General features: G+C 59.7%; 49 protein-coding genes, 2 pseudogenes and 1 riboswitch (2 of these 52 running past the window's edge). Of the genes and pseudogenes, 44 read left to right on the top strand and 7 right to left on the bottom strand.

Annotation, left to right across the window (positions count from 1 at the left end):
* The 13 genes and pseudogenes from FHT86_RS20850 to FHT86_RS20790 all read left to right on the top strand — a co-directional run.
* A protein-coding gene (locus tag FHT86_RS20850; RefSeq protein ID WP_133709391.1) for a TRAP transporter large permease subunit crosses the window boundary here: on the top strand, positions 1-569 show its end. The gene continues 1,315 nt to the left of window position 1, outside the view; the window shows 569 of its 1,884 coding nt (coding positions 1,316-1,884); its start codon lies beyond the left edge, outside the window; its stop codon occupies positions 567-569.
* 16 nt (positions 570-585) lie between these two features.
* Positions 586-1,605 (top strand): D-2-hydroxyacid dehydrogenase family protein, encoded by a 1,020-nt coding sequence (locus FHT86_RS20845; RefSeq protein ID WP_133709390.1) that lies wholly within the window; start codon positions 586-588, stop codon positions 1,603-1,605.
* Positions 1,606-1,659: 54 nt separating this feature from the next.
* The gene (locus FHT86_RS20840; RefSeq protein ID WP_133709389.1) at positions 1,660-2,658 is read left to right on the top strand and encodes a dihydroxyacetone kinase subunit DhaK; all 999 of its coding nucleotides are present in this window, start codon (positions 1,660-1,662) and stop codon (positions 2,656-2,658) included.
* Positions 2,658-3,290, top strand: a complete 633-nt coding sequence (locus tag FHT86_RS20835; protein ID WP_133709388.1) for a DAK2 domain-containing protein — start codon at positions 2,658-2,660, stop codon at positions 3,288-3,290. The genes FHT86_RS20840 and FHT86_RS20835 overlap by 1 nt, the downstream gene beginning before the upstream one ends.
* A 15-nt stretch (positions 3,291-3,305) precedes the next feature.
* Positions 3,306-4,022 (top strand): HpcH/HpaI aldolase/citrate lyase family protein, encoded by a 717-nt coding sequence (locus tag FHT86_RS20830; protein ID WP_166656888.1) that lies wholly within the window; start codon positions 3,306-3,308, stop codon positions 4,020-4,022.
* A 5-nt stretch (positions 4,023-4,027) separates the two neighbouring features.
* On the top strand, positions 4,028-4,801 hold the full coding sequence (locus FHT86_RS20825) for a 2-keto-4-pentenoate hydratase (RefSeq protein WP_133709386.1): 774 nt from the start codon (positions 4,028-4,030) through the stop codon (positions 4,799-4,801).
* An 18-nt stretch (positions 4,802-4,819) separates the two neighbouring features.
* On the top strand, positions 4,820-5,977 hold the full coding sequence (locus tag FHT86_RS20820) for an iron-containing alcohol dehydrogenase (RefSeq protein WP_133709385.1): 1,158 nt from the start codon (positions 4,820-4,822) through the stop codon (positions 5,975-5,977).
* Between the two features lie 186 nt (positions 5,978-6,163).
* Positions 6,164-6,260: riboswitch (TPP riboswitch) on the top strand.
* 50 nt (positions 6,261-6,310) lie between these two features.
* Positions 6,311-7,114 (top strand): hydroxyethylthiazole kinase, encoded by an 804-nt coding sequence (gene thiM, locus FHT86_RS20815; RefSeq protein WP_133709384.1) that lies wholly within the window; start codon positions 6,311-6,313, stop codon positions 7,112-7,114.
* Positions 7,111-7,746: a thiamine phosphate synthase gene (thiE, locus tag FHT86_RS20810; protein WP_133709383.1), complete on the top strand. Its 636-nt coding sequence runs from the start codon at positions 7,111-7,113 to the stop codon at positions 7,744-7,746. The genes thiM and thiE overlap by 4 nt, the downstream gene beginning before the upstream one ends.
* Entirely contained in the window at positions 7,743-8,555 is an 813-nt protein-coding gene (thiD, locus tag FHT86_RS20805) for a bifunctional hydroxymethylpyrimidine kinase/phosphomethylpyrimidine kinase (protein ID WP_133709382.1), read from the top strand. Before thiE ends, thiD begins: the two co-directional genes overlap by 4 nt.
* A gap of 5 nt (positions 8,556-8,560) precedes the next feature.
* Positions 8,561-9,325: pseudogene (locus tag FHT86_RS20800) on the top strand (3-oxoacyl-ACP reductase).
* Positions 9,326-9,653: 328 nt separating this feature from the next.
* Positions 9,654-11,600 (top strand): hypothetical protein, encoded by a 1,947-nt coding sequence (locus tag FHT86_RS20795; RefSeq protein WP_133709381.1) that lies wholly within the window; start codon positions 9,654-9,656, stop codon positions 11,598-11,600.
* A 22-nt stretch (positions 11,601-11,622) separates the two neighbouring features.
* On the top strand, positions 11,623-12,750 hold the full coding sequence (locus FHT86_RS20790) for a transporter substrate-binding domain-containing protein (RefSeq protein ID WP_133709380.1): 1,128 nt from the start codon (positions 11,623-11,625) through the stop codon (positions 12,748-12,750).
* A gap of 48 nt (positions 12,751-12,798) precedes the next feature.
* Here FHT86_RS20790 and FHT86_RS20785 read toward each other — a convergent pair whose 3' ends face one another.
* Positions 12,799-13,452 carry a glutathione S-transferase gene (locus FHT86_RS20785; RefSeq protein WP_133709848.1) on the bottom strand — a complete coding sequence of 218 codons (654 nt, stop codon included), beginning with the start codon at positions 13,450-13,452 and terminating at the stop codon, positions 12,799-12,801.
* 124 nt (positions 13,453-13,576) lie between these two features.
* On the opposite strand from FHT86_RS20785, the gene FHT86_RS20780 reads away from it, so the two are divergent.
* The 11 genes and pseudogenes from FHT86_RS20780 to FHT86_RS20730 all read left to right on the top strand — a co-directional run bounded on the left by FHT86_RS20780 (position 13,577) and on the right by FHT86_RS20730 (position 24,931).
* Positions 13,577-14,791, top strand: coding sequence for a polyhydroxyalkanoate depolymerase (locus FHT86_RS20780; protein WP_133709379.1), 1,215 nt, complete (start codon positions 13,577-13,579; stop codon positions 14,789-14,791).
* Positions 14,792-14,871: 80 nt separating this feature from the next.
* Positions 14,872-15,435 (top strand): annotated as a pseudogene (locus tag FHT86_RS20775) (AzlC family ABC transporter permease); the annotation flags it as partial.
* Positions 15,432-15,731: an AzlD family protein gene (locus tag FHT86_RS20770; RefSeq protein WP_133709377.1), complete on the top strand. Its 300-nt coding sequence runs from the start codon at positions 15,432-15,434 to the stop codon at positions 15,729-15,731. The pseudogene FHT86_RS20775 and the gene FHT86_RS20770, both read left to right, overlap by 4 nt.
* A gap of 37 nt (positions 15,732-15,768) precedes the next feature.
* A complete protein-coding gene (locus tag FHT86_RS20765) occupies positions 15,769-16,545 on the top strand; it encodes an alpha/beta fold hydrolase (RefSeq protein WP_133709376.1) in 777 nt (258 codons plus the stop codon).
* A 243-nt stretch (positions 16,546-16,788) separates the two neighbouring features.
* Positions 16,789-17,805 carry a LacI family DNA-binding transcriptional regulator gene (locus FHT86_RS20760; protein WP_133709375.1) on the top strand — a complete coding sequence of 339 codons (1,017 nt, stop codon included), beginning with the start codon at positions 16,789-16,791 and terminating at the stop codon, positions 17,803-17,805.
* Positions 17,806-17,827: 22 nt separating this feature from the next.
* Positions 17,828-19,147 carry an ABC transporter substrate-binding protein gene (locus tag FHT86_RS20755; protein ID WP_133709374.1) on the top strand — a complete coding sequence of 440 codons (1,320 nt, stop codon included), beginning with the start codon at positions 17,828-17,830 and terminating at the stop codon, positions 19,145-19,147.
* 52 nt (positions 19,148-19,199) lie between these two features.
* Positions 19,200-20,045 carry a carbohydrate ABC transporter permease gene (locus FHT86_RS20750; RefSeq protein WP_133709373.1) on the top strand — a complete coding sequence of 282 codons (846 nt, stop codon included), beginning with the start codon at positions 19,200-19,202 and terminating at the stop codon, positions 20,043-20,045.
* Positions 20,042-20,875, top strand: coding sequence for a carbohydrate ABC transporter permease (locus tag FHT86_RS20745; protein ID WP_133709372.1), 834 nt, complete (start codon positions 20,042-20,044; stop codon positions 20,873-20,875). The genes FHT86_RS20750 and FHT86_RS20745 overlap by 4 nt, the downstream gene beginning before the upstream one ends.
* A gap of 32 nt (positions 20,876-20,907) precedes the next feature.
* Positions 20,908-23,019, top strand: a complete 2,112-nt coding sequence (locus FHT86_RS20740) for an ADP-ribosylglycohydrolase family protein (RefSeq protein ID WP_133709371.1) — start codon at positions 20,908-20,910, stop codon at positions 23,017-23,019.
* 28 nt (positions 23,020-23,047) lie between these two features.
* Positions 23,048-24,121, top strand: a complete 1,074-nt coding sequence (locus FHT86_RS20735; protein WP_133709370.1) for an ABC transporter ATP-binding protein — start codon at positions 23,048-23,050, stop codon at positions 24,119-24,121.
* 198 nt (positions 24,122-24,319) lie between these two features.
* Positions 24,320-24,931, top strand: a complete 612-nt coding sequence (locus FHT86_RS20730) for a TIGR00730 family Rossman fold protein (RefSeq protein WP_133709847.1) — start codon at positions 24,320-24,322, stop codon at positions 24,929-24,931.
* A gap of 109 nt (positions 24,932-25,040) precedes the next feature.
* Here the strand turns inward: FHT86_RS20730 and FHT86_RS20725 are convergent, their stop codons facing one another.
* On the bottom strand, positions 25,041-25,445 hold the full coding sequence (locus tag FHT86_RS20725) for a response regulator transcription factor (RefSeq protein WP_133709369.1): 405 nt from the start codon (positions 25,443-25,445) through the stop codon (positions 25,041-25,043).
* 451 nt (positions 25,446-25,896) lie between these two features.
* Between FHT86_RS20725 and FHT86_RS20720 the strand changes: the two genes are divergently transcribed.
* A complete protein-coding gene (locus tag FHT86_RS20720; protein WP_133709368.1) occupies positions 25,897-26,532 on the top strand; it encodes a response regulator transcription factor in 636 nt (211 codons plus the stop codon).
* A 487-nt stretch (positions 26,533-27,019) separates the two neighbouring features.
* On the opposite strand, the gene FHT86_RS20715 is transcribed toward FHT86_RS20720, so the two are convergent.
* Positions 27,020-27,334, bottom strand: coding sequence for a hypothetical protein (locus FHT86_RS20715; RefSeq protein WP_133709367.1), 315 nt, complete (start codon positions 27,332-27,334; stop codon positions 27,020-27,022).
* A gap of 809 nt (positions 27,335-28,143) precedes the next feature.
* Between FHT86_RS20715 and FHT86_RS20710 the strand changes: the two genes are divergently transcribed.
* From FHT86_RS20710 to FHT86_RS20675, 8 genes are all read left to right on the top strand, one after another.
* Positions 28,144-30,114 (top strand): ATP-binding protein, encoded by a 1,971-nt coding sequence (locus tag FHT86_RS20710; RefSeq protein WP_133709365.1) that lies wholly within the window; start codon positions 28,144-28,146, stop codon positions 30,112-30,114.
* Positions 30,115-30,486: 372 nt separating this feature from the next.
* The gene (locus tag FHT86_RS20705) at positions 30,487-32,046 is read left to right on the top strand and encodes an ABC transporter substrate-binding protein (RefSeq protein ID WP_166656887.1); all 1,560 of its coding nucleotides are present in this window, start codon (positions 30,487-30,489) and stop codon (positions 32,044-32,046) included.
* Positions 32,046-33,197: an acetylornithine deacetylase gene (argE, locus tag FHT86_RS20700; protein WP_133709363.1), complete on the top strand. Its 1,152-nt coding sequence runs from the start codon at positions 32,046-32,048 to the stop codon at positions 33,195-33,197. Before FHT86_RS20705 ends, argE begins: the two co-directional genes overlap by 1 nt.
* A gap of 10 nt (positions 33,198-33,207) precedes the next feature.
* Entirely contained in the window at positions 33,208-34,179 is a 972-nt protein-coding gene (locus FHT86_RS20695) for an ABC transporter permease (protein WP_133709362.1), read from the top strand.
* Entirely contained in the window at positions 34,176-35,108 is a 933-nt protein-coding gene (locus tag FHT86_RS20690) for an ABC transporter permease (RefSeq protein WP_133709361.1), read from the top strand. Before FHT86_RS20695 ends, FHT86_RS20690 begins: the two co-directional genes overlap by 4 nt.
* Positions 35,105-36,094 (top strand): ABC transporter ATP-binding protein, encoded by a 990-nt coding sequence (locus FHT86_RS20685; RefSeq protein WP_133709360.1) that lies wholly within the window; start codon positions 35,105-35,107, stop codon positions 36,092-36,094. The genes FHT86_RS20690 and FHT86_RS20685 overlap by 4 nt, the downstream gene beginning before the upstream one ends.
* Complete coding sequence (locus tag FHT86_RS20680; RefSeq protein ID WP_133709359.1) at positions 36,091-37,101, top strand: ABC transporter ATP-binding protein; 1,011 nt, start codon at positions 36,091-36,093, stop codon at positions 37,099-37,101. The genes FHT86_RS20685 and FHT86_RS20680 overlap by 4 nt, the downstream gene beginning before the upstream one ends.
* A 43-nt stretch (positions 37,102-37,144) precedes the next feature.
* A complete protein-coding gene (locus FHT86_RS20675; protein ID WP_133709358.1) occupies positions 37,145-38,554 on the top strand; it encodes a M20 family metallopeptidase in 1,410 nt (469 codons plus the stop codon).
* A gap of 89 nt (positions 38,555-38,643) precedes the next feature.
* Here the strand turns inward: FHT86_RS20675 and FHT86_RS20670 are convergent, their stop codons facing one another.
* The 3 genes from FHT86_RS20670 to FHT86_RS20660 form a co-directional block, all read right to left on the bottom strand.
* Positions 38,644-38,784, bottom strand: coding sequence for a hypothetical protein (locus FHT86_RS20670; protein WP_166656886.1), 141 nt, complete (start codon positions 38,782-38,784; stop codon positions 38,644-38,646).
* Between the two features lie 272 nt (positions 38,785-39,056).
* Entirely contained in the window at positions 39,057-41,099 is a 2,043-nt protein-coding gene (locus FHT86_RS20665; protein ID WP_133709357.1) for an NADH:flavin oxidoreductase, read from the bottom strand.
* Between the two features lie 67 nt (positions 41,100-41,166).
* Positions 41,167-42,084, bottom strand: a complete 918-nt coding sequence (locus FHT86_RS20660; protein WP_133709356.1) for a DMT family transporter — start codon at positions 42,082-42,084, stop codon at positions 41,167-41,169.
* A 111-nt stretch (positions 42,085-42,195) separates the two neighbouring features.
* Here FHT86_RS20660 and FHT86_RS20655 point away from each other — a divergent pair, with 111 nt between their 5' ends.
* Positions 42,196-43,071, top strand: a complete 876-nt coding sequence (locus FHT86_RS20655; protein ID WP_133709355.1) for a LysR substrate-binding domain-containing protein — start codon at positions 42,196-42,198, stop codon at positions 43,069-43,071.
* Here the strand turns inward: FHT86_RS20655 and FHT86_RS20650 are convergent.
* Positions 43,046-44,044 (bottom strand): GlxA family transcriptional regulator, encoded by a 999-nt coding sequence (locus tag FHT86_RS20650; RefSeq protein ID WP_133709354.1) that lies wholly within the window; start codon positions 44,042-44,044, stop codon positions 43,046-43,048. The genes FHT86_RS20655 and FHT86_RS20650 overlap by 26 nt on opposite strands.
* Positions 44,045-44,141: 97 nt before the next feature.
* On the opposite strand from FHT86_RS20650, the gene FHT86_RS20645 reads away from it, so the two are divergent.
* The 10 genes from FHT86_RS20645 to FHT86_RS20600 form a co-directional block, all read left to right on the top strand.
* Complete coding sequence (locus tag FHT86_RS20645) at positions 44,142-45,044, top strand: 3-keto-5-aminohexanoate cleavage protein (RefSeq protein WP_133709353.1); 903 nt, start codon at positions 44,142-44,144, stop codon at positions 45,042-45,044.
* 7 nt (positions 45,045-45,051) lie between these two features.
* Positions 45,052-46,542, top strand: a complete 1,491-nt coding sequence (locus tag FHT86_RS20640) for a carnitine 3-dehydrogenase (RefSeq protein WP_133709352.1) — start codon at positions 45,052-45,054, stop codon at positions 46,540-46,542.
* Positions 46,543-46,554: 12 nt separating this feature from the next.
* On the top strand, positions 46,555-47,715 hold the full coding sequence (locus FHT86_RS20635) for an acyl-CoA dehydrogenase family protein (RefSeq protein ID WP_133709351.1): 1,161 nt from the start codon (positions 46,555-46,557) through the stop codon (positions 47,713-47,715).
* A 4-nt stretch (positions 47,716-47,719) separates the two neighbouring features.
* Positions 47,720-49,777: an acetate--CoA ligase family protein gene (locus FHT86_RS20630; protein WP_133709350.1), complete on the top strand. Its 2,058-nt coding sequence runs from the start codon at positions 47,720-47,722 to the stop codon at positions 49,775-49,777.
* Positions 49,778-49,783: 6 nt separating this feature from the next.
* Positions 49,784-50,566 carry a carnitinyl-CoA dehydratase gene (locus FHT86_RS20625; protein ID WP_133709349.1) on the top strand — a complete coding sequence of 261 codons (783 nt, stop codon included), beginning with the start codon at positions 49,784-49,786 and terminating at the stop codon, positions 50,564-50,566.
* A gap of 127 nt (positions 50,567-50,693) precedes the next feature.
* Positions 50,694-52,283, top strand: coding sequence for an ABC transporter substrate-binding protein (locus tag FHT86_RS20620; protein ID WP_133709348.1), 1,590 nt, complete (start codon positions 50,694-50,696; stop codon positions 52,281-52,283).
* 97 nt (positions 52,284-52,380) lie between these two features.
* On the top strand, positions 52,381-53,388 hold the full coding sequence (locus FHT86_RS20615; protein WP_133709347.1) for an ABC transporter permease: 1,008 nt from the start codon (positions 52,381-52,383) through the stop codon (positions 53,386-53,388).
* Complete coding sequence (locus tag FHT86_RS20610; protein ID WP_133709346.1) at positions 53,385-54,212, top strand: ABC transporter permease; 828 nt, start codon at positions 53,385-53,387, stop codon at positions 54,210-54,212. Before FHT86_RS20615 ends, FHT86_RS20610 begins: the two co-directional genes overlap by 4 nt.
* Positions 54,205-55,836 (top strand): ABC transporter ATP-binding protein, encoded by a 1,632-nt coding sequence (locus FHT86_RS20605; protein ID WP_133709345.1) that lies wholly within the window; start codon positions 54,205-54,207, stop codon positions 55,834-55,836. Before FHT86_RS20610 ends, FHT86_RS20605 begins: the two co-directional genes overlap by 8 nt.
* A 65-nt stretch (positions 55,837-55,901) precedes the next feature.
* Positions 55,902-57,671, top strand: the 5' portion of a protein-coding gene (locus tag FHT86_RS20600; protein ID WP_133709344.1) for a CocE/NonD family hydrolase. Its footprint extends 234 nt past the window's final position; the window shows 1,770 of its 2,004 coding nt (coding positions 1-1,770); the start codon lies at positions 55,902-55,904; the stop codon falls past the right edge of the window.

Genomic DNA, 57,671 nt, shown 5'->3' with positions numbered 1-57,671 from the left:
GCGTGGCAACAGCCACCGAGGTTTCGACGGTGGGCGTCGCCTATACACTCCTCGTCGGCCTCTTCCTCTATCGGCAATTCGAATGGAAGCGCCTGTTTCCGATGTTGGCGGCAACCGCCTCGCTTTCCGGCGCAATTCTTTTCGTGACGGGCGCGGCAACGGGAATGGCTTGGGCAATCACCCAGTCCGGCTTCTCCCAGACCCTCGCCGACGCCATTGCCGCAGTTCCGGGCGGCGTACCGACCTTTATGGCACTGTCGATCCTTCTCTTCGCCATTCTCGGAAGCGTACTTGAAGGATTGCCCGCCATCGTGCTCTTCGGCCCGCTGATGTTCCCGATCGCTCAAGGTCTGGGGATCAACGATATCTACTACGCCATCGTGGCCATCCTCGCGATGAGCCTCGGCCTCTTCACCCCGCCTTTCGGCGTCGGCTTCTACATCACCTGCGCCATCGGGGGAGCAGATCCCAATCAGGCGATGCGCCATCTCTGGCCCTATCTCGCAATACTCACCGTCGGAGTGGTGATCATCGCGCTAGTGCCCTGGTTATCTATTGGCTTGATATAATAATTGAGGATAATCAATGCTTTCGCATAATGTTGATTATAGCGGAGAGCCACAGGCTCGTCCGAAGACACGCGTGGCGGTGCTGGACGACTGGCAGCGCATCGCCGAGCATAGCGCCGATTGGTCAGCGCTATCAGACCGGGCAGAGGTGGTATTCTTCCATCAGCCCCTCGGAACACCGAACGACATCGTCAAGGCACTTGCGGATTTCGACATCATCCTGGCGATGCGCGAGCGAACCACATTTTCCAATGATGTCATCGCCGGCTTGCCCCGTCTCAAATTTTTCAACATGACCGGCCGGCGGGCTCGAGGTCTGGACGAGATGCTCCGTCGTGGCATTATCGTTTCGATCACAGGCGGCGGCGAAGACGGTCAGGATACTGCCGAACACGCACTGGCGCTTATGCTTGCCGCCGTGCGCCGCATTCCGGAAGGCGATGCCTCCATCAAGGGCGGCGCATTCCTGGAAAATGTCCCGCCGGGTTTTCGCATGGCAGGAAAAACGCTCGGCATCCTCGGATTGGGTCTGATCGGCGGCCACCTTGCAAATTATTGTCGGGCGCTCGGTATGGATGTCATCGCCTGGAGCCGCAGCATGACCACCGACAAGGCCGCGGCTGCAGGCGTGGAGGCCGTTTCCATCGACGACCTCTTCGCCCGCTCCGACATCGTCTCGCTGCATCTCGTGCTTTCCCCGGAAACGGAAAAGATCGTCGGCCAGGCGCAATTGTCGCGCATGCGGGACGGCGCCATTCTGGTCAACACCTCCCGGGCACCGCTGATCGACGAGAAGCCGTTGATCGACGCTCTGCAGAACCGGCGCATTCAGGCGGCGATCGATGTGTTCAACGAAGAGCCCTTGCCGGCCGATCATCCTCTGCGCAGCGCGCCGAACGTCGTGCTGACGCCGCATGTCGGCTACGGCACACGCGAAATGTATCAAATTTTCTATCGCAACAGCATCGAGAACACTCTGGCGTTCCTCGATGGCGCACCCATTCGCCAATATTCGTTCGACAGACATCTGATGTAGTCCACGCGGCGTCTCCGCCCGGCCCGCAGATCATTGAGCATGTGAGGATTCGACTTGAGTAAACTGATGAACGACCCGCGCGACTATGTCGACGAGATGCTGGATGGACTGGTTCTGGCACATCCGTCCCTCGTCCGTCATGGGACAGGCGGACGCGTGATCCGGCGTGCCGACGGTCCAGTCACCGACAAAGTCGGAATCGTCTCCGGCGGCGGATCGGGGCATTTGCCGCTCTTCACCGGCTATGTCGGCCCGGGACTTTTGGACGCCTGCTCGGTCGGCAATGTCTTCGAGGGCCCCAACGTCGCCTCCTGCAGTGAAGCCATCGCTGCGGCCAATACCGGCAAGGGCGTTCTTTGCCTCTACGGCAACTACGGCGGAGACCGGATGAACTTCGACATGGCCTGCGAGATGGCCGAAATGGAAGGCATTGAAACCACGACCGTGCTCGGCACCGACGATATCGCCAGCGCTGAAGCCGATCAGATCGGACGGCGGCGCGGCGTTGCCGGCATCATCTATGCCTACAAGGCCGCCGGTGCCCTTGCCGAGGCCGGCGGATCGCTCGCCGATGTCACAGAAATCGCCCGCCGCACGGTGGAACGCACCCGCACCCTCGGCTTCGCCTTGGCGCCTTGCATCGTACCGGGCGCAGCCGGGCCGACCTTCGACTTGCCGGAAGGCGAGATCGAAATGGGTATGGGCATCCACGGCGAGCCCGGAATCTGGCGCGACCGCATGAAACCCGCTGACAGGATCGCGGACGAGATGGTCGAGCGGTTGCTTGCCAATGCGCCGGCAGCTGCTGGAACGCGCGTATCCCTACTGGTCAACAGTCTCGGCGCAACACCGCTGGAGGAGCTTTATATTCTCTATCGGCGCGTAGTCGCACGGCTCGACGCTGCCGGGATCGAAATCGTTTCGCCGCTGGTCGGCCGCTATACGACGTCGATGGAGATGGCCGGCGCATCGCTCAGCCTGTGCTTTGTTGACGATGAAATCGACCGCCTCGTTCAGGCGCCGGCCTCCTGTCCCTTCTGGAGGGTCGGCTGATGACGATTGCCGTTCCCGATATCCAGCACGCCGTTCAACGAGCCCAAGCCTGTTTTTCTGCGGCTGAAACTGAATTGAATGCAGCCGACGCAAAGCTTGGCGACGGCGATACCGGCGGTATGCTGAAACGGCTTGCCGATGGCGTAGCAGAAGTCGACCTAAGCGCCACTGACGATCTCGGCGCCGCCTTCATGAACCTTGCCAAGGCGGCCTCCGCTTCGACCGGCTCTAGTCTCGGCACTCTCGTCATGACGGCGCTGATGTCGCTCTCCAAAGCAACCCGCGGACAGACCACGCTTCCCGCCGAACGCATCCCGGAGCTTATCGCCGGCATCTGCGCCGCCATGCTGGCACGCGGCGGCGCGGCGATCGGCGATAAGACGGTGATCGACGGACTGCAGGCCGTTGCCGATGCACTGGGCGCCGCCGAGCCTTCAACCTACCGCGCCACTGCCGCTCGAGCGGCGCAAGAAGCACTGGAGACCTTTCGCGACCGACCCAATCGCATCGGCCGTGCCCGCCTTTACGGCGAAAAGAGCAGAGGCCTGGACGATCCGGGAATGCTCGCTCTCAGCAAATTTTGTTCGGCGCTCGCAGCCAATGAACCGGCAGAAAAGCCAGCAACTTTATAAAGAAGGACAATTGCCTTGACCACGACCAACAGCATCAAGAAGGCCATTGCGGAACAACGAAAAATCCGCGGCCTGCATCTGACCTTTCCTCATGCCGGCATCATCGAGCTTCTCGCGATCATCGGTATCGATTACGCCTATCTCGATGGCGAGCACGGCGCTTTCGACAATCGCGATCTCGAATATGCCTGTGTGACGGCCGAGCGCCACGGCATTACCGCCATCGCGCGGGTTCCCGATCCCTCCGCAGCGACGATCTGCAGATTCATGGACCGCGGCGTGAAAGGCATTGTCGTCCCTCATGTCGACTCCCCGGCGGACGCGAAGGCCGTTGTCGACGCCGCTTACTACGGTCCGATCGGCAATCGCTCCTTCGGCGGCAACCGGCCGAAATTCACGGCAGGTATTCCGGATATGCCGGCGCACATGGCCCAATCCAACGAGGACATCTGCGTTTCGATCATGATCGAGACGGTTGGCGCGCTCGAGGCGGCCGGTGATATCGCCGCCCTGCCCGGCATCGATTATCTGAGCTTCGGCATGATGGACCTGGCGCAATCGCTGGGCCATCCCGGCAATCCGAAACATCCGGACGTCGTTGCCGCCGTCGAAGACGCGTCGCGCCGCATCCGTGCCGCCGGCAAACCTGTCCGCGAGGATTTCGTCCAGGTCGGCTGGATCAATGACTTGATCGTGCGCGGCGCAAAGCAGTTTTTCGAAAAAGCGGAGTAGCACGGATGGAACAGGCTGATCTGGAGACGGCAATACGACTGCTGAGCGATGCGGCAAAAAGCGGTGAATGGCTTCGAGAATTGCCCGCTGCCAGCAAACCACCGTCCATTTCCGAGGCGCTGCAGATGCAGGAGTCACTTGTCGCACGGCTCGACGGAACTGTCAGCGGCTGGAAGGTGGCGACTGACGCCTCCTCAGGTGCGTCCATGTGGGGCGCCATCTTCGCAGCGGATTGCCTTGACTCTCCGGCAAGGATCGATGGCCGGATGTATGCGCCGCTGGGTGTCGAGGGCGAGATCGCCTTTCGTTTCGACCACGATCTGCCAAGCCGGACAGAGCCCTATTCCCGTTCCGAGATCGAAGCCGTCGTGACGGCCTTTCCGGCAATCGAAATCGTATCGAGCCGTTTTATCAGCTACCAGGACACGCCTGTCCTCGATCGGCTTGTCGACCGCATGTCGAACGGTGGCTTGGTGATCGGAACGCCCCGTCCGGACTGGCGCGATATCGATCTCTCCACTTTGCGGGTGACGCTGAGCTGCGACGGCGTGACCATTCTCGACAAGATCGGCGGGCATGCACGCGTCGATCCTCTACTCCCCGCCCTGGATTTCATCCACGCGGTCCAGGCACGCAAAACCTTCAAGGCTGGAGATGTCATCACGACGGGCACCTTCACCGGTTTGGTCTTCGGAAAGGCGGGTCAGCATTTCACCGTGGAGTTCCATGATTTCGGCCGCATCGACCTGACCTTTAATGAAACGGCGGAACACCGTTGAGGAAGACCGAGGAAGACCATGGTCAAATTTGAATTCAGGAATCCAACACACATCGTTTTCGGTGAAGGCCAGATTGCGGCCTTGCGGAACCTCATCCCAATGGGAACGCGCGTACTCCTTCTCTACGGCGGCGGTTCGATCAAGCGCAATGGCGTCTATAACCAAGTACTGGCTGCGCTCGAAGGCTGCAAGCTGGCGGAATTCGCCGGCATCGAGGTCAACCCGCACTATGAGACGATCCTGAAGGCGGCCGAGGTGGCGCGTCAGGCTAACGTCGGCATTATCCTGGCGGTTGGCGGCGGCTCGGTGATCGATGCGGCAAAATTCCTCGCCTCCGTCGTCACTGCCGAAAATCGCGATCCGTGGGACGATTTCGCCGCAGGCCGATACCCGCAGGAGATCCTGCCGGTCGGCTGCGTCCTGACGCTGCCCGCCACCGGCTCCGAGAGCAACGCCGTATCGGTGATCTCCTCGATCGAACGCGATTTGAAGATACCTTTCGCCAACGAAGCCGCACGGCCCACATTCGCGATCATGGATCCCGCTACCATGGCAAGCCTGGACAAGCGCCAGCTCGGTAACGGCGTCGTCGACGCCTTTACCCACGTGGTTGAGCAATATCTCACCATTCCCGGAAATACACCTGTCCAGTACGGCTACAGCGAAGTATTGCTTCGCACATTGATTGAATGGGGACCGAAGCTGCTCGAAGACAATTCCGCCGAAGCGCGCGAAAATGTCATGTGGGCCGCCAATCAGGCGCTCAACGGCTTGATCGGTACCGGCGTGCGCCAGGATTGGTCAACCCATATGATCGGCCATGCCATCACGGCGATCTATGGCATCGATCACGCCCGCACTTTGAGCCTGGTGATGCCTTCGCTCTTGCGGTTCAAAGCCGATAGGAAGCAGGTGATGCTTGCCCGCTATGCCCGAAACGTTTGGGGCATTGCCGCAACGGATGACAAGATGGCGGCGGAACAAGGCATCGATCTGACCGAAGGGTTTTTCCGTCAAATGGGTTTGCCGGTCAAACCGGCTGATGTCGCCCCCATCGAAATCTCCCCGGACGACGTCATCGCCCATCTGCAGCGGGCCGGGCAGATCCGACTCGGCGAAATGGCCGATATCACGCCGCTGCAGGTGCGTGATATTTTGGTACATGCGGCCAGCTAACGCCGCACTTCGCGTCAACCCTCGATGTAGCGAATTTCGTCCTGTTCTACGGTGTCGAAGAGCCGGAGACAGGGAAGCGGACGCACCGTCTTCTCACTGCGGGCAAACATATCCAGTTCACCTTAATCAGCTCGCGAACCGCGATTTGCTGATGACAGGACGGTCTTTCTCTGCGAGAAAGACAGTGATGAGAGACAGGGGCGCCCGTCGCATGACGGGCTGAGAAGCACCCTTTGAACCTGAACCAGATAATGCTGGCGGAGGGAGTCGCTCGGGGTTTCGGTGCGCTGCATCGTCACCCCTACGCGTCTCGCCCCGCCCGAAAGGGACGATATGCAAAACCAGACCACTCCCGGCACTCTACTGACGGCCATGCGGACGAACCCTCCGCTGGTGCAATGCATCACCAACTTCGTCGCGATGAACATCGCCGCCAATGTGATGCTGGCCGCCGGCGCTTCTCCCGCCATGGTGCATGCCGAAGAGGAAGCCGGCGAATTCGCAGCGATCTCAGGCGCAGTGACGATCAATATCGGCACATTATCCACCGACTGGCTGGCTGGCATGACGGCGGCTGCGCGGAGCGCAGCAAAGGCCGGTAAACCCTGGGTCCTCGATCCCGTTGCGCATTATGCCACCTCCTTCCGGCGCGAGGCGGTCGCGGCATTGCTGGAGCTTCGCCCGACGATCATCCGCGGCAATGCCTCTGAAATCATTGCACTCGCCGGCGGCATAAGCCGTGGCCAGGGCGTTGACAGCCGTGATCCCGTCGAACTGGCGGAGGAATCAGCCACGCTACTTGCCCGGAAACATCGAACCGTCGTCGCGGTGACTGGCGCCACTGATTTCGTCACCGACGGAGAGAGAGCAGTGCGCTTAGAAGGCGGCTCGCCATTGATGCCGCAGGTCACCGCGCTCGGTTGTGCATTAACCTGCCTCGTCGGTGCATTCGCGGCGACAAGGCCAGAGGATCCATTCAGCGCGACCGTTGGGGCGCTTGCCGCGTTTGGCGTCGCCGGTGAACGGGCAGGCCGTGAGGCGGCCGGGCCTGGCTCCTTCTCGTGGCGTTTCCTCGATGCGCTGGCCGCCCTGGATGAAAAAGCAATCGACCGGGAAGCGCGGATCACCCCGGCATGAAAAGCTTCGATCTTTCCCTCTACCTCGTTCTCGATCCACTGCTCTGCGCCGGCATAGGCATGGTGGAAACGGCACGTATCGCCGTCGCCGGCGGCGCCACCATCGTGCAACTGCGTGACAAGCATGCCTCGACGGCGAGCATGATCGAAACCGGCCGCGCGCTGAAGCGAGCGCTGGCTGGCACGGAGGCACGCCTCATCGTCAATGACGATGTCGAGGCGGCGGTCGCAATCGACGCCGACGGTCTGCATATTGGCCAGGACGACATGGATGCCCGCGCCGCGCGGCACCTGATCGGCCCCGATATGATCCTCGGCCTCTCGGTGGAAACAGAAGCGCTTGCGGCGGCCATCGATCCCAGCGTCGTCGACTATGCAGGGATCGGCCCTGTTTTTGCGACACCGACCAAACCTGACCACAAGCAGCCGATCGGCTTTGCGGGTCTGGCCCGCATGGTCGATCTCTGCCCTGTTCCATCCGTGGCGATCGGTGGCCTGAAGGCCGAACATGCGGCCGGCGCCCTCTTGGCCGGCGCCGACGGCATTGCCGTCGTTTCTGCCATATGCGGTACGCCGGACCCACGGGCTGCGGCGGCCGAGGTCGCGAGAGCCATCAGAAGGGCGCGCTCATGATCCGAAACGTTCTTTCCATCGCCGGCTCCGACCCCTCCGGCGGCGCCGGCATTCAAGCGGACTTGAAGGCATTCTCGGCGCGCGGTGTCTATGGCATGGCGGCATTGACCGCGCTGACGGCGCAGAACACGCAAGGTGTTTCCGGCGTCCACCCCGTTCCTCCGCAATTCGTCGCCGAGCAGATCAAGGCCATCTTTGCCGATGTGCGGGTCGACGCCGTCAAGATCGGCATGATTGCGAATGCCGCAATCGCCGAAGCGGTCGCCGATGCGCTCGCTCCACATCGAGGCGTTCCGATCGTGCTCGACCCGGTGATGATTGCTAAGGGCGGCGCGGCGCTTCTCGCCGCCGATGCCGTCGACGTTCTGACCAGCCGGCTTCTTCCGCTGGCCACAGTGCTGACACCCAATCTACCGGAGGCGGCGGCACTTCTGCACGAACCGGTTGCCGAAACTCGTCAGACGATGGCCCGCCAGGCGGAAGCCCTGGCAAAGCTCGGTCCGCTGGCCGTTCTGGTCAAGGGCGGCCACCTCGCCGGCGATCGAAGCCCCGACGTGCTCGCAAGCCCGGAAGGTTTGACCTGGTTCGAGGCCAGCCGCGTGCCGACCAAGAACACGCATGGAACCGGTTGCACGCTCTCCAGCGCTCTGGCCGCCGAGATCGCCAAGGGCTCGGCACTGACGGACGCGGTCACTATAGCCAAACATTATCTCGCAGGTGCGGTTGCGGCAGCCGGAACGCTTTCCGTCGGCACCGGCCACGGGCCGGTCCAACATTTCTATGAGCTTTGGCCACACAGAAAGGGATAGCCGACATGAGTCTGCCCCTCAACGAACAGGTCGTCATCGTCTCCGGCGCCGGCCGGGGTTTCGGCGCGGCGATTGCAGCCGCCTTCGCCCGCGAGGGCGCAAAGGTTGCCATCAATTACCGCAACAGCCGCGGGCCTGCTGAAGACCTTGCCGTCCGGCTTGGCGACGATACGCGGGCTTTCCAGGCCGATATCCGCAGCCTGGATGAGACAAAAAGGCTGGTGGACGAAGTTACGGCCCATTTTGGCGCGCCAACCACGGTCGTACACAATGCGCTGTCCGATTTCAGCTTTAACGGCGACGCTCGTCCGAAACTCGATGAGCTCAACTGGTCGGACATATCTGCGCAACTCGACACTGCCGTGCAAGGCGCGCTCAATCTCATCCAGGCTGCACGGCCGTCCATGGCGGAGGCCCGCTTCGGCCGTGTCGTGACCATCGGCACGAACCTCTTTCAAAATCCCGTTGTGCCCTACCATGACTAGACAGCGGCGAAAGCAGCGCTACTCTCGCTGACGCGAACGGCCGCCGCCGAGCTCGGGCCACTGGGAATTACGGTGAACATGGTTTCCGGCGGTCTGCTCCGCACTACGGATGCCAGCCGCGCCACACCGGAAGCGGTGTTTGATCTCATCGCCGCAAACACGCCTTTGCGCCGTGTGACGACACCGGAGGAAGCAGCTGACGCGGTGCTGTTCTTCGCAAGCCCTTGGGCACGGGCGGTAACAGGCCAAAACCTCATCGTGGATGGTGGGCTCGTATTCGGATAGTGATCCTTCATCCTTTCGGCGACTATCATCGTGAGATCTTGCAATGGCACGGGAAACCTGAACCGCGACAAGGGTTAAACGGGCGTGGACACCTACGGGAACTGGTTCCCCTTGCGGCACAGTTGACGCAAGTTTTAGGTGTGATATAATTTTCTGTCACCACCAATGAAAGAGTGAACACATGATCAAGTTCTTATTGATGATGAGTGTACTCGCTTTTGGAATTGCTGGCATTGTCGTCGTTGACGAGAACAGAGCAATGGCCGCAGGCCCCTGCAATTCAGCAGCTCAAAACTGCCCCTGAGAGACAGACCTCGGACGCCTAGCGATGAACGATTTGATCTACGCGGGCGCTATCGTAGCCGGGGCGGTGACGCTGCTGATCGAGGCATTCAGGAATTTCAATTCGCAGACTGGCGATCATCCGTTCTCACTGCACCCCATTCTTAAAGAAGTCGAGGTCAGAAGCCTTTGTACGACCGGTGAGATTATCGCCGGCTTCACGTTCTATGCTGCGCTGTATCTTATCGTCTACGCCGTGGTTTTGGGGTCGGCGGAGGTGTATGAGCTATTGTTGAGCGCAAGCAACGCAAGAAGCGAAATCGGTGCAACCGACAACGTCCTCATGCCGGCGAGTGACCCGTCGTTGCTGTCCGCCACGAGCTACGGCAAACCAATCTTCGTTTCCGCCCTCCTAATTTCATTTCTATCAATTGGCGCTGTAAAACCCATCGAAGCGACGATGAGAAGCCTTGCTCATCGGATGGCTGGCATCCCCCGGGGGGTGTACAGAGTCATAGAGAGCCTACGCGGCGTGGACTATGAAGAGTTTGTAAAAGATCAACCGGGACTGTTGGTCACGATTTTTCGCGGGGCAACTGAATCAATCAAGCACAATATCGGTATTAGCAGGAAAATCGCAGAGATTGAGCTGTCGTTGGCGACGATTGACTACCTCTCGGTCGCCACAAACGCCGACAATCGAATGCTTTACTTCCCGCTATATCAAATGTCTGAGTTGGAATCACTTTCGAAAAAACTCGATGGGCAAATCGCCAGCCTACACAGCATCATAGATAATTTGTCAAAAAAACTACAATCTAAAGGAGAGGAAGGAACGGAAAAGCCCGATACGCGTGAAATGTGGGATGCGCTTTCGAACATCCAACGCGAAGCAGCGATCGTGCGGTCGAATACCATGGCAGTATTCGCCGTCCTCTTTGTGCGCAATAACCGGTCAGTCTTTAGCCAAAGCGGCTTGCTCCGCCGAGGAGCCCAACTCGGCCGCAAAATCTCAAAAAAAGAAGAAACAAGACCGCTGAGCCCGATGGAAAAAACGGTAAAGCGTATCCAAGGAAAATATAACGCCGAACAAAACTCATTCGCAATCAGCATGGTAGTTGGCCTGATCCTCGGCGCGATCGTGACTTTTCTTGTCTACAACCAATGGAGTGACTGGAAAGCAGACAGCAATCCGCGAGTATACAGTGAACAAACGCGCCTTTTAGAGAACGAAATCAAAGATCAGGTAAAAGCAAATAATGACGCAAGAGCAAATAATAAAGTAAATACTAAGGATGCCAACGCCGAACCCGTTTGTTCGCCAACCGACACTGCATACGCTGATTGCAAGAAGTACGAAGCCATTCGCCGATATAATCTTTCGCAACGGCCTATATTCATCGAAACGACAGCGTGGGACACGCTCCATTCGGGACTTGTGGTTTTTTTGAGCGTTTTCTTTGTGCTCGTTGCACGCGAGGTGCGCATCGAGCAACAATCTTGGCGAACGGACTGGAAATTCTATCAATTTCCCTTCCTTACGCTGCTGGGGATGTCCTTCCTGTCGGGGCTGATTGCGATTTTTGCGTCGGCTGCGGTCAACTTCGCGAAGTTGGCATGGGCCGTGAACTTCCATCTGACACAAACGCAAATCATTTTTTTGTTCGAACAATCAGGGGAATTTTTTGCCCTTCATTTTGGCGCCGGGCTGATCCTATCATTTGCGGCCCTCGTTATCATGGACAAGCACAGACATCTCAGCGTGTTTTGGACGGTACTAATCAGTATTATTTTCTCTGCATTATATTATGCATACATGTGGCTTGCGATTTTCTTGACCTATGGATCTGCACTTCCTTCGAAGCCAAACGCGGCTTGGTTCTCCCAACAACTAAGAGACACATTCATTTTCTGTCTCGTGCCATTTCTATTTCTTCTGACCTTTGCCGTTATGCTTGAGGTTACGGAGGCTGGAGACGACGACGTGAAATAGAAACTGAACTAAGGGGAGATCAATGAATACTGCACTGCTCGGTTCGCTTTTCGCGTGTTTTACCCTTATCGCGGGAGGGCTCGCGGAAGCCGAGCCTCCCCAGCAACCGCCAGTTACAACATGCAACGAGAACACGCTGCTTTGCATCGGGGTCCGAAGCGATGCCCGGCCCTTTTCCTACTGGTCGCGTCAGCCCGGCGAGAAGGCATCCGATGCAGCACGTGGTCCGTTGGAACGAGCCGGATATACGGGCTACATGGTCCGGATATGCGATGCCGTCCTTGCCGAAATGATTTTGGATGCAAAGCCAGGTGAATTTACCTTCAACGATATCGGCATCTACGATATTGACATGGCGAGCAAAAGTGCAGTTCCAACGGCTACGTCCGATATTGCGAACAAAGACGCCCCAACGGACAACGCCACTTCCTCGATAAACGATTCGCGCTTTCTCAACCTTGGTGTCAAGTTTGACATACTCTGCGATCCGGCAACGATCACCAATGAACGGCGGAACGGCTTCATGGTTTCTGCGCCGCTCTTTTTGACCGGGATAAGCTATATCACACCCAAGGGAGAGGACCCGCCGAACAAAATCTGTTCCTACCCCGAAAAGCCGCTAATCGGTCTTGTAGGGGGAACTACGGCTCAGAACGAGGGAATCAATGCTCTTCTGATTGCGCATGAACTCCCCAGATTCGACGAGGTGCTCATCGACTACTTGCGCGGCGATCCGTCGAAACGAGAAGCAAAACCCTTTTGTGGGGAGGGTACTGAAAGCAGGATAAAGTCCTATCCCGGGTATACGGCTGCGGCAGAGGCTTTCTGCCGTGATGACTTTCACTACTTTGTCGGTGATCTCGAAATCATTACCGAAAACGTCAAGAGGTTCCCGGGATGCACATATGACAATGGCACGAGGACCTATACGAATGATCGCTACGCGATTTTCGGCAAGGCTACGGCCACGAACAATGAGACGGATACTTCACGCCAATTGCAGGTCGCCCGGTTTTTTGAGTTTCTTTCGCAAAAGGTTGTGTTCAACCCCTCCATCCTGGACAAAGCATTCAGCGACACGTTCCAGGGTGCGACCCCCAGCCACAAACTTGAGGTGTTCTACTGGAGCGTCCGGGGCGAGCGCGAATAAGACGCCATAGCGGAGATACGAGCGCGCGCTATCGTCATCTCCCTTCCCTCAAAACTCCACCTCGAGCTCGACGATTTCGTCCGGCTCGGCCATGGCCCCTTCGGTCCACTCGCTCATCAGCGGCCAGGACAGCACTGTCTCCACATAGGCTGCGAGTTTTGGCTCCAGCTCCACAGCATAGGTGCGAAAGCGAGTGCAGACCGGTGCATACATCGCGTCGGCTACGGTCGGCGCAGCGCCGAACAGCCATGGACCGCCGCTTGTATCGAGGCATTCGGTCCAGATCGCCTTTACGCGCTCCACATCGGGCCGCGCGCCCGAAAAAATCTTGAAGCTCGCATGCCGCGCTTTAAGGTTCATCGGCAATGCCGAACGCAGGTTATGGAAGCCCGAATGCATTTCACCCGAGACCGATCGACAGCCGGCGCGCGTTGCGCGGTCGGCAGGCCAGAGCCCAGCCTTCGGTGCGATCTCATTTAGATATTCGGCGATTGCCAGTGTGTCCCATACCGTCACCTCGTCATGGGTCAGCCTCGGTACAAGAACCGAGGGGGAGAGCAGCAGAAGCTCCTGGCGCGCCTCGTCATTTAGCTCGATAAGCACTTCGACAAAGTCCAGCCCCGCCATCCGGCACAACAGCCAGCCGCGCAGCGACCACGAGGAATAGTTCTTCGAGGAGATTGTCAGTGCTGCCTGCGACATCGCGTTCAAATCCTTGTCGGACAAATAATGCTTTCGCACTGACAATCTTCTCGCATAGCACGACATATTGCACTAACTTTTTTTGCGCTGCCGCATTTCTGCGGCGGTGCGGGAGAAATCGGTTATGCTTTACCAGGCCTACCAGTTCCAGGATGACCTCATAGCACCGCTGCGCGATTTGGCGCGACGCTTGCAGGTCTTTTCCGCAACCGCGTTCTGGGGGCCGGCTGGGGACATGGCGCGGCATTTTTCTGCCGCACTGGAAATGATCTCACGCTTCGAGATTACCCACGAACGACCGGATTTCGCTATCAGCTCGATCATGATCGGCAACCGCGATGTCCCCATCACCGTCGAGACTGTGCTCGACATGCCTTTCGGCAAGCTCCTGCGCTTTGCCGCTGATGTCGACACGCCCCGGCCGCGGATACTTGTCGTCGCACCGCTGTCCGGCCACTTTGCCACACTCCTGCGCGGCACGGTGCAGACGCTGCTACGCGATCACGACGTCTATATAACCGATTGGGCGAATGCTCGGGATGTGCCGCTCTCAGCTGGGCGTTTCGGCATCGACGACTATATGGACTATGTCATCCGCTTCCTGGAGGAGATCGGCCCCGGCGGCCATGTCCTCGCCGTCTGCCAACCCTGCGTGCAGGTGTTGGCAGCGGTCGCGGTAATGTCGGAGGAGCGGCACCCCGCCACGCCGCGCACGATGACTCTGATGGCCGGACCGATCGACCCGCGTGAGAGCCCGACGGAGGTCAACGAGCTCGCCGTGTCGAAGTCGCTCGCCTGGTTCGAGAATTCACTGATCAGCGGCGTTCCGTGGCGCTACTCCGGCCGGGGACGACGCGTCTATCCGGGGTTTCTGCAACTCGTTGCCTTCATGGCCATGAACATGCAGCGCCATCAGGACGCCCACCGCAAGCTCTATGACCACCTGGCGAAGGGCGAGACGGTCGAAGCTGGCAAGATCAAGAGCTTCTATGACGAATATTTCGCGGTGCTCGACCTCACCGAGGAATTCTACCTCGAGACCATCGACCGTGTCTTCCAGAAGGCCGAATTGGCGACGGGCACCTTCACCCATCATGGCCGCAAGGTCGACCCGGGTCAGATCCGTAACACGGCGCTTCTGACCGTCGAGGGAGGGCGAGACGACATCTGCGCCCTCGGCCAGACCTCGGCGGCACACGATCTCTGTCGTTCGCTGCGCCCGCATCTGAAGCGCCACCACCTTCAAGCCAATGTCGGCCACTACGGCGTCTTCAACGGCCGCCGCTGGGAGGGCGAAATCTATCCCGTGGTGCGCAACATGATCTTGGCAATGGAATAGAGCGTCCGTCACCTTCCGATGCCAAGGCGCGGTGCGTTCGATGAACACGCAAAGCTCGCTCTACACAAAGCTCGCTCTTAGTTCCGTTGATGACAGGGCTGAACTTCGGAGGGGGATCCGAATTTGCCGCCGTCGATCTCTGGACCTCGCCACCACATGTGGCGTTGATCGTGGCGATCACCTTCCTTATCAACAGCCGTCATCTGCTGATGGGGGCCGCCTTCGCACCGTTGATGCAAAAACTGTCGCGAAGAAAGGCATTCCTCATCCTCTTTTTCATGTGCGACGAGAGTTGGGCTATGGGGCTTGACGATGCCCGCAAGAAGGGCACGGACCTCAACCCCCGCTACTTTTTCGGTGTCGCGATCGGGCTCTATGCCAGTTGGATCACCTTCACCACGATTGGGGCGGCGATCGGACCTGTCCTGGGCGACGTAACTCACTACGGCTTCGACATGGCCTTTCCGGCGGTTTTCCTGTTCATGCTGGCCGGGATGTGGAAGGGGTTTGCGGCATCCCGCCCGTGGCTGATCAGCCTTGTCGTCGCCGGCGGAACATATGTTTTCGTGTCCGGAGCCTGGTACGTGCCTGCTGGAGCTCTATCGGGCGTTCTTGCCGCCTACCTGCTGGCGAGGCCGTCATGATTGATCCGATATACGCACTGACAATCGCCCTGATGGCGACCGTCACCTACACGACCCGCATCGGCGGCTATATTCTGCTCAGGAATAGGACGATCAGCGATCGGATGAAGGCCGTTATGGAGTGCGCGCCAGGTTGCGTGCTCATCACCGTTATCGCACCGGATTTCGTTACGGGACGTCCTGCCGACCTCGTCGCACTTGTGATTACTCTGTTAGCGGCAACCCGGCTGCCTATCCTGCCGACGGTGGTCATCTCCATCGCTGCGGCCGGCTTGCTTCGGCAGATATTGGGGTGACAGATTACGCGTAGGGGCGACTGCGAGCGGCGAATTGATGATAGTCGAACAGCAACATTGGATCGCGACGCCACAAGGGCGTCTTTATGCGAAAACATGGAACTTGGCGGTCTGCGCGGACTCGCCGCCGATCCTGATGTTCCATGATTCTCTCGGCTGCGTCGCTCTCTGGCGAGAGTTCCCCAGATTGCTCTCGATCAACCTTGGCCGGGGCGTCATCGCTTATGACCGCCTGGGATTCGGTCGTTCCGATCCTTGTGAAGAAGCCATGTCGCCGGACTTCATCGCGGCAGAAGCGGAGAACGTCCTTCCTTTTCTGTTCGAACAGCTATCGATCTCCAATTTCCTCGCCTGCGGGCACAGCGTCGGCGGCGGCATGGCGGTCGAGGCGGCCGCGAGATTTCCGGACCGATGTGATGCTGTGGTCACGATTGCCGCCCAAGCGTTCGTAGAAGAAAAGACGCTCCAGGGTATCAGGTCCGCGCAGGAGGCGTTCCGGTCCGCGGAGAATGTCGCGCGTCTCGGCAAATACCATGGAAGCAAGGCGCAATGGGTGCTGAAGTCGTGGATCGATACCTGGCTTTCGCCGCAGTTCGCCAGTTGGAGCCTTGAACCCGCTCTCGTGAGACTTTGTTGCCCAGTCGCTGCGATCCATGGAGAAAATGACGAGTACGGTTCAACCGCCCAACCGATGCGGATCGCGGGCGAATATGGAACCGTTCGTATCCTGCCTGGCATCGGGCACAAGCCGCACCGTGAATGTCCGGAGCTGTTGGTGAGGACAGTGACAGAAGTCATTCGGGAAATGGCCTGAGCTCCACTTCCGGTGCAGCTGTGACATGGGCGGTAGGTTAGCCTATGTCCGATAGGCGCCGGCGGTGGAAATTGCCTTTGATGAGCACATGCCCAGTCACTCGAATCTGGGCTGAACCACAGATCACCTGGCGCTGGTTGTCAGCATCTCGCTCTTTTGCGTCCGAACCTCATTTTCCTTGACTCCGCCAGAGCACGGCGTTTATTGATACGTATCAGTAATACGTATTAGTGAGACATTGGTTTGGCAAGCGGACGGGCAACGCAAAAGGATGTGGCAAAGGCGGCGGGTGTCTCGCAGGCGACCGTATCGCTCGTGCTGAGCGGCGGCGGCGCGCCGTCCATCCCCGCGGAAACATGGGCTCGCATCACCAAGGCGGCGAAAGAGCTTGGCTATGTTCCCAACCGGTTTGCGCAGGCGCTGAAGACCAGCCGATCGATGACGATTGCCTGCATCGTGCCCGACATTACCAATCCCTTCTATCCTTCGCTGATCCGCGGCATTCAGTCGGTCACCGACGGCCTGAGCTATGATGTCATCGCGGTCAACACCGATGGCTCACCCGAGCGCGAGCGGCATTTTCTCGATTGGGCGCGGCAGGGGCGCGTCGATGGCGTGATCGGTGTATTCTTCACCCTTCGTGCCAGCGATTTCAGCCCGTTGATCGAAGCTGGCGTACCCGTGGTGCGGATTGAATCCTCGAAGAAGCGCGGCGGCGAAATCGCCGTCGATGATATCTTCGTCGACAGTCGAGCTGCCGCTTTTGCCGTGACGGAATATCTGATCGCTCAAGGGCATTCGCGCATTGCCATGGTCGCCGGGCGCGGCGGGCCGCAGGGCAACCGTATCGAAGGATATCGAACCGCGCTCGCCAACGCCGGCTATGAGGAGCATGTCGTCGTTGATGACGAGTTCAGCGAGATTGGCGGCATACGGGCGGCGGAAACCATTCTTGCCAGCGAATTCCGGCCGACCGCTATTTTCGCCGCCAATGACCTGATGGCGATCGGCGTCATGCAGACGCTGCGCGAGCGCAATATCGAAATTCCCGAGGATATAGCGGTCGTCGGTTTCGACGATATCTCTGCGGCCAAGCTTGTCACGCCGACGCTGACCACGGTCGCGCAGTTTCAATGGCAAATGGGAGAACGCGCCGCGCACACGCTGATGGAGCGATTGCGCGGCACCAAGACCGGCGCGGGTACCGCGCTCGAAATGCCTTTCGATCTCATCAAGAGGGGCTCGACGCAGAGCCCTTAAGACAAACCTGGAGGAGGAAAACATGCAACGCCGTACAGTTTTGAAAGCCGGGCTCGGTCTGGCTAGCCTACCGTTTCTGCCTCGCCTCGCATTCGCAGCCGACCAGAAGCCCTTGACGTTCTGGTATGAATCCGCCTCGCCGGAAAACCAGGACAATCTGAAAAACCTGTTGGTCGATCCGTTCAACGCCGCTCATCCGGAGGATCTTCTGAGCATCGATTTCCGCGGCTCGGATCTCGACAAGCAGCTACGCGTCGCCATGCTTGCAGGTACCGGCCCAGACGTCGTCTTTACCGCCGGTCCAAGCTATGTGGCTGCCATGGCCCAGGCCGGGCAGCTCCTGCCGCTCGACGACTATGCCAAGAAATACGGCTGGAACGACAATCTGCTGCCGCTTTTCCTCGAGCTCGGAAAATATAACGGCAAGCTATATGCACTCGCCAAGACCTATGAGACGCTCGGTCTGTTCTACAACAAGACGTTGTTCAACACCAACGGCTGGAAAGCGCCGACCACCATTGCCGAATTCGAAGCTCTGGCCGACGAAATGAAGGCTAAGGGTTTAACGCCCTTCGGCGCCGGCAATGCGGACTGGCGTCCGGCCAACGAGCATTATGTTTCGATCATTCTCAATTCCGTCGCCGGGCCGGAGAATGTCTATAAAGCGTTGACCGGCGCGATCCCCTGGACCGATCCGGCCTTCGTCGCGGCGATCGACAAGCTGGCCGAGTGGTGGAACAAGGGTTATTTCGGCGACAACTATTTCTCGTTGACGCTCGAACAGGCCTTCGCCCAGGTCGCCACCGGCCAAGCCGGTATGGCGCCGACCGGCACCTGGAATTTCACCAACATTCCCACCTACTTCCCGCAGAACAACGCCGAGCCGGGCTTCGTCGGTTTCCCGAGCGCCAAGGGCGATCCGATCTATCCGCTCGGGATCGGCTCGACCCTCTCGATCAATGCAAAGTCGGACAATGCGGACGGTGCAGCCGCGGTGCTGGATTACATCTTCAAGGACGATTTCTATAGCAAGATGAACTCGGCCTGGCAGGGCGAATGGAACCTTCCGCTGAAAGACCTCTCCAATGTGAAGCTCTCCGACAACGTGCTGCCGCTCTATAGCGAAGTCATGAAGAACCTTTCGGCCGCCGTCAGCGCCGGAAAATATGGCTATACGACCTGGACGTTCCTGCCGCCGGCCACCGACACCTATCTGGTCAGCGGCATGGAAGAGGTGTGGCTCAAGAAGATCTCGTCGGCCGACTTCCTGAAGAAGCTGGATGAGACCTTCAAGAGCGAAAAGGATGCCGGCAAAGCTCCCGCGATTCCGCCCCGCGCCTGATCACGCACATGAAGGGCGGTGACTATACACCGCCCTCCCCGGAGGAAAATCCATGCATCGGCTCTACATCGTTCCGACGATGATCATCAATGTTGTCATCGTGCTGGTTCCGGCACTGCTGACAGTCGTGCTTGCCTTCTACAATTGGGACGGCATCTCGACACCAACTTTTGCCGGCCTCGACAATTTCAGGGCACTGGCGGCGGACGGTGTGTTCTGGTCTGCGCTCGGCAACAACATCATTTGGACGCTCATCTTCCTGACGGTGCCGATCGCCATGGGCCTGCTTGCGGCCTCCATGCTGCTGATTGCACGCCGCGGCAGCAACTTCCTCCAGATTGTCTATTTTCTTCCTGTCGTCATCGCCACGCCGATCACGGCGCGCATCTGGCAAGGCATGATCTACAGCCCGGTGACCGGCATTTTCGGCGTCCTCAAGAAATACGGCCTGCCGATCCCCAATCCCCTCACCCAGCCTTCCATCTCGCTCTTCGGCGTCGCCACCGTCGACCTTTGGCACTGGTGGGGGTTTCTCTGCGTCATCTTCTTCGCCGCCCTCAGGCAGGTTCCGCAGGAGCAGATCGAGGCAGCACGGTTGGAAGGCGCCACCTATTTCCAGATGATGCGTTACGTGCTGCTGCCCGGCATCCGGCCAACGATCACCCTCCTAATGATCATGACGGTCATCTGGTCATTCCTTGCCTTCGATTTCGTCTACATCCTGACGCAGGGCGGCCCAGCCTACTCGAGCGAAGTGCTCTCGACGCTCGCCTATCGCCATGCCTTTTACGACCTTAATGTCGGACAGGCCGCGGCCGCAGCGCTGGTCATCAGCATTTTCGGGCTGGTCGGCACCTTCTTCTATGTTCGCATCCAGACGCGGGAGGGCGAACAATGAGACTGGTCGAAAGCCGGGCGACACTAACGATCTCCTATCTCGTGCTCGCCATCTTTGCCTTCATCGCGCTCTTCCCGATCGCACTGCTGCTGCTTAATTCGTTGAAGCCCGCAGCGCAGATCGTACAAAACCCGCTGGGTCTGCCACAGCCGATCCGCTGGCAAAACTTTGTCAATGCCTGGAATCATGCAAAATTTTCCAAGACCTTCGTGAATTCGCTTATCGTCAGCGGCACGACAATCGTTCTGGTCTGCAGCACATCCTCGCTGACGGCCTATGTGCTGGCGCGCAAGAAGATCAAATCCTGGAAGATCTTCACGTTCTATCTTCTGGCCACGACCACAGCGCCGGTACAGCTTTATCTCTTCCCGCTCTATTTCGGCTTCGCCAAGCTCGGCCTGATCAACAATATCTTCGGCGTGGCGCTGATCTATACGGCACTCTTCAGCCCCTTCGCCGTCATGTTGCTGCGGACCTATTTCCTCGCGGTACCGAAGGAGTTGGAGGAAGCGGCGATCGTCGACGGGGCCACATCCTGGCAGGTATTTTCCAAGGTCATGCTGCCGATCGTTTCGCCGGGCATCCTGACCGTCGCGCTGATCATCGGCCTCAATTCCTGGAACGAATTCCTGATCGCCACGACCTTCCTGCAGAAGGCGGACAACGTAACGGCGGTTATCGCCTTCTATCTCCTCTCAGGCCAGTACAGCTCCGACTGGGGCGAGATCATGGCCGCCGCCCTCATCATCGTCATTCCCGTCGTCGCGCTCTTCGTCTTCATGCAGAAGCGCTTCATCGAGGGCATGGCCGGTGGTTCGGTAAAGGGCTGAACCCATTGAAATCACATATGGAGTCATCTGATATGCAGCTTCCAAACGATTATCTCGAACGTGTCTATGCCGGCGTGATTGGCAAACTTGTGGGCGTTTATCTCGGTCGACCTTTCGAGGGCTGGACCTACCGGAAGATCATGGAGGAGCTCGGCCCGATCGAATATTACGTGCACGAGCGTTTGAACCAGCCGCTGGTCGTCACCGACGACGACGTCGCCGGCACATTCACCTTCATTCGTGCGCTCGAGGATTACGGCGTCAAGCCGAACCTTGCGGCCGAAGAGATCGGTAAGGCCTGGCTGAACTATATCGTCGAGGAGCGTTCGATCCTCTGGTGGGGCGGCAATGGCAATTCCACTGAACATACTGCCTGGTTGAACCTCAAGAAGGGCGTTGCGGCGCCAGCTTCGGGGTCGATTGCCACCAACGGCCAGGCAGTCGCCGAGCAGATCGGCGCGCAGATCTTCATCGACGGCTGGGCCATGGTCGCGCCGCGCCAGCCCGAACTTGCGGCCAAACTTGCCGAACAAGCCGGCAAAGTCAGTCATGACGGCGAATCCGTTTATGCCGCGATGCTTTGGGCGGCGATGGAGGCTGAAGCCTTCGGATCATCGGATATCGATCACCTGCTCGACACCGGTCTCGCGCAGATCCCGCGCAACAGCCTGATCGCGAAGCTGATTGCCGATGTCCGCGCATGGCACAAGACCAATCCGGACTGGCGCGATACCCGCCAGAAGATCGAGGACCACTACGGCTACGACAAATATCCCGGCAACTGCCATGTCGTGCCCAACCACGCGCTGATGGTGATGGCCGTGCTTTATGCGCCCCATGACTTCCAGAAGGCGCAGATGATCGTCAACACATCCGGCTGGGACACGGACTGCAATGCCGGCAACGTCGGCTGCCTGTTGGGCATCATGAACGGCCTCGAAGGGCTGGAAGAAGGCCCCGACTGGCGCGGACCGATCGCCGACCGCATGCTGATCTCTTCCGCCGATGGCGGCAACTCGATCAATGATGCGGTGCGCCAGGCCTACTATCTCGCTAATCTCGGCCTTGAACTCGCCGGCGGACAGAGACTCGATCCTCCCAAGAGCGGCGCGCAGTTCCACTTCTCGCTGCCCGGCAGCCAGCAGGGATTCCGCCCGCAGACCGGGCTCGATGTCAGCAAGGCCATGCGCGTCGGCAATGTCGAATTCGAGGGCAGCCGCGCGCTTGCGATCGACTACGAGGCGCTTGGCCCGGGCCAGGTCGCCGCCGTCACCAGCCCGACCTTCTCGCCACGCGAGATGCTGAACATGCGGACCTACGATCTGATGGCGACACCGCTGGTCTATCCCGGACAGGTGGTGGGAGCCCGGATCATCGCGGACACCGCAAACCGCGGCGCCATCGAGGTCCGGCTGCGCGCTCGCGTCTATGACGAACACGACCAGATGCGCGATGTGGAGAGCGAACCGAAGAAAGTCGGTCCGGGCGAACAGGCAGTGCTCGAATGGCAACTGCCGGATACCGGCGGGCAGCCGATCGCCGAACTTGGGCTGGCCATTTCAAGCACGGGTAAACGCGCCGATGGCAGGTTGTTGGTCGATCATCTTCGCTGGGACGGCACACCCGCTTTGACGCTGCGCCGGCCGCAAGGCGACGGCGATTTCTGGCGTATGTCCTGGGTCAACGGCGCAAGCTTCTTCTCCAAGCGGTTTCCCCAGGCCTTCCGGATTGCACAAAACCGCGGCGAAGGCATCATCATCCACGGTACGCGCCAGTGGAAGGATTATCAGGCTTCGGGGATTGTCATGCTGCATCTCGGCAATTACGGCGGCCTCGCCGTCCGCGCCCAGGGCCTTCGGCGCTACTATGGAGCGCGCGTCACCCGCGACGGCAAGATGCAGATCGTCCGCGTCAGGGACGACGACATCCATGTCTTGGCTGAAGCGGCCTTCAAGACCGAGTTCGAAAAGCCGATCTCGATGCGCGTCATCGCCAAGGACGACAAGATCGTCTTCGAGGCTGACGGCGTCTCGATCTCGGCCACGGATAACGGTCCTGAAGCGTTCAGCGACGGCGGCATCGGGCTTCTGGTGCACGAAGGTGCCCTTTCCTCCAACGAAATCCGCGTGGGGGCCGTCCAATGACTGCCTGTGACCGGGAAGGAAACTGACCATGGCGACAGTCACGATCGATAAGGCACGCAAGGCCTATGGCGCCGTTGAGGTGCTGCACGGAGTTTCGGTCGACATTGCCGACGGCGAGTTCGTCGTGCTCGTCGGTCCGTCCGGCTGCGGAAAATCCACACTGCTTCGGATGATCGCAGGTCTTGAGGACATCACCGACGGCACCATCAGCATCGGCGGGCGGGTCGTCAACAACCTGCCCCCGAAGGAGCGCGACATCTCCATGGTCTTCCAGAACTACGCGCTCTATCCGCATATGACCGTTTCCGAGAACATGGCTTTTTCGCTGACGCTGGCCAATGCGCCGAAGGCGGAAAAGCAGAAGCGCGTCTCCGAAGCCGCGCAAATTCTCGGGCTGACGCCTCTGCTCGACCGCTATCCGCGGCAGCTCTCCGGTGGCCAGCGCCAGCGTGTGGCGATGGGACGGTCGATCGTGCGCGATCCGCAGGTTTTCCTGTTCGATGAACCGCTCAGCAATCTCGACGCCAAGCTGCGGGTGGCAATGCGAGGGGAGATCAAGAGCCTGCACCGGCGCCTGACGACCACGACGATCTATGTCACGCACGATCAGGTCGAGGCAATGACCATGGCCGACCGGATCGTCGTGATGAATGAGGGCCGGATCGAGCAGATCGGCGCGCCGCTCGAACTCTATGACAACCCCGGCAGCGTCTTCGTCGCCGGCTTCATCGGTTCGCCTTCGATGAATTTGCTGAAAGGCAGGTTGGACGTGTTGAATGGCGCGCCGGTCTTCCGGCTCGGCACGGATGCAACGCTGCCGATACCCTCCGGTGCCGGCCCGCTGCCTGATACTGCCGAAATTTACGGCGTTCGGCCCGAATATCTCGGCGTTGCACAACCGGGAAACGGTATCGCCGCGAAAGTCATCGTCGTCGAGCCGCTCGGCTCGGAAATTCAGGTGACGATGTCGGTCGGCGATCAGACCATCGTTGCGCTCTTTCGCGATCGGATCAACGTTCAACCTGACGAAACCATATGGCTGACGCCGCAGGTGGATCGTGTGTGCCTGTTCGACAAAAATGGGCTGCGCCTACGTGCTTGATCCAGTGATGCCTGCAGACATCCAGCCAGAACATCCAAGCTAAGATCAGCACTCATTGATTGAGACGGAAGATAACGGTGGCTGCGATTAGAGTGTTGGGCTTCCCGCTCTGAACTGATGTAACCTCTCGAGCGCAAGTTGCCGCCGTTCTCTAAAGGGCCTTGACGCGAGGTGGGCGCATGTCATTTAACTGCGCCCATGAATGAGATTCGTGCAATCTGCGTCTATTGTGGATCTTCCCCTGGTAACGACGCCGCTTATGTCGAGGCAGGTGAGCGGTTGGGATCTGCCCTGGCAGCCGCTGGACTGAGGTTGATCTATGGCGGCGGAACCACCGGCGTCATGGGTGCTGTCGCTCATGGAACATTGAGTGCTGGCGGCGAGGTCGGTGCGATCATTCCGAGCTTTCTTATCAATCGGGAAACGACCAAGGCCGCGCTGACCAAGTTCAACGATGTAACGATCACAGAGACCATGCACGAGCGCAAGCACAAGATGTTTGAACGCTCGGACGCTTTCGTGGCCTTGCCGGGCGGTATTGGCACCGTGGAAGAGATTGTTGAGATCATGACGTGGGGCCAACTCGGCCAACACCGCAAGCCGATGGTGTTCGCCAACATCAATGGCTTTTGGGACCCTATGCTTGGCATGCTCGATCATTTGCGCCGTGCAGGTTTCATTCACAGCGGCCATCTGATGCAGCCCATTGTAGTTGATCGCGTCGAGGCGATCATTCCGGCCATTGTCGCGGCCGCCGAAGAAATTGATACGTCTGGCAACGAAATTCCCTCTGTCATCGACAAAATGTAGCGGTATCGCGAACTGTCGCCGCTTCAACCCTAGCCTTGAGTGGGCGCCTCACTATCCTTTGACGATGGACAAGATCATAGCTGGATTGCCGCCCCTGGGATGACTTATTTTAGATCCCTGCTTTACCACTTTGGCCGTCGCTCCCGCGAGCAACCGCAGAAAGAATGCAATCAACCAGATCCTGTTCTCTAAATGGCTTTGTCAGGGAGCAGATAATGTCCGCGCCCAGCCCTCGCGTGCGCGCTTCCTCGCCTGGAAAGGCGGTGATGAGAACAGTCGGGATACTCGTGCCTAATGCGACGAGACGCCGGTGCAGATCAAGCCCGCTCATTCCGGGCATATGGATGTCCGTCACTAGGCACGTGGTACTGCGCAGAAGCGGAAACCCCAAGTAATCTTCCGCAGATGAAAAAGTTTCGGCATCAAATCCAAGCGACCTCATGAGCCCTTTGATAGCCTCACGCATCGATTCGTCGTCATCGACGATTGCAATCAGAGGCTTCTTGGTTTGCACTGCTGTCTCCATCATTCGCTACAGGCGTTTCGCACAATTCTGTCGTTGTGGTGCGAGAGATAAGATACATCCGCATGCAAGGGCGACAAAGGCATCGGAAGCTATACGATGGTATAGGTTGTCTAAGACGTGCGGCGGCCGCCACGAGTGGTAGCATGTGCGGGTCGCTTATTCTCATCAAAGGCAATGGCAGCGATTACCGGCACTTAGGCTTGGCAGAGCGAACGACAGCAGCGCTCCTACGAATAGCCTGATGGCCTTGTGGCTGATTTAATTCGCGCGCATTCTTATATGCGACGAAGCTTAGTTTCAGAACTGGCGAAGGAGACAGGGAAGTGTTCTCACCGCGACATATGCGCTCCGCTGGCGGGGTTGCGCCCGGACCTACTACTGCGGAAGGTCCGGACAGGGCGCGTCCGCAAGAGCCGATTTGTCTTGGAAGGCGCTAACGATGACCGAGGCGCCAGCAAAAATTATCGTCATCGATGATGATCCAGCGATCCGCGAAGCGCTAGGCAGCCTGCTGCGATCCGTTGGCTTTGACGTGATTCTTCTCGCTTCGGTGGGCGACTTCCTCAAGTCTGGACGGCCCGACACCCCGACTTGCCTCGTGCTCGATGTCCGGCTGCCGGGACAAAGTGGTCTTGATTTTCAGCGAGAGTTGTCGCGGGGAAATATTCAGCTCCCGATTGTCTTCGTCACCGGACATGGCGACATTCCCATGTCCGTCCAAGCGATGAAAGGGGGCGCGATCGAATTCCTGACCAAGCCGTTCCGCGACCAGGATTTGCTCGATGCCGTTCATGTCGGCTTGGCGCGCGACCGCTTGTGGCTTGAGAATGAAAAGGCGTTGGCAACGTTGCGCGCAAGGTTCGACAGCCTGACCCAGCGGGAGCGAGAGGTGATGGCTTTGGTGGTCACCGGACGGCTGAATAAGCAGATCGCCGCCGATCTGGGGGTGAGCGAAGTTACCGTGAAAGTTCACCGCGGCCAGGTCATGCAGAAGATGCGTGCCAAGTCCTTGACCGAACTCGCCCGCATGACCGACAAGCTGGAGCTCGCGCTAGGAAAGCCGCTAGGCGCTTAGGTCAGCATTAGACCCGCGTATAAGTCATCCCCTCCTCCCTGGTAACCGATCCTTCCTCGTGGCCAATAGTCAGGTCGGGGAGCTTACTGTTATGGTTGGGATGCTTTTTCCCGCGGGGCCGTCCCCCCAACCAAAACCGGCCCCTGCCTCAAGCCCCTCCTGCCGCCAGGAGGGGCTTTTTTGCTGCCCGTTGGAGCGACCGCACGACTACAGACGAGACAAGATCAGGAAGTTGGTCCGGAAAAGGGAATGGCTACTACCGGCTTCATCGCGGCAACGAGATGGCAAGGACGGCGCGAGAGTTTGGACAGTCCCAGGGCTGAGCCAACCACCGTCATGATCGCTGGCGAAACGCATCGGCTGGTTTTTGGATTGTTTGAAATGACCGACCTCGGTCTCCCGCAGGTCAATTTTCGTCCCCCTCAAGCATCATCGGCAAGGACGCAGCTTTTACGAGCTGGGGGCGTGGGTCAACATCGACGACGTTCTAGTGCACAACCACATCGATTGGAGGAGACTGCTCCTCAATTGCCTTTACAAGTCGGTCAAGCGCGAGTGAGTAGCAGAAAAGACCGAATAGCGTCCCTGTGGCATAGAGAGTAAACGCAGAAGCCCGGGCATGCAGTACATCACCTGCAAGAGGCACGATTGATCGGCGCGGCATGATGGAAAACATCATCAAATGTACCTCAGCACCAATAATCGGCGCTGATTGGTAGTCTGGCGGCATCATCGTCACGCGTCGGGAGAAGAGCCTCAGCGGGATCAAATTGGCTTCGATGCGATTGACTTGCGGTATCATGATCATAATCCTTAGAAAGAGCGGGGAGGAACAAAGAGGCAAATGGTGCGGCCGGCAGGCTCGCCTGCCACGGTGCATTGATGAAACCGCCCGTCCGGGCTGGTCTTGATGCGACTATCTCGTGATGTAATGAGCTCTCCAGTGAGCTTGATGACATAGCCACGAGAGTCTTCTAGAACAGCTCGGTCGCGGATTTCGTGGCAATCAAATCCGCTGCAGCACGACAATGGGTATGTCCATCCGTTCGGCTGTGCTGCTGTTGGCGTCGCATCATGTGCCGCCGCCGGAGCAGCGGTCACGGCTGCAAAAAGAATAACTGCTAGCTTACTCATGATCCGTACCTCGACGGTGAGTAGAGAAGGCTTCGATTTCGAAGCTTTCTCTCGATCAGGTTTCGGCCGCTGTTAAAATGTCTCCGCCGTTTCAAGCGGTTTTAGCTCTCGTCGTGTTGAGCGGTTTGTTGACCCATTCGGCGGCCACTTGTGGGGAACCGTCACGCGGGAGGATACACTTGGACCATAGCAGTACGCCGCCCGACGTGACTATTGGCCGGGAGGACGGATCGGATACCAAAGAGGAGGAGATGACTTATACGTAGGTCTATTTGCTTCGTGCTGCACTGTGAAGCAAAAGCGACAGGTACCACACGGGGTATTTGGACCGAACCATCATTGTGCGAATGGATGATCGCAGTGCGAGGCGGCGGCTTGCACTCCATCGCTCTGGAACTGAGATTTATATCTTGCTAAATTAGCAATTAGAAACGTTACGATACTGGGCCGACCGACAGGTTCCTAGCGAGGCGTGACATGCAGACCGAGCAGAACCAAGAAGATGTAACTTCGTCGACCATCGTCCCGTCGCGCGTCTTTCCGGTCGTTTGCGCTGCAATTGCGATCGGCGTGTTCATTCTTGACACAATTACCACCGCAGAGGTGGTTGTCGCTATACTGTACGTCGGCGTTGTCCTCCTGGCTGCCAGGTTTCTTCCGAAGCGTGGGATCATTCTCGCATCCTTGGGATGCTTGGCGCTTTTGGTGCTGAGCTATTTTTTGTCGCAATATGGTGAACCACCGGGTGCTGCCCTTCCGAACCTTCTTCTCAGCGTGGCAGTCATCGGCATGACGGCCTTCCTCGCGGTGCAGAACCAGTCGCGAGAAATGGTTCTGCGCGAGCAGGCCGGACTGCTTAACCTCACCCACGACACGATCTTCGTGCGCGACATGACCGACATCATCCTCTACTGGAACCGCGGCGCCGAGGAGCTGTACGGGTGGAGAAAAACGGAAGCTGTCGGCAAGATGTCTCATCAACTGATGCGGACGATCTTCCCCATGCCGCTCGAGGAGATCAGGGCAGAGTTGCTCCGCATCGGCCGCTGGGAAGGCGAACTCGTCCACACGAGAAAAAACGGGACGCAGGCGACGGTGGCGAGCCGGTGGGCTGTGCAACAGGACACACGAGGCCGTGCCATTGCGATCTTGGAGACCAACAACGACATCACCGAACGCAAGCGGGCGGAAGAGGCGCTGCGGGAGAGCGAGACGCGATATCGAAACATCTTCGAGACCGCAGGCGTGTCGATCTGGGAAGAGGACTTCTCTCAGGTCAAGGCGACCATCGATGAGCTGAAGGCACAGGGTGTTCGAGACTTCCGCGCGTATTTCGCCGCCCATCCGGAGTTTGTCCTGCATGCCATCCCGATGGTTAAGATCGTCGATGTAAACGATGCAACGGTCAAGCTGTTAGCGGCGCGGAGCAAGGGCGAGCTCGTTGGCTCACTGCGCGCCATATTTACGCCGGACGCGCTCGATGTTTTTGCCGGCGAGTTGCTCGCGGTTGCGGAAGAGCGATCTTCTTTTGCAGCAGAGACAACCATTCAAACTCTCAAGGGAGAGACGCTCTCGGTGCTTTTCACGATCATGTTCCCTCAGTCCACCAAGCTCGAGAGCGTGCTGGTGACCATTGTGGACATCACGGAGCGCAAGCGCGCCGCTGAAGCCTTGCGTGACACGCAAATGGAGCTCGCCCATGTCAATCGCGTAACGACCATGGGACAGATGACGGCCTCGATCGCACACGAGGTGAACCAGCCTATCGCCGCGGCGGGCACCAACGCCGCCGCCGCCCTGCGCTGGCTGGGAGCGCAACCGCCCGATCTGGAGGAGGTTCGCCAGGCACTAGCCCGCATCATCGAGAACGCGGGGCGTGCCAGCGACGTCATCGGCCGGATCCGTGCACTCATCAAGAGAGGCCCGCCACGTAGGGACAGGTTCGACCTCAACGAAGCCATCCTCGACGTCATGGCCATGACCCGCAGCGAAGTTCTGAAATATGGCGTCTCGCCGCAGATCAAGCTCGCGACCGGCCCGTTGTCGGTGGAAGGCGATCGCGTCCAGCTCCAGCAGGTGATCCTCAATCTCGTCCTCAATGCGGTCGAAGCCATGAGCGCCGTCGACGAGGGCCCCCGGGAGCTCCGAATCAGCACCGAGACGGATGCTGCCGCTGGCGGCGTGCTCGTCAGCGTGCACGATTCGGGCCAGGGGCTGGATCCGAACAGCGTGGACCGCCTGTTTGAGGCCTTCTACACGACCAAGTCCGACGGCCTGGGCATGGGCCTAGCCATCTGTCGATCGATCATCGAGGCGCACGGGGGGCGGTTGTGGGGATCCGCCAATGAATCTCGAGGTGCCACCTTTCAATTCACGCTACCTCCGGAACGGGACGAGGCTTCGCCTGCCGAGCAAGCAGACCTGCCGCCAGCGCTACCCGTGGCGTGAAAGTGCAGATCCAGTAAGCGAACCAAGCCCGTTCTCGGCGACGGCGGATGTCCCTGCTGAAATTGCGCCCGCGCCCTCCCCGCAATTGCCGTGACTGATGCGAAGTCAACGAGCGAAGCTGGATCGCTAAAAACTCTTGCATATTGCGTGATCATGCCTAATCTTTCCCCATCGCTTAACGACTGGGCGGAAAAATCAAAAAAATCAAAGGGAATGAAAAATATGGAAGTGACTCCAGAGATATCTGCGTACAAATATATTTTAGATTTAAAATATTTTTTCTATTCCCCTGCGGAAATCCGGCGGCTCACCTCCCAGCGCGAAGCCTTCAGCACTCGGATATCCCGGGCGTTTCATAACATCCGAAGAAAATTGCTCGTCACCGGCGTTGCCTTCGCCACCATCGCAGGCGGTGCGCAAGCTGCCGATTTTAAGTTTGCGGGGCCTCTCGATGCCTATACGCTTGATCCCCACGCCGTCTCCAACACCCTGATTTTCGCAGTGCTGAGCAACGTTTACGAGCCGCTGGTGCGCCGCGGCCCGGATCTTTCGCTGCAGCCGGCGCTTGCAACGGCGTGGTCCCAGGTCGACGACACGACCTGGGAGTTCACGCTTCGCCAAGGCGTAAAATTTTCCAATGGCGATGACTTCAAAGCGGATGACGTGGTCTTCTCGTTCACACGCGCCAAGGCCGGCGGCGTCAAGGCCAACCTCGCCTCCATCGCTTCGATCGAAAAGGTCGACGATTACAAAATCCGCCTGAAGACCGTCACCACCGATCCGATCCTGCCGAACGAAATCGTCAACTGGCTGATCATGGATAAGAAATGGGCCGAGGCGAACGGCGCGGTGCAACCGGGAAGCGCCAACAACACCACGGAGACCTTCGCCAATCGCAACACCAATGGCACCGGACCCTATGTCATCAAAGAGCGCGATCCCGGCGTCAAGACTGTTTTTGCAGCCAACCCGAGTTGGTGGGACAAAAGAAGCGGCAATGTCGATAATGCCACCTTCTTCGTCATTCCCAATCCCTCGACCCGCGTTTCGGCGCTAATTTCCGGCGAAGTCGACATGATCGACGGCCTCCCGCCGCAGGATGCCGATCGGGTCGGGAAGACCGACGGACTTCGAGTTCAAGCGGGACCGGACCTGCGTACGATCTACTTGCAGCCGGATGTAGCGCGCGACAACCTGATCTACGGCAGCGAGAAGGACAAGAATCCTTTTAGGGATGTCCGGGTCCGGCAGGCGATGCAGCTTTCGATCGACCCGGTCGCGATCCAGAAACGCATCATGCGCAATTTCTCCGTGCCGGATGGCCTGCCCATCGCAAGCGAGGTCAACGGCTTCGATCCGGCAACCGGCGAACCGGTAAAACTCGATCTGGACAAGGCCAAGGAACTGATGAAGGAGGCCGGCTACGAAAAAGGCTTCGCCGTCACACTCGACTGCACCAATGACCGATTCATGAATGACGAAGCCACCTGCATCGCCATCGCCGGCTCGCTGGCAAAGATCGGTATCAAGGTCGAACCTCGCGCGCAGGCGACCAGTCGTTGGGCAACGCAGATCAACCCGCCCGAATACAATACCAGCCTGGCGCTGCTCGGCTATTCGCCGGCGACCTATGACGCGCAGCTTTTCCTGACCTCGATCGCTGCCACGCGTGATCCGAAGAGTGGTCTCGGCGCCTTCAACATCGGCGGCTACTCCAATCCCGATGTGGATCGCCTGATCGGTGAGATCGCGAAGGAAAAGGATCAGGAGAAACGCAAGGGCCTCATCCAGCAGGCGTTGAAGATCATCAAGACCGACGTGGCGTTCATCCCACTTCACCAGCTCAATATCCTGTGGGGTGTGAAGAATAACATCACCGTCGTGCAACCCGCCGACCTTGCCTATCCGCTACGCTATTTCACGGTGAAGTAATGACTGTCGCTACCGATATCACCAGCCAGCTTGCGAAACTGGTTTCGTTTCCGACCGTGAGTGCGGTTTCCAATCTGGCCCTGCTCGATTATGTCGAAACACAGACTGCTCCCTTCGGCGGACGTGTCCGCCGATTTGCCAACCCAGAAGGCGACAAGGCCAATCTTTTCGTTAGCATTGGACCGGAAGAACCCGGCGGCATCGTCTTCAGCGGCCACACGGATGTCGTGCCGACGGAAGGCCAGGCCTGGACTGCCGATCCGTGGGTCCTGCGGGAAAAAGCCGATCGGGTGATCGGCCGCGGCGCGACGGACATGAAAGGCTTTCTGGCCTGCTGTCTTGCAGCCGCCCCGGTCATCGCCGCCAAGCCGCTGAAAAAACCGATTCACCTGGCCTTTTCCTATGACGAGGAAGTCGGCTGCACCGGCGTGGGCTCGATGGCGGAATGGGTCGGGGCCAGCGGATTGAAGCCACGGCTGGCAGTGATCGGCGAAGCGACCAGCATGGACCTGATATCCGCACACAAGGGCGGATTGATTGGCTGGGCGCGCGTCAAAGGCAAGCCCGGCCACTCATCGCAGCCTGACCGTTACGTCAATGCCGTCATGGTCGCAGCCGAGGTGATTTCGGAGATCAACCGTATCCGCGAGGACATGCGAAACGGTCCGCAGTTCGAGGGCCTCGACCCGCCCTATTCCACCATCCAGGTGAACCTCATCAAGGGGGGCCTGCACGGCAACATCGTCTCCGAGAGCTGCGATTTCTTCTGGGAGATGCGCATCATCCCCGGCGAGAGCGACATGGTCGTTCTCGAGCGGATGAAGCGCTTTGCCGCGTCGCTTGAGCCTGCGATGAAGGCCGTCGATCCCGCGTGCGGCATCAGTTTCGAGGTGCAATCGCGCATACCGGGGCTGAGGCCGAACGGCAACGCCGCGCTCGACGCGGAACTGCTTTCGCTCCTCGGCCGGTCGGAACCGCGTTACGTTCCCTACGGAACCGAGGCCGGTATCTTCCAGAACGCGGGTGTACCGTCGGTGGTCATCGGCCCCGGCGATATCGCCGACGCGCATCAACCGGATGAATCGATCGCCGTCGCGGAGCTTGAACGTTGCGTCGCCTTCCTCGACAAACTTGGTGATAGCTGCTGCTGAGGGGGTTGCATTGTTTGCTTACGCCACCTCGCGGGTCTTCCAGACCGTCATCGTCCTGCTGGTGATCAGCTTCATCGCCTTCCTGCTGGTCGCCAATATCGGCGACCCGTTGGCGGCGCTCCTGACCGCCGACTCGACGGTGGCTGAGCGGGCCGAACTCATCGCGCGGCTCGGCCTCGACCAGCCGCTTCCCGTGCGCTTCCTGCATTTCATCGGCAATTTCCTGCGGGGCGATTTCGGCCTGTCCTATCGCACGCAGGATCCGGTCGCCAATCTTATCGCCGAACGGCTTCCGGCGACCATGGAGCTTGCCTTCGCCAGCCTGCTGATCACGATCGCCGTCGGCATTCCGGCCGGTATCTATTGCGGCGTTCACCCGCGGTCGGCCCTGGGCCGGCTGATCATGGTTGTGTCGACCGCCGGCATCACCTTGCCGAATTTCGTCGTGGGGATCGTGTTGATCGCGGTCTTTGCCGTCCGGTTCGGCCTGCTTCCCTCCTTCGGGCGCGGAACGACGGTCGATCTCGGCTTCTGGACGACCGGGCTTCTGACTGCGTCGGGCTGGCGCGCCATCATCCTTCCGGCGACGACGCTCGCCACCTTCCAGGTCGCCTTTGTCATCCGCATCTTGCGCACGCAGCTCATGGAGGTCGGCCAGAGCGAGCATATCCGTTTTGCCCGTGCCCGCGGCCTTTCGGAAGCACGCATCTGGTACGTCTATGCGATCAAGAACACGCTGCTGCCGGTCATCACCATGCTCGGCCTGCAGCTCGGCAATATCATCGCCTTTTCGGTCGTCACGGAAAACGTCTTCGCCTGGCCGGGCCTCGGCTCGCTTTTCCTGCAATCGATCCAGTCCGCTGACATACCCGTGATCGCTGTGTACCTCATCTTTGTCGGCGTCGTGTTCATGGTCATCAACCTCATCGTCGAACTCTGCTATCCGCTGATCGACCCGCGTGTCTTGAGGAGGCAATCATGACGCCCGTCGTGAACACCCCGACTTCTCCCAGAAGACGCAGCGCCTTGTTTCGTGCCATGCGCGCATCCCCGGGGCCTGCCTTCTGCGCCGCGGTCATCTTGGCACTTTTCGTCTATGCCTTCGTCGTTCCTTTGTTTTCCGTGAACCCTTTCGAGTTCGAAGGCATGTCGGTGATGGACTCCTTTACGCCACCTGCCTGGATGCCGGACGGCAATCCGGTTTTTCCTCTTGGAACCGACGATCAAGGTCGCAATCTCCTGACCGCGATGGCCTATGGCTTGCGCACCTCCATTGTCGTCGGCATCCTCTCCGTGCTGATCGGCCTTGTGGTCGGCGGCGGCCTCGGCTTGATTGCCGGTTTTGCGGGCGGCAAGGTCGATGCCTTCATCATGCGGGCGGCGGACGTGCAGCTTGCCTATCCCGCCCTGCTGCTTGCCATGATCATCGATGGCGCCGCGCGTGCAGTGCTCGGTCAGGATCGTGACGTGTTCACGGCGATCGCCATCGTCGTGTTGTCCATCGGTATCGCCTTTTGGGTTCAATATGCGCGCACTATCCGCTCTTCCGTAATGGTCGAGAGGGATCAGGATTACGTTTCCGCCGCAAGGATCACCGGTCGGGGCAATATCAGCATCATTTTGCTGCACATTCTACCGAACGTCATGGCCCCGGTGCTCGTCATCGCCACCATCAACCTCGGCATCGCCATCATAACCGAAGCGACGTTGAGCTTCCTCGGGATCGGCATTCCGGTCACGACGCCGTCGCTCGGCACGCTGATCCGCAACGGCAACAATTTCCTGCAATCGGGGGAGTGGTGGATATCCGTCTGGCCGTGCCTGCTCCTCGTCTTCTTCGTCGTCTCCGTCAACATCCTCGGAGACCATCTGCGCGACGTTTACAATCCGCGCCTGAGAGGCCGCTCATGATTGACGCTCCGCTGCTGGATGTTCGCGATCTCACCGTCAAGATCAATCGGGACGGTAACGAAATCACCGCGCTCGACAATGTCTCCTTTTCTGTCGCTCCCGGCGAGGTGCTCGGCATCGTCGGGGAATCGGGCGCCGGCAAATCGATCACCGGCGCCGCGATCATCGATCTTCTCGTGCCGCCGCTGAAGAGAACAGGTGGTGCGATCACGCTACAAGGCCAACGCATCGATCAATTGCGCGGCAAGGCCATCCGCAATATTCGCGGCGGACGCATCGGTTTCGTCTTTCAGGATCCCATGACAAGCCTGAACCCTGTCATCCCGATCGGCCGCCAGCTTTGCGATACGATCCGATCGCATACGAAGGTCAGCAGTGACAGAGCCAAGGCGAAAGCGCTCGAGTGGCTGGACAGGGTGGGCCTGCCTGACCCTGTAGTGAACTTCAAGCGCTATCCACATCAGCTCTCGGGGGGAATGCGCCAGCGCGTTGTGATCGCGCTCGCGCTCTGCGCCGATCCGGCCCTGGTGATTGCCGACGAGCCGACGACGGCGCTCGACGTGTCGGTACAAGCGCATATCCTGCAGTTGCTGCGCGATCTGCACCGCGAAAGCAGAGTCGGCATGCTGCTGATCACCCATGATCTCGGCGTCATTGCGAAGATGGCGGATCGCGTCGCCGTCTTTTATGCGGGCCGCGTCGCGGAGATCGGTCCGGTGGCCGAGCTTTTCCATTCACCGCGTCATCCCTATACGCGCGGGCTGATCAACGCGACCCCGATGCCGGCGGAAGACGGCGCGATACGGCTCGACCAGATTCCCGGCGCGATGCCCGGCCTTGGCGCAGTCCCGGCCGGCTGCGCCTTCAATCCACGCTGCGTCAAGGCAGAGGCGGACTGTCGCGTAACGGTGCCTTCTCTGTTGGACGACGGTGCCGCCACCACCTATTCCTGTTTCCACCCGCTGGAAAGGCAGGCTGCGCAATGAATGCTTCGGAATTTCTGATTATTGATCGGGTGAGCAAGGTCTACAGGCGTCAACGGGGTCTTTTCGAACGCCTGCAGAAAGGCTCTGGCCAAGACGGCACCAAGGCCGTGAGCGAAGTCAGCCTCACCATCCATCGCGGCGAGACCGTGGGGCTTGTCGGCGAAAGCGGCTGCGGGAAATCGACGCTGGCGCGACTTGTCTCGGGCCTGATGCCCCCAACGCAGGGCAGGATCGATTTCCGCTCCGCAGGCGGTCCCAAACCGCGTCTGCAGATGATCTTCCAGGACCCTTATTCTTCGCTCAATGGCCGCTGGAAGATCGCCGATATCATCGCCGAACCTATCGTCGTGCATAAACTCCGGTCCGGACGCAGTGCCGTCCGGGCGCGCGTCGATGAGCTCCTGCAACAGGTCGGGCTTTCGAGCAGCGACGCCGAGAGATACCCGCAGGAATTTTCGGGTGGCCAGAGACAGCGCATCTCAATCGCCCGCGCCCTGGCCGGAGAGCCGGAATTCCTCATTCTGGACGAACCGACGAGCGCGCTCGACGTTTCCGTCCAGGCACAGATCCTCAACCTGCTACGCGACTTGCAGACCAATCTGCATCTGACCAGCTTGTTCATCACGCATAACCTTTCCGTCGTGCGCATCATGGCTGATCGCATCGGCGTCATGTATCTGGGAGAGCTGGTGGAGGAGGCCGGTTCGGAAGAACTGTTCAGCACGCCGCGTCACCCCTATACCCGGCTGCTGATCGATGCAGCACCGGATCTCGATGTCAGCGATCGGTCGCTTCACCCGATCGCCGGCGAACTTCCCAATCCCGCCAGCCCGCCACCCGGATGCCGTTTCAACACGCGCTGCCCCTTTGCCCAGGACATCTGTCGGAGCGCCGCTCCGCCGCAGCACCGCACGCCGACGGGCGGGATGTTCCGCTGCCATTTCGACCTCGATCTTGCCGGCACCACCGTCAAGCCGCCTTTGCCGGAAAGACGCAAGACTGCCTGACCGTCTCTTCGCCATCCTTTTTTTGTTTTTGAAGGGTCCGCACATGACCGCCGCCACCTCCCCTTCCCGCGACGCTGCGATACAAGAAGCCGTCGGCTACCTGCTCAACGGTACCTTCGAAGAAAGACTTCGGCGATGGGTGGCTATTCCCTCTGCGAGCCGCGTCGCCGCTAACAAGCCGGATCTCTGGCGTTACCTCACCGATGAGATGCAGCCGCTCTTCGAGCGCCTCGGTTTTAAGACGCGTATCTTCGAAAACGAACTCGCGCCCGGTCCCTTCCTCCTTGCCGAGCGGATCGAGGATCCGAACTTCACAACGGTCCTGCAATATGGACACGGCGACGTGGTCGCCGGTCTCGACGAGCAGTGGGATAAAGGCCTGTCACCCTTTGCCATGACGGAGAGGGATGGCAGATGGTATGGCCGTGGTACCGCCGATAACAAGGGACAGCACGCCGTCAACATCATAGCGATCGAAGCCCTGCTTGCGGTGCGCGGCTCGCTCGGCTTCAATTTGAAATTTCTGATCGAGATGGGCGAGGAGTCCGGCTCTGTCGGCCTTGAAGAGGTTTGCGCGGCGCATCGGGACGAGCTGGAGGCGGATGTCTTCATCGCGTCCGACGGCCCCCGCCTTGCGCTGGAACGGCCGACGATTTTTCTCGGTGCGCGCGGCGGCATGGCTTTCGAACTTGAGATCGAGGCACGGGAAAACTTCCAGCATTCGGGAAACTGGGGCGGCATCCTTTCCAATCCGGGGATAGAGTTGTGCCATGCCATAACCGCGCTTGTCGACCGTACAGGCCACATCAAGGTGCGGGAAATGACGCCCGGAAGCATCCCGGATAATGTCCGCGCTACGCTCAAGGAGTGCAGGATTACGCCGGCACCCGGCGATCCAGCGGTCGAAGAATGGTGGGGCGAACCCGGCCTTTCGCCCGAAGAAAAGGTTTTCGCCTGGAGCTCCTTCGAGGTGATGGAGATGGAATGCGGCAACCTTGCACAGCCGCTCTACGCCATTCCTCCACGCGCCCGCGCCCGCGTCCAGCTCCGCTTTCCGGTCGGCGTCGATCCGCAGGCCGTGGTTCCTGCCGTCAGAACGGCTCTTCAAAAAGCAGGTTACGGGCGCGTAAATGTGAGAGACCCCACCGATGCGACCTTTCTTGCCAGCCGCCTCGATCCGGATCATCCGTGGGTGCGCAGGGTCGCGGCCTCGATCGAAAAAACGCTAGGTTCCGCACCTGCGATCCTGCCCAATCTCGGCGGCTCGCTGCCGAACAATATCTTCTCCGACCTGCTCGGTCTTCCAACGATCTGGATACCGCATTCCTATCCCGGCTGCCTTCAACACGCCGCCAACGAACATCTGCCTGTCAGCATTGTCCATGAAGGCCTTGCAATCATGGCCGGTCTCTATTGGGATTTGGGCAACGAAACGACAAGGCCGGCGGACTGAGAAGAGCTGCCGAGGCACCCTCGACTGGAATCGGTCTATTTCGAGATAAAGCGGCCCCCTCGCCGCCGCCGGATTTCGGTGGCAGCCCTTTACTCCTTCAATTCCCGCTCGAATTCTTCGATCTGCTGGAGAACCCATGGATCATCGGCGGAGTATTGGATAGTCTCCTGCTCCATCCGCTTCCGCCGCCGCTCGACGATCCAGTCAATTATCGCGAGAAGCAGCCGCATTGCGTATCCATACTCTTTGCACATCTGGGAGGCCCGACCACCTGCTTCGCGAGCTGTATCAGTAGTCGAGCCTCAATCAGCCGCAAGGCGTTGCGGCGATTGCCTATTTGCCTCTCGCTAAATGAACGGTAGCTGAACATATATACACTCATTAAGAGAATATTTATATTCTGTACAACGCGTAAGCTCTTCGTTTCGCGATGGTGATTGGAAATATCCCCGATATCGCCTACCGCCTTTTTCCGGCTGCGGTCGATTCCACGGCGGCGCGATCAGAGCAACGAGCAGTAACGCAATGCTTCATAGATCGCGGCGTGGATATTGCGACTTGCCACGGCATCGCCGATCCGGATCAGGTCGAATGCGCCCTCCCCGTTTCGCTGCGGCAACGGCGGGCGACGCGCAATCAATGCCTGATAATCGACAGCGCCGAGATTTCGCGATGCCGGCTTCAGCTCGCGGTAAAGCTCATCATTCGCCATTGTCCCATGTTCGACAACGACCTGCGATACACGGCGCTCCCATTCCGTCTTTTCCGAAAAATCCGAGCTTAGAACCGCAATCAGCGCATTCCCGTCGCGGCGGACGGATTTCAGCCGTGTGTTTATCGTCACCCTGACGTTGCGTTCCGCGAAGGTTTTCGCATAAGGCACATGGTTCATGCCGCCCATTTCCGGTGCGAAGAAGCGTTCGGGTGAAACGAGCTCCAGCTCGGCGCCGCTATTGGCGATGACTTCGGCTGCTGACATGCCCTGATGCCCGCCATTGTCGTCGAACAACAGAACTTGCCCCTCGGGCTTCACAGCACCGGCGAGAATATCCCAGGACGAGGTGACAAGTTCCTCGCCAGCGTCGAGTTCGGGTGATTGCGCGATGCCGCCCGTCGCGACAACAACGATATCGGGCTCAAAGGCTAGAACATCTTCGGTCCCGGCATAGACGTCATAATGGATCGCAACGCCCAGATGCTCCAGCTCCGAAAGCCGCCAGTCGACGATGCCGATCATCTCCTTGCGGCGCGGATTGCGGGTGAGAAGGTTGATCTGACCGCCCGCCCTCCCGGTTGCTTCGAGCACATCGACCTTATGGCCGCGCTCGGCAAGGACGCGCGCAGCCTCCAGACCGGCGGGACCGGCGCCGATGACGACGGCCTTCCTGGCGACCGATGCCCTTTCGATCTCATGCGGCATCTCGGCCTCGCGGCCGGTCGCCGCATTGTGAATACAGAGCGCCTCGCCGCCTTCATAGATGCGATCGAGACAGTAGGTCGCGCCGACGCAAGGGCGGATGCGCGCCTCCTGTCCGGCCATGACCTTATTGACGATGTGCGGATCGGCAATGTGGGCGCGCGTCATGCCGACCATGTCGAGCTTGCCTTCCGCAATCGCATGGCGCGCGGTTGCGATATCCGCGATGCGCGCAGCGTGGAAGACAGGGAATTTGGTCGCTGCCCTGACCTCGCCGGCGAAATCAAGATGTGGCGCCGACGCCATGCCCTGGATTGGGATGACCTTATTGAGCGCCACGTCGTTATCGATATGGCCGCGAATGATGTTGAGAAAGTCGATATTCCCGGATGCGGCAAGGCGCCAGGCGATTTCGACGCCCTCTTCCCGCGACAGGCCCTTCTCCCAATCCTCGTCGGCGACAAGCCGCATGCCGACAATGAAATCGGGACCGACGGCCTTGCGGATGGCCTTGGTTGCCATCATCGAGAACCGCATGCGATTTTCGAGCGAGCCGCCGAAGTCGTCGTCGCGCCTGTTCGTGGCAGGCGACCAGAAGCCATCGATCAGATGGCCATAGGCTTCGAGTTCGATACCGTCGAGGCCGGCGGCCTGCATGCGCTGGGCGGCGGCTGCAAAATCAGCGATGATACGCTCGATATCCCATTCCTCGGCCGCTTTCGGGAAGGCGCGATGCGCCGGCTCGCGGATCGGCGACGGCGCAAGCACGGGCAGCCAATCACCCTTGTTCCAACCGGTGCGGCGGCCGAGATGAGTGAGCTGGATCATCACGGCCGCACCATATTCATGGCAGTCGTCGGCGAGCGTCTTCAGCCACGGAACGATCTCGTCGCGATAGGCGTGGAGATTGCCGAAGGCGGGCGGCGAATCCGGCGACACGATCGCAGATCCCGCCGTCATCGTCAGCGCAATGCCGCCCTTCGCCTTTTCGCGATGATAGAGCCTGTAGCGATCCGTCGGCATGCCGCCCTCGGAATAGGCCGGCTCATGCGCCGTCGACATGATGCGGTTCTTCAGGGTCAGATGCTTGAGTTGATAGGGCTGAAGCAAGGGATCGTTGGAGGTCATGTCGCTGTCATCGCTTTTGTGAAATCGAGGCTTGAACACCTATCTTTGCCGAGACGAAGGCCGATGGCTATAGCCGTCCAGGCGGCTCACGGATACGACGGCCCTGTCGCAGGTCAACGGCCGTGTGCCAGACGATCGTCGCAAAGATGATTGCACCGCCAACGAACGTAGCCACAGGCGGCATTTCAGAAAAGAAGAGCCAGACCCAGAACGGTGTCAATACGATTTCCATGGAGCTGATGAGGGCTGCATCAGCCGCGGGCATCTTTCTTGAACCGAAAAGGAAGAGGACAAAGGCGAGCGCAAAATTCGTCGCCCCGAAGGCGGCCAGCAAAAACCAATTGTTCATGTCGAGCGAGTTCGTCGAGGCGAAGGGAACGAAGACCACGAATGTCAGGAAGCCGCTGACGACGCTCGACGGCAGGATCGGAATACTGCGGTCCATGCGTGGGATGACGATGATCAACGCAAAGCTGACTGTCATGCCGAGCGCCAGCAGATCGCCGACGCCGGTACCGCCACCGATCGAGGAAGCGACGATGACGGCGACGCCGACGAGACAAACGCCGCCGGCAATCAGCGTCCGCTTCGCCACGCGCTCCTTGAGCATCGTCCAACTTAGGAAGGCTGCGATGAACGGTGCGGTCGCATAGATCATGGTCACATTGGCGACCGTCGTCATGTAGAGCGCACCGATGAAACAAGCCTGACAGATGGTCTGGCAGGCCAGCATCGCCAGGCCGGCAGGATGAAAAACCGAACTCCATTGACGCCGCGAAAACCCACCTTCGAGGAAAAAGCTGGGAATCAACAGGAACAAGCCACCGAACAGCGACCGCCAGGCGATCGCCGTCCAAATGTCCGTGGTCAGAAGGCGTGCGTAGATGCCGCTGCAGCTCCACGCAAGCATTGCCGTAGCCACGAGTATAACGCCCCTCTCATAATCGCTGGCAAGAGCGGAGCGGGCCGGAAACTGGAATGTCATGTATGGACTCGAGGAATGAATAGAAGGAACGCCCCTTGTGTGCGCCGATATTTGACATCAGACAAACGAATAGTAGAGATATGTGCCATCGGAAATTTTTGTGGCTTGCCAATGCGCGAACCCATCGAAAGCGATTTGCTCCGGACGTTTCTCGTCATTACCGAGACGTCGAATTTTTCCGTTGCCGCGCAACGCATAGGCCGCACGCAATCGGCCGTCAGCGCCCAGATCAAACGCCTCGAGGAAATTGTCGGTGAGGCGCTGTTCGAAAGAAGCGCGCGCGGGGTGGTACTGACCCGATCGGGAAATCAGTTGCTTCCCTATGCACGGCGGATCGTCGACCTGTTGAACGAGGCAGCCGCCACGATCCGCACCAAGCCGCTCAATGGACCTGTCCGGATCGGAATTCCGGAAGAATACAGTCAGACCGTCTTGCCGGCGGCGCTTGCCGCCTTCGCCGTCCGGCACCCTGCCGTCGAAGTGACGGTTTCCTGTGACTACACGGCGCGAAATCTTGCCGCCTTGGAGAAGGACGAGCTCGATCTTGCCGTCGTCTTCGACTGGAGCAATCAGAACACGGGAGAGGTGCTCTGCATCGATCCGACGGTCTGGGTGACATCGCTGGTGCACCGCCTGCATGATGCGACCCCACTGCCTATTGCGACATACCGGAACTCCACCTGGGCGCGCGACTTTGCCCTGCGTTCGCTGGAGCAGCAGGCGCGGCCCTATCGCGTCGCCTTCGTCGCCGACACCAGTTCCGGCCTGAAAAACGCCGTCTCCGCCGGCCTCGCCGTCACGACGCTATCCCGGAGCAACATTCCGCACGGCTGCCGGGAGCTGACGAGCGACGATGGCTTTCCGCCGGTCGATTCCTCTCGCGTCGTGCTTCGCCGCAATCCCTATCATTCCAGCGAGGCGATCCAGGAGCTTGCGGAAATGGTGCGTGAAGCCTTCCAGCCTATGTCGGCTCTGCTGCAGCCGTAGAGCGCCCACGCAAGCGCCGCCGTGTGCCGGAAGGACTTTCAGAAAAGCTGGCCCGATAGCTGCGGGAAAAGGCCGAAGCCGAGTTGAAGCCGGTCGCCGCCGCAATCTCCGCAAACGAAGCCTTCGTCTCGATCACCTTGCGTCGCGCGGCGTTGAGCCGAAGAGCGAGATAATGCACGTGCGGGGGGGCGCCGATGCTTTCCTGAAAGAGGGCCTGGAGATGGCGAGCGCTGATGCCGATCCGACGCGCCAGACGCGTCAGGACCAGCGGTTGCTCGATATTCTCCTCCATAAGCTTCACAGCCTGTGCGACGCGCGGGTCGCGCATGCGCAAGCCGGCAGTCGATGGCGAAAGCTCGACCGCGCCGTAAACGGCTGCCGGCTCGTAGATGAAAAGGCGGCTGACTTCGAGCGCCAGCGAATAGCCCTGCCGGCGCCGGATGATCTCCAGCATCAGGTCGACGGTCGGCAGCGAGCCTGCTGTGGTGATGCGCTTGCCGTCGATGACGAAACGGTCCTTGACGGCTCGCACCTGCGGATAGGCCAGCGCGAAATCCTCGAAATCTTCCCAATGGACCGCCGCCGACACATTGTCGAGAAGGCTTGCTTCCGCAAGCAACCAACTGCCGGATTCGATGCCGGCCATCATCGAGCGATAGCGCGCAGTCTGCGACAACTGCATCTTCAGCGCTTGCGTCGCGTTGCGCCGCCAATTGTAACTCGCGAGCACGAACAGCGGAGTTGTGTCGCTTGTCGGCCTGAAGCCGCCGGAAGCGGGAACCGGAATATGGCTCGTCGTTTCGACGGGCGAACCATCCGGTGTAAACAAGCGCCATCGATAGATCTCGGCTCCGGAAATGCGATTGGCACCGCGCAAGGGCTCGATCACCGAAGCGATCAGGATTAGGTTCGTTTCCGGCAGCACAAGCAGATCGATGTCGAGCGACGTATTGGTTGAAGTGAACACGGGCATCCTTTGATATTTCCGATAATGTATCGTTTACCTCCAAAATTGCAAAGCATGAAGACGCCTTATGCCTCGTAATGCCCTCAATACGAGGGAGAACAAAATGCCTCTTGCGATGAACCGCGATGTTTTCATCACCTGTGCCGTCACCGGTGCCGGCGACACGGTTTCGAAATCCAGCCATGTTCCGATCACCCCCAAGCAGATCGCCGATTCCGCGATCGATGCCGCAAAGGCCGGTGCCGCCGTCGTCCATTGCCATGTCCGCGATCCCGAGACCGGTGCTGCCAGCCGCCGCAACGATCTCTACAAGGAAGTGACGAACCGCATCCGCTCTGCAGATGTCGATGTGGTGCTCAATCTGACCGCCGGGATGGGCGGCGACCTGATCTTCGGTGATGTCGAAAGCCCCCTGCCTCTGAACGTCAGGGGTACCGACATGGCCGGTGCCACGGAGCGCGTCAGCCATGTCGCCGAATGCCTGCCGGAAATCTGCACGCTCGATTGCGGCACGATGAACTTCAGTCTTGGTGACTACGTCATGACCAACACGCCCTCCATGCTGCGGGCGATGGCGAAGAAGATGACGGACCTCGGCGTTCGCCCCGAAATCGAAGCCTTCGATACCGGTCATCTCTGGTTTGCCAAACAGCTTGCCGAGGAGGGTCTGATTGAGGACCCCATCCTCATCCAGCTCTGCATGGGCATCCCCTGGGGGGCGCCCGATGACCTCAACACCTTCATGGCGATGGTCAACAACGTTCCCAAGAGCTGGACCTTCTCGGCCTTTTCCATCGGCCGCAACGCCCTCGCCTATCCGGCGGCAGCCATCCTTGCCGGCGGCAATGTCCGCGTCGGGCTCGAAGACAATCTCTATGCCGGAAAGGGCATGCTCGCGACCAACGCACAGCTCGTCGAAAAGGCGGTGCAAGTTGTCGAGGGCATGGGCGCGCGCATCATCGGCCCCGATGACGTCCGCAAGAAACTGAAACTGACGAAGCGCTGAGGACTCGATGACCAGGATCAACAAGGCAGCCTGCATCGGCGGCGGCGTCATTGGCGGCGGATGGATCGCCCGCTTTCTGCTGGCAGGCATCGACGTCGATGTCTTCGACCCGCATCCCGAAGCGATCCGCATCGTCGGCGAAGTGCTTGATAACGCCGAAAAGGCCTACGTGATGCTGACCGGCGCACCGCTTCCGCCACGCGGCAAGCTCACCTTCCGCGAGACGCTGCAGCAGGCCGTCGCCAATGCCGACTGGATCCAGGAGAGTGTTCCCGAGCGGCTCGATCTCAAGCGCAAGGTGCTGACCGAGATCGATGCGGCGGCAAGGCCCGACGGGCTGATCGGCTCCTCGACCTCCGGCCTGTTGCCGACCGATCTGCAGCGCGACATGCGCTATCCGGAACGCCTCTTCGTCGCCCATCCCTATAACCCTGTCTATCTGCTGCCGCTCGTCGAAATTGTCGGCGGCGAAAAGACCTCCAAGGCGACGATCGCGGCCGCCATGGAACGATTGCCGCCGATCGGCATGAAGGGTGTGCATATCGCCAAGGAGATCGAGGCTTTCGTCGGTGACCGCCTGCTGGAAGCCCTGTGGCGCGAGGCGCTCTGGCTGATCAAGGACGACATCTGCACCGTCGAGACGCTGGACGACGTCATTCGCTATTCCTTCGGTCTGCGCTGGGCGCAGATGGGTCTCTTCCAGACCTACCGCATTGCCGGCGGCGAAGCTGGCATGCGGCATTTCCTCGCGCAATTCGGCCCGGCCCTGCAATGGAACTGGACGAAGCTGATGGATGTCGTCGATCTCGACGACGCGCTTGTCGAAAAGATCGGCCAGCAGTCGGACGAGCAGGCCGATGGATTGTCGATCCGCGAACTGGAGCGCATTCGCGACGAAAATCTCGTCGGCATCCTGCAGACGCTGAAGGGTAGCCATGGCGGCAAGGGCTGGGGTGCCGGCAAGCTGCTTAAGGAATTCGAGCAGGACCTTTGGGCGTCCGCTGGCGGCGAAAAGAAGCTGGCGGATGTCGCACATCCGCTGCGGCTTATCGAAACCAAAGTCAGCCCGGCATGGGTGGACTATAACGGCCACATGACCGAACATCGTTATCTGCAGGTGTTCGGCGATACTTCGGATGCGCTGCTACGCCTGATCGGCGTCGACTTCGCCTATGTGGAGCGCGGACACAGCTATTACACCGTCGAGACGCATATTCGCCATCTCGGCGAAGCCAAGCTTGGTCAGGCAATCCATTCGACCTGCCAGCTTCTGTCGGCCGACGAGAAGCGGCTGCATGTGTTCCACACGATCTACGACACCGCAACGGGCGACGCGATCGCCACCGCCGAGCACATGCTGCTGCACGTCGATGCCAAGGCCGGAAAAGCCGCGTCCGCACTGGAGGAGGTGTTGAGCAAAATAAGGCCAATTGCCGAGGCTCATGCAAAACTGCCGATGCCGGATGGCGTCGGGCGTCATGTCGGACAAAAACGCTAGGAGGAAGCGGTCATGAATTTCGGGCTCGGCGAAGAACAGGAGATGATCGTCAAGACGGTCCGCGAATTCGTCGAGACCGAGATCTATCCGCATGAGAGCGAGGTCGATCGCACCGGCATCGTGCCGCCGGAGCTTGCCCAGGAAATCCGCCACAAATGCATCGATCTCGGCTTCTACGCCTGTAACTTCCCTGAGGAGATCGGCGGCGCCGGCCTCGATCATGTGACCTTCACCCTCGTCGAGCGTGAACTCGGCCGCGGCTCGATGGCGCTGACCGTCTTCTTCGGCCGCCCTTCGGGAATTCTGATGGCCTGCGAAGGCGAACAGCGCGAACGATATCTCCTGCCTGCGGTACGCGGCGAGAAGATTGACGCGCTTGCCATTACCGAACCCGATGCCGGCTCCGACATGCGCGGCATGAAATGCGCAGCACGGCAGGATGGCGGCGATTTCATTCTCAACGGCACCAAGCATTTCATCTCCCATGCCGATGTCGCCGATTTCGTCATCGTCTTTGCCGCCACCGGCGAGGAGGAAACGCCGAAAGGCACCAAGAAGAAAATCACGGCTTTTCTGGTCGATCGCGGCACGCCGGGATTCGAGATCCTCAAGGGCTATGAATCGGTCTCCCATCGCGGCTATCACAACGTCATACTCAGCTTCACAGACTGCCGCCTACCCAAGTCGCAGGTGCTCGGTGAGGTGCATCGCGGCTTCGATATTGCCAATGAATGGCTTTATGGTACGCGTTTGACGGTGGCCGCGACCTGCGTCGGACGGGCCCGCCGAGTTTTCGACATGGCGCTGCCCTATGCGGCCGAACGCAAGCAGTTCGGCCGGCCGATCGGCGCCAATCAGGGCGTGTCGTTCAAGCTTGCCGACATGATCACGGAAATCGATGCCGCCGACCTTTTGACGCTGTCTGCCGCCTGGCGGCTCGACGCGGGCCTTAGCGCCAATCGCGAGATCGCATCGGCCAAGCTCTACGCCTCCGAAATGCTTGCTCGCGTCACCGACGAGGCGATCCAGATCTTCGGCGGCATGGGATTGATGGACGATCTACCGCTGGCCCGTTTCTGGCGCGATGCCCGCGTCGAGCGCATCTGGGATGGGACCTCGGAAATCCAGCGGCACATCATCAGCCGCGATCTGCTGCGGCCGTTTGGAGCATGACCGGATGACGCAACGCCCGCTCGATCGCCTGATCAGACCGCAAACGATCGCCGTCTTCGGCGGCCGTGAGGCGCGCCGGGTCATCGAGCAATGCGATCGCATGGGTTTTGTAGGCGAGATCTGGCCGGTTCATCCGACGCTCGATGCGGTGCTTGGGCGCCGATGTTATCGATCGGTGGGCGAACTGCCCACCGCACCGGATGCCGCCTTCGTCGGCGTCAACCGGATGCTGACCATCGATATCGTGCGCGCGCTTTCAGACAGAGGCGCCGGCGGTGCCGTCTGCTACGCCTCTGGCTTCAGCGAAGCGGTTGCCGAACTGGCCGATGGAGAGGATCTGCAGCGGTCGCTCGTCGAGGCCGCAGGCCCCATGCCGATCGTCGGGCCGAATTGCTACGGCCTGATCAATGGTCTGGATGGCGCTCTGCTCTGGCCTGACCAGCACGGAATGGTGCGCGTCGAACGTGGTGTCGCCATCCTCACCCAGTCCTCGAACATCGCCATCAATCTCTCCATGCAAAAGCGCGGCCTGCCCATCAGCTACCTGATGACGGCAGGCAACCAGGCGCAGACGGGATTGTCGGACCTCGCCCTCGCGGTTCTCGAAGATCCTCGCGTCACGGCGATCGGCTTGCATATCGAAGGGTTTGGCAATGTCCAGACACTTCAGAAACTTGCCATGCGTGCGAGGGAGCTGCGCAAACCCGTCGTCGCTTTGAAGGTCGGCAAATCCGAACAGGCGCAGCGCGCCGCTGTCTCGCATACGGCATCCCTTGCCGGCAGCGACGCCGTTGCCGATGCAGTTCTCGCCCGTCTCGGGATCGGTCGCGTCGCAACGCTGCCGGAGCTGATCGAGACGCTGAAACTACTGCACGTGACCGGCCCACTGGCAAGCAGTGCGATCTCTTCAATGAGCTGTTCGGGCGGCGAAGCCTCGCTGCTGGCCGATGCGGCGACCGGCCGGGCCGTGGATTTTCGCGCCCTGAAATCAGAGCAGCTGCCCGCCTTACGGCGCAGCCTCGGCGAAATGGTCGCGCTCTCCAATCCTCTTGACTATCATACTTTCGTTTGGGGCGATCTTTCTCGCCAAACGGAAGCTTTCGCCGCCATGTTCGAGGGCGACTACGCGCTCAATCTGATCGTTCTCGATTTCCCGCGAGACGATCGTTGCGATGGTGCGGACTGGATGACGACGATTGCCGCGGTCGCAGCGGCGGTAAAACGAACCGGCGCCCATGCGGGCATCCTGGCGACCCTGCCGGAAAACATGCCGGAGACGATTGCCATGCAGCTGATCGGGGATGGCATTGCGCCCTTCTGTGGCATCAGCGAAACCATTGCCGCGGCGGAGGTTGCAAGCCGGATCGGTACGGCCTGGCGTGCACGACCGCCACTGCCGCTGCTCGACATTCCCTCCGCCGCAGGCGATATCGAAACCTTGAGCGAGGCAGCGGCCAAGGCGGAACTATCCGCCGCCGGCCTTACCATTCCACAGGGAGCAACGGCATCCAATCCAAACGACGCTGCAGACCAGGCTCAACGCCTTGGCTTTCCCGTCGCCTTGAAGGCGCTGGGCGTCGAACACAAGTCGGAGATGGGAGCCGTCGCACTCAACCTGTGGGATGTGCAAGCAGTACGAAGCGCAGCAGAGCGGATGGCCTCTGTCGCCTCCGGATACTTGGTCGAACGCATGATCGAACGCCCCATCGCGGAGTTGATCGTCGGCGCCGTACGCGATCCGGCCCTCGGATTGGCATTGACGGTCGGAGCGGGTGGAATCCTGGTGGAATTGCTTGAAGACTCCATCATTTTAGCTCTTCCGGTGACAAAAGAAGACGTCCTGGAAGCTATTTCGCGGTTGAAGGTCAGAAAATTGATCGAAGGCTATCGCGGCGGTGCCAAGAGCGACCTCGGTATCGTTGCTGACGCCGTCGTATCAGCGGCAGAATATGTCGTAAAAAACGCCGCGCGGCTTGAGGAACTAGACATTAATCCATTGATGGTTCTGCCTGAAAATCGTGGCGTCGTTGCCGCAGATGCCCTCATCCGGCGAAGGAGGTAGTGGAAGTTGCACAGCCCCATTCGCACCCGGCGAGACAGCGGTATCTTGGAGGTCATCATCGACCGGCCGAAGGCGAACGCCATCGACCTTGCGACAAGCCGCGAGATGGGCCTGATCTTCCGCGATTTCCGGGATGATCCCGACCTGCGTGTCGCGATCGTTTCGGGTGCCGGCGAGAAGTTCTTTTCGGCCGGCTGGGATTTGAAGGCGGCGGCGGCCGGCGACGCTGTCGACGGCGACTATGGCGTCGGCGGTTTCGGTGGCCTGCAGGAACTTCGCGATCTCAACAAACCGGTGATTTGCGCCGTCAACGGCATCTGTTGCGGCGGCGGCCTGGAGATCGCCCTGTCTGCCGACCTGATCATCGCCGCAGAACACGCGACCTTTGCCCTTCCGGAAATCCGCTCGGGAACCGTTGCGGACGCCGCATCGATCAAATTGCCGAAGCGCATCCCCTATCATATCGCAATGGACATGCTGCTGACCGGCCGCTGGCTTGATGTCGCCGAGGCCCATCGCTGGGGCTTCGTCAACGAGATCGTCGCCGCAGACAGGTTGATGGATCGGGCATGGGAACTCGGCCGGCTTCTCGAAAGCGGTCCGCCGCTCGTCTACGCGGCCATCAAGGAAATTGTCCGCGAAGCGGAGGGAACGACGTTTCAGACTGCCATGAACAAGATCACCAAACGGCAGTTTGCGAACGTCGATGCCCTCTATTCGAGCGAGGATCAGTTGGAAGGCGCAAGGGCATTCGCAGAGAAGCGAACCCCAATCTGGAAAGGAAAGTGAGGAGGCGGCGGCAACCGCATCATTTTCCCGCATGATCGCGGGCAATCAAGCTTCCGGCGGAGAGGAAACCGCATCCGAAGCCTTGCCCGAGAGTTCTATCAACACATGAGGAAGAAGGAACAGGGGAATGAAAGACTACACGAAACATCTGGCAAGCCGTGTGACCTCAGGCGGACTGAGCCGCCGCGAATTCATGGGGCGAGCCATGGCGGCTGGCATGACATTGGCACTTGCCGACCAGCTTTTCACCGAAAGCGCAATGGCAGCCGAACCAAAGCGTGGCGGCCATCTGAAGCTTGGCCTCGAAGGCGGTGCCGCCACCGATTCCAAGGACCCGGCGAAGTTCCTGTCGCAATTCATGTTCTGCGTCGGCCGCTGCTGGGGTGACATGCTGGTTGAATCCGATCCGCTGACCGGCGCTGCCGTGCCGGCGCTCGCCGAATCCTGGGAACCGTCGAAGGATGCCGCCACCTGGACCTTCAAAATCCGCAAGGGCGTCAAGTTCCACAATGGCAAGGATCTGACCATCGCCGACGTCGTTGCCACCCTCAAGCGCCACACGGACAGTAAGTCGGAATCCGGCGCGCTCGGCGTCATGAAATCGATCAAGGAGATCAAGGCCGACGGTGGCGACCTCGTCCTGACGCTGACCGAAGGCAACGCCGACATGCCGTTGCTGCTCTCCGACTACCATCTCGTCGTCCAGCCGAACGGCGGCAACGACGATCCGCTCGCCTCGATCGGCACCGGTCCCTACAAGCTTGTCAGTTTCGAGCCCGGTGTGCGCGCGACTTTCGAGAAGAACAAGGACGATTGGCGCACTGACCGCGGTTATGTCGACTCGATCGAAATCATCGGCATGAACGATGCTACGGCACGTATCGCCGCGCTGTCGTCGGGCCAGGTGCACTACATCAACCGTGTCGACCCGAAGACCGTTGACCTGCTGAAGCGCGCGCCGAATGTCGAAATTCTGTCGACCGCCGGCCGCGGACACTACGTGTTCATCATGCATTGCAACACCGCGCCGTTCGACAACAACGACCTTCGCCTGGCGCTGAAATACGCCATGGACCGCGAAACCATGGTCAAGAAGATCCTCGGCGGCTACGGCAAGGTCGGCAACGACTTCCCGATCAACAGCACCTATGCCCTCTTCCCTGAAGGCATCGAGCAGCGTGTCTATGATCCCGACAAGGCCGCCTTCCACTACAAGAAGTCCGGTCACAGCGGCTCCGTGCTGCTGCGCACCTCGGAAGTCGCCTTCCCGGGTGCCGTCGACGCCGCCGTTCTCTATCAGGAGAGCTGCAAGAAGGCCGGGATCAACATCGAGGTCAAGCGCGAGCCGGGTGATGGCTACTGGACCAACGTCTGGAATGTCCAGCCTTTCTCCACCTCGTACTGGGGTGGCCGCCCGACACAGGATCAGATGTATTCCACCGCCTATCTCTCGACAGCCGATTGGAACGACACCCGCTTCAAACGTCCGGACTTCGACAAGCTTCTCCTCGAGGCCCGCTCCGAACTCGACGAGGCCAAGCGCAAGGAGCTTTATCGCACCATGGCGATGATGGTCCGCGACGAGGGCGGCGTCATCCTGCCGATGTTCAACGACTTCGTGAACGCCTCCACCAAGCAGGTGAAGGGCTATGTCCACGATATCGGCAACGACATGTCGAACGGCTACGTCGCGACCCGCGTCTGGCTGGACAGCTGATGCCCGAAGCAGGGCGGAAACGCCCTCATCTCTAACGGAACCGGGACCGCGGAAAACCTCCGCGGTCCTCCTGACGTTTCAGCGCGAGGCATCAGCCATGTCCAATCTAGAACGAAGCACGGTCCTGCCCGGATTGAGGTTCAAGCAGCGCTTCCCGCTGCTGTCCCTCATTATCGAGCGCTGCTTGCTCAGCCTCGTGCTGCTTTTCGCCGTCTCGATCCTGATCTTCGGTGGCCTCGAGGCCTTGCCGGGCGATTTCGCGACGACCTATCTCGGCCAGTCGGCGACGCCGCAGGCCGTCGCCAATATTCGCGCCGAGCTCGGCCTCAATCGGCCTGTAACCACCCGCTACATCGAATGGCTCGGGAATGCGGTCCAGGGGGATTTCGGCACATCGTGGGCCAGCAAGAATTCCGTCAGCGAACAGATCGGCAAGCGTCTCGGCAATTCGCTTTTCCTTGCGGCCTTCGCCGCGGTAATCTCGGTGCCGCTCGCCGTCGGGCTCGGCATGCTGGCCGTGCATTTCCGAAACCGCTTGCCTGACAAGATCATCAACGTGATCTCGCTGGCGGCGATCTCGCTGCCGGAATTTTTCATCGGTTATCTGCTCATCCTGTTTTTTGGGGTGAAATTCGGGATCGCGACATTTCCAGCGACGGTCTATGACGGCATGGCCTTCATTGATCGGCTGAAAGCCATCGCTCTGCCGACGGCAACGCTGGTGCTCGTCGTGCTCGCCCACATGATGCGCATGACACGGGCTGCGATCCTTTCGGTGATGTCGTCTGCCTATATGGAAACGGCGGAATTGAAGGGCCTCAGCGCCTTCCGTGCGATCGTCAAACATGCCGCCCCCAATGCACTGGCGCCGATCATCAACGTCGTGGCGCTGAACCTTGCCTATCTCATCGTCGGCGTCGTGGTGGTGGAAGTGGTCTTCGTCTATCCCGGCATGGGCCAATACATGGTCGATGCCGTCACTGTGCGCGACATGCCGGTCGTCCAGGCCTGCGGGCTGATCTTCGCTGCCGTCTACATCCTGCTCAACATGGTCGCCGATATCCTGGCGATCGTCGCCAACCCGCGCCTGAGGCATCCGCGATGAGATTGAGAGACATCCCCATCACCGCCTGGGTCGGCATCATAGGCATTCTGCTCGCCTTCATCTGCGCGATCTTTGCACCCTGGATTGCGCCTTATGGCGAAACCGAAGTCGTCGGCAATGTCTGGCAGCCGGGTGACGCGCAATATTTCTTCGGCCTCGACAATCTCGGCCGCGATATCCTTTCGCGGCTGATCTACGGCGCCCGCACCACACTGTTCGTGGCGCTGGCAGCGACGATCATCTCCTTTTCGCTCGGTATCATTCTGAGCTTCACCGCCGCCGTCTCGCGCGGATTGATCGACACGGTCTTCTCGCGTTTCAACGACCTGATGATGTCGATCCCGACCTTGATCTTCGCACTCGTGGTGCTGGCGGTGCTGCCGCAGAATCTCATCGTGCTGATCCTCGTCATGGCCATCCTCGATTCCACGCGCGTCTATCGCCTCGGCCGCGCCGTCGCGCTGGATGTCGCGGTCATGGAATTCGTGGAGGCGGCCAAACTGCGCGGCGAAGGCAAGATCTGGATCATCTTCCGTGAAATCCTGCCGAACACGCTCTCGCCACTACTGGCGGAGTTCGGCCTGCGCTTTGCCTTTTCGATCCTGTTTCTGTCGACGCTCTCCTTCCTCGGGCTCGGCATCCAGCCGCCGTCGGCCGATTGGGGCGGAATGGTCAAGGACAACAAGGATGGTATCATCTTCGGGATATCCGCGGCTCTCGTGCCGGGCTCCGCGATCGCGGCGCTCGCAGTCTGTGTCAATCTGGTGGTCGACTGGCTCTTGAAGCGCACCACCAGCCTCAAGGGAGGACGTGGCGATGCCTGAACTTCTTTCCGTTCGCGATCTCAAGATCGAAGCGACCAGCTATCCGCCCGGCGAGCCGCCGAAGCGGGTGACGATCGTCGACGGCGTCTCCTTCGACCTGCAAAAAGGCAAGGTTCTCGGCCTGATCGGCGAGTCCGGCGCCGGCAAATCCACCATCGGACTTTCGGCGCTTGCCTATGGCCGCGGCGGCGCCGAAATCACCGGCGGCAAGGTGCTGCTCGACGGCGTCGATATTCTTCCGCTCGGAAAATCGGGGATCCGCAGGATCCGCGGCGCACGCGTCTGCTATGTCGCGCAATCGGCCGCAGCTGCTTTCAACCCGGCGCACAAGCTGGGTGAACAGGTGGTCGAAGCCTCCGTCAAGCACAGGTTGATGACGAAGGACGAGGCGAGGAAACGCGCACTCTATCTCTTCCGGGTTCTCGGCCTGCCCAACCCGGAGACGTTCGCCGACCGTTTTCCGCATCAGGTCTCAGGTGGCCAGCTTCAACGCGCGATGACGGCGATGGCGCTCTGCTCCAATCCCGAACTGATCGTCTTCGACGAGCCGACCACTGCGCTCGACGTGACGACGCAGATCGACGTCCTGGCGGCGATCAAACATGCCATCGAAGAGACCCACACGGCAGCCCTCTACATCACCCATGACCTTGCCGTCGTCGCACAGATCTCCGACGACATCATGGTGTTGCGGTACGGGAAGAAGGTGGAATACGGCCCCGTACAGCAGATCATCAAGGCGCCGCGGGAAGACTATACCCGCGCCCTCGTCAATGTCCGCCAGACGGCGCGGGAAGAGGCGGCCAATCAGTCCGGCACCCTTCTGAAAATCGAGAACGTCAGCGCGCAATATTCGAATGGCTTCAAGGTATTGCACGATGTTTCTCTACATGTGCCGAAAGGTCAGACTCTCGCAGTTGTTGGCGAATCCGGCTCCGGAAAATCAACGCTTGCCCGCGTCATCACCGGACTGTTGCCGCCGAGCGATGGCGCAATTTCCTTTGACAACAAACCGCTCGCTCCAGCCTTGCGGAACCGCTCGCGCAACGAGCTGCGACGCATTCAGCTGATTTACCAAATGGCCGATACTGCCATGAACCCCCGCCAGACCGTGCGCGATATCATTGGCCGTCCCCTCACCTTCTATTATGGCCTGCGCGGCGCGGCAAAGACGGCACGCGTAAAAGAGCTGCTCGATGAGATCGAGATGGGCAATGGTTTCATCGACCGATATCCCGCCGAGCTTTCCGGAGGCCAGAAACAGCGCGTCGCGATTGCGCGTGCCCTTGCGGCCAAGCCGGAACTCATTCTCTGCGATGAGCCCACCTCGGCGCTCGATCCGCTTGTTGCCGAAGGTATCCTGAAACTGCTCATGCGGCTGCAGGAGGAATCTCAGCTCTCTTATATCTTCATCACCCACGATATCGCCATCGTCCGCGCCATCGCCGACAGTGTCGCGGTCATGCATCGCGGCAAACTCGTGCGCTTCGGGCCGAAATCGAAGGTACTGTCACCGCCTTTCGACGACTACACGGATCTGCTGCTGAAATCAGTGCCGGAAATGGAGATCGGCTGGCTGGAGCGGGTGCTGACGACGAGAAAAATGGAAAGCGCAGGAAATTGATACCATTACGTTCAATCCCTCCAGCGGTATAATCATTGTCCCCGCAATATCGGAATGAGCCCGTCATGACCGAACGCAGCTTCACCACTATCGAAAACCATTGGATCACCCTTAAGGACGGCACGCGTCTTGCGGCGCGTATCTGGATGCCCGATAGCGCGGAAAATAATCCGGTGCCGACGGTGTTCGAATTCCTGCCCTATCGCAAGCGCGACGGAACGAGCCCCCGCGATGAATCGACCTACCCGGTATTTGCGGCTGCCGGCATCGCCGGCGTTCGCGTCGATATCCGCGGTTCGGGTGAATCCGATGGCGTCATCGACGGCGAATATACCGAGCTCGAGCTTGCCAATGCCTGTGAGCTGATCGCCTGGATCGCGGCACAACCCTGGTCGAACGGCTCCGTCGGCATGATGGGCATTTCCTGGGGCGGCTTCAACAGCTTGCAGGTGGCAGCGCTGCGTCCGCCGGCACTCAAGGCGGTGATTTCGATCGCCTCTACCGTCGACCGCTACAATGACGACATCCACTATAAGAATGGCTGCCATCTTTCGGCACAGCTCTCCTGGGCTGCCACCATGCTCGGCTATCAGTCTCGCTCTCCCGACCCCGACATCGTCGGCGATCGCTGGAAGGATATGTGGCTGCAACGCTTGGAGAACGAGCCATTCTTCATGGAGGAATGGCTGCAACATCAGCGCCGTGACGATTTCTGGCGACATGGATCGATCTGCGAGAATTTTGCCGATGTCGCCATTCCGGCCCTTGTCATCGCCGGCTGGGCGGACGGCTATCGCAACACGCCGCTGATGGCCGTCGAAGGTCTCGGCGACACTGCGAAAGCGCTGATCGGTCCGTGGGTCCATAAATATCCGCATTTTGCCTGGCCGAAGCCCCGCGCCGATTTCCATGGCGAGGCGATCGCCTGGTGGAATCGTTGGCTGCGTGACGATCGGAACGGTGTGGAGAGCGTGCCCCAGGTGCGCGCCTATATGCTCGACGCGGTGACACCCGCACCGCGTCGCGATTTCGATCCGGGTTTCTGGATCGCCAAGCAGAATTGGCAAAAGCCGGAGATGCAGTGCTTCTATGTCGAGCAGTTCGGCACGCTGATGGAGGGCATGCCGATCCCGCATGCGCCGGAACACCCCGTCTATCTGCGCTCGCCACTCGATACGGGCACGACGTCCGGTGAATATTTCACCCTGAAACCCGACGCCGAAATGGCGATCGACCAGCGCCTCGACGATGCCGGCTCGCTGACCTTCCAGACAGCACCATTATCAGCCGATCATGACTATCTCGGCCGTCCCGTCGTCACCCTCTCGCTGCGCTGCGATGCCGAAACGGCCAATCTTTGCGCCCGGCTTGTCGATCTGCACCCAGACGGCACCGCGACGCGGGTCTCCTTCGGCGTGCTCAACCTTGCCCATCGCGAGGGCAATGCCGAGCCGAAGCCGCTGAAAAAAGGCGAGCGCACTACGATCAGGCTAATGCTGGATGCCTGCGGTTATCGCTTCCGCAGAGGTCACCGTATCGGCCTTTCGCTCTCGACGGCATACTGGCCGATGATCCTGCCACCGCCGGAAAATCTAGGGCTGACGATCGACATCGCCTCCATCGGTCTCGCTCTGCCAAAGCTTGGTGCGCACGAAGCAATCGACATCAAGCAGCCGGAGAACCCTGACCCGCTGCCGAAATATATGGAGCATGCCCCCGCGTCGACGAAGCGTCAGGTCGTGCGTGATCTCACCGCCAACCGGACGCATTATGAAAGCCGTGAGGACACCGGCCTTTTCGAACATCCGGGCACCGGTCTTTCCACGCGCCAGCTG

It is taken from the genome of Rhizobium sp. BK313, assembly GCF_014193655.1.
GTDB lineage: Bacteria > Pseudomonadota > Alphaproteobacteria > Rhizobiales > Rhizobiaceae > Rhizobium.
Note: the sequence above shows the minus strand (reverse complement) of the source record. Positions and strands in the feature narration are given on the sequence as shown.

Bases quoted from the DNA above. Each gene is read 5' to 3' on its own strand.
- FHT86_RS20675 (WP_133709358.1), top strand. From the start codon at position 37,145: ATGACCGCCGCCACCTCCCCTTCCCGCGACGCTGCGATACAAGAAGCC.
- FHT86_RS20820 (WP_133709385.1), top strand. From the start codon at position 4,820: ATGGTCAAATTTGAATTCAGGAATCCAACACACATCGTTTTCGGTGAA.
- FHT86_RS20770 (WP_133709377.1), top strand. From the start codon at position 15,432: ATGATTGATCCGATATACGCACTGACAATCGCCCTGATGGCGACCGTC.
- FHT86_RS20710 (WP_133709365.1), top strand. From the start codon at position 28,144: ATGCAGACCGAGCAGAACCAAGAAGATGTAACTTCGTCGACCATCGTC.
- FHT86_RS20670 (WP_166656886.1), bottom strand. From the start codon at position 38,784: ATGCGGCTGCTTCTCGCGATAATTGACTGGATCGTCGAGCGGCGGCGG.
- FHT86_RS20740 (WP_133709371.1), top strand. From the start codon at position 20,908: ATGCAGCTTCCAAACGATTATCTCGAACGTGTCTATGCCGGCGTGATT.
- FHT86_RS20605 (WP_133709345.1), top strand. From the start codon at position 54,205: ATGCCTGAACTTCTTTCCGTTCGCGATCTCAAGATCGAAGCGACCAGC.
- FHT86_RS20825 (WP_133709386.1), top strand. From the start codon at position 4,028: ATGGAACAGGCTGATCTGGAGACGGCAATACGACTGCTGAGCGATGCG.
- thiD (WP_133709382.1), top strand. From the start codon at position 7,743: ATGATCCGAAACGTTCTTTCCATCGCCGGCTCCGACCCCTCCGGCGGC.
- FHT86_RS20750 (WP_133709373.1), top strand. From the start codon at position 19,200: ATGCATCGGCTCTACATCGTTCCGACGATGATCATCAATGTTGTCATC.
- FHT86_RS20755 (WP_133709374.1), top strand. From the start codon at position 17,828: ATGCAACGCCGTACAGTTTTGAAAGCCGGGCTCGGTCTGGCTAGCCTA.
- FHT86_RS20630 (WP_133709350.1), top strand. From the start codon at position 47,720: ATGACGCAACGCCCGCTCGATCGCCTGATCAGACCGCAAACGATCGCC.
- FHT86_RS20645 (WP_133709353.1), top strand. From the start codon at position 44,142: ATGCCTCTTGCGATGAACCGCGATGTTTTCATCACCTGTGCCGTCACC.
- FHT86_RS20655 (WP_133709355.1), top strand. From the start codon at position 42,196: ATGCGCGAACCCATCGAAAGCGATTTGCTCCGGACGTTTCTCGTCATT.
- FHT86_RS20665 (WP_133709357.1), bottom strand. From the start codon at position 41,099: ATGACCTCCAACGATCCCTTGCTTCAGCCCTATCAACTCAAGCATCTG.
- FHT86_RS20720 (WP_133709368.1), top strand. From the start codon at position 25,897: ATGACCGAGGCGCCAGCAAAAATTATCGTCATCGATGATGATCCAGCG.
- FHT86_RS20680 (WP_133709359.1), top strand. From the start codon at position 36,091: ATGAATGCTTCGGAATTTCTGATTATTGATCGGGTGAGCAAGGTCTAC.
- FHT86_RS20650 (WP_133709354.1), bottom strand. From the start codon at position 44,044: ATGCCCGTGTTCACTTCAACCAATACGTCGCTCGACATCGATCTGCTT.
- FHT86_RS20790 (WP_133709380.1), top strand. From the start codon at position 11,623: ATGAATACTGCACTGCTCGGTTCGCTTTTCGCGTGTTTTACCCTTATC.
- FHT86_RS20685 (WP_133709360.1), top strand. From the start codon at position 35,105: ATGATTGACGCTCCGCTGCTGGATGTTCGCGATCTCACCGTCAAGATC.
- FHT86_RS20835 (WP_133709388.1), top strand. From the start codon at position 2,658: ATGACGATTGCCGTTCCCGATATCCAGCACGCCGTTCAACGAGCCCAA.
- FHT86_RS20735 (WP_133709370.1), top strand. From the start codon at position 23,048: ATGGCGACAGTCACGATCGATAAGGCACGCAAGGCCTATGGCGCCGTT.
- FHT86_RS20765 (WP_133709376.1), top strand. From the start codon at position 15,769: ATGATAGTCGAACAGCAACATTGGATCGCGACGCCACAAGGGCGTCTT.
- FHT86_RS20615 (WP_133709347.1), top strand. From the start codon at position 52,381: ATGTCCAATCTAGAACGAAGCACGGTCCTGCCCGGATTGAGGTTCAAG.
- thiE (WP_133709383.1), top strand. From the start codon at position 7,111: ATGAAAAGCTTCGATCTTTCCCTCTACCTCGTTCTCGATCCACTGCTC.
- FHT86_RS20640 (WP_133709352.1), top strand. From the start codon at position 45,052: ATGACCAGGATCAACAAGGCAGCCTGCATCGGCGGCGGCGTCATTGGC.
- FHT86_RS20745 (WP_133709372.1), top strand. From the start codon at position 20,042: ATGAGACTGGTCGAAAGCCGGGCGACACTAACGATCTCCTATCTCGTG.
- FHT86_RS20780 (WP_133709379.1), top strand. From the start codon at position 13,577: ATGCTTTACCAGGCCTACCAGTTCCAGGATGACCTCATAGCACCGCTG.
- FHT86_RS20845 (WP_133709390.1), top strand. From the start codon at position 586: ATGCTTTCGCATAATGTTGATTATAGCGGAGAGCCACAGGCTCGTCCG.
- FHT86_RS20795 (WP_133709381.1), top strand. From the start codon at position 9,654: ATGAACGATTTGATCTACGCGGGCGCTATCGTAGCCGGGGCGGTGACG.
- FHT86_RS20715 (WP_133709367.1), bottom strand. From the start codon at position 27,334: ATGATACCGCAAGTCAATCGCATCGAAGCCAATTTGATCCCGCTGAGG.
- thiM (WP_133709384.1), top strand. From the start codon at position 6,311: ATGCAAAACCAGACCACTCCCGGCACTCTACTGACGGCCATGCGGACG.
- FHT86_RS20610 (WP_133709346.1), top strand. From the start codon at position 53,385: ATGAGATTGAGAGACATCCCCATCACCGCCTGGGTCGGCATCATAGGC.
- FHT86_RS20635 (WP_133709351.1), top strand. From the start codon at position 46,555: ATGAATTTCGGGCTCGGCGAAGAACAGGAGATGATCGTCAAGACGGTC.
- FHT86_RS20660 (WP_133709356.1), bottom strand. From the start codon at position 42,084: ATGACATTCCAGTTTCCGGCCCGCTCCGCTCTTGCCAGCGATTATGAG.
- FHT86_RS20690 (WP_133709361.1), top strand. From the start codon at position 34,176: ATGACGCCCGTCGTGAACACCCCGACTTCTCCCAGAAGACGCAGCGCC.
- argE (WP_133709363.1), top strand. From the start codon at position 32,046: ATGACTGTCGCTACCGATATCACCAGCCAGCTTGCGAAACTGGTTTCG.
- FHT86_RS20730 (WP_133709847.1), top strand. From the start codon at position 24,320: ATGAATGAGATTCGTGCAATCTGCGTCTATTGTGGATCTTCCCCTGGT.
- FHT86_RS20785 (WP_133709848.1), bottom strand. From the start codon at position 13,452: ATGTCGCAGGCAGCACTGACAATCTCCTCGAAGAACTATTCCTCGTGG.
- FHT86_RS20620 (WP_133709348.1), top strand. From the start codon at position 50,694: ATGAAAGACTACACGAAACATCTGGCAAGCCGTGTGACCTCAGGCGGA.